Raw genomic sequence first — 45311 nt, forward strand, 5'->3', positions numbered from 1 at the left:
CCAAAGCCAAAGCCAAAGCCAAAGCCAAAGCCAAAGCCAAAGCCAAAGCCAAAGCTTTCCCTCGTCCGCCCCCCCCGCCTTCGCGGGGGAAGGCTCTTCGAGCACCTCGCCCGCGCCCCTGCCCCGCGTAGCGCGCGAGGCGTACGAACAGTCACGAGCCATTGGCTCGTAAACGCCTGTTCTTAGCGCAAGCGAAGAAGGGAGGGCAAACAGCAGCTGCCAAAGCCACCAAACCGTAGCCCGGGTAAGCGCAGCGCACCCGGGGCTCCTCACACGGAACCCCGGGGTACACCGGATCCACACCTGCCCGAACTACCCCACTCAGTTCTTTATCTGCACGTCATCGATATACACATTGACGTCATACGCGGTGTTGGCGTGGTACAGCCATATCGCATCCAGCTTCACGGTGCTGGCGGTGATCGCACCATTGCCATCCACCCAGGCATTCCACTGCGCTGCATCGCTCAACGACCACGACACATAGGTCCAGGTATTGGCCGCTATCGCCTTGCTGGTCGAACGCTCGGTGCCATCACTGTCGTCGATGCCCAAGCCGACCGACGTACCGCTGCCGCCACTCCACACCCAGAAGCCCACCACGCCATTGCTGCGCGTCAACGCGGTATTGCTGGCCGGCGTGCCGCTGCCGGACAACAGCCGCACCGCCCATGCCGCGCTGCTGGCGGTGTTGTCCTTCAACAACACCCGCAATGAACAGCTGCCGTTCTTCTGCGTGGTGCAATCGCGCGTTGCAGTGGACGCGGTGCTGATGCCGGTGGTGCTGCCCGAGTAGCTGGGACTGGTATTGAAATGGCCCACGCTGCTTTCAAAACGATCCAGATAGGTCACCGTACCGGTGCCGCCGCCACTGCCCGGGTTCAACAGCGCGTAGTACTTGGACCAGTTCCAGTTGATGCCCGGGTCGGTATGGGTTTGGCCGCTGTAGTGCTGGTGGCCCTTGATCTTGACGCTGGTGGCCAGCACGTTGATGCCGCTGCTGGACGCGCCGCTGTAGGCGCTGGCGCAGCTGATCGCGCTGTAGGTGCTGCAGAAGCTGCGGACCAGCGCCGCCGATGACTCGTACATGGCATTGGTGTACCACGAGCTGTTGTCGATGTAGCCCTCGTGCTCGATGCCCAGCGTATAGCTGTTCTGGTTGCGCACATGCCAGGCGGTATCTGCATTGCGCACCATCTGCGTCACCTGGCCATCGGAGGAACGGATCACGTAGTGCGCGCTGACCTGCGCGGAAGCATTCTTGAACCAGGAAATGGTGCCGGCATAGCTGCCCTGGGCGGTGTGTATCGTCACCGCGCTTACCGCCGCCGAGCGTGAGGCAGTGTAGTTGGACGCCGAGGCTGCACTCCAGATTGCCGGACCATAGTCGGTGCTCTGGATGCCCGCATCCAGTGCGGGTGCCGCCAACGTCTTCGACGCACTGGTACTGCGTGCCTGCAAGGTCTCGCTGATCGGATCCACTTGGTAGGCATCGGTTTCCACGCGGTCCTTGCTGACATCCAGCCGCACCATCGGTGCGCGCAGCGTGACCAGTTGCGGTGCGTCGAAGGCCTGCTCCCACGCGATTGCGCGCTCCGGCACCACGATGCCACGGTCGTTGACACCGCGGTCCTGGGCCAGCAACACGTCATAGGCAAAGCTGGTGCGCGCATAGTCATCGATCGCGCTGCGCGCAGTTACGGCCGCATCGCGCGGCGTATAGCCGGCATAGCGCATCAGGGCCGCGCGGATGGCCTCCGGCGTCGGCGCACCGGCGGTGGCGGCAGCGGGATGGTCCTGGCGGATCTGCGCATCCAGCAAGGCCGCTGCCGCCAGGATGTTGGTGGCAGCGTCGGTGCGCACCGCGGCGCTGGAAACGCCCAGCAGTTTGGCGGCTTCGCCCACCTGGTCTTCAAAGCCACCGCCGGCATACAGGCCCATCACCCCCCACGACGGTGGCATGCGCAGGTGGGCGTGGTCCTGGTCACTGGTATCGGGTTGCAAGGGCGACCAGCGGCTTTGCACATAGGCCAGCGATTCCAGCGTGCCACGCGGGATGCTGGGGTAGCGGCGGTAAGCCTGCTGGAAATAGCGCACATACATCGCCCGCAAGGGCAGCAGGCGCGCTTCCTCCATCTTCAACTGCATCTCCAACACCTGTTCAGTGTCGGCGATAGGTGCCTTGATGGCGGTTTGGGCAAGTGCGGGAACAACTACGGCACTGGTGATGACGGCAGACAGCAGCACGGCGGTATGACGGTGCATCATCGGTAGGACCCCTAGCTTGGAACCCCCTGCACCCGTGTTTCTACCGCAGCGACGTTGCCGACGGGTGAAGAGCGGCATCAATCAGTGATCGCTGTCATGCCCTTGGTGGACGTGCGTCGCAACCGCGCAGCACGTTATGCGCGTGCAGTGCAGGTAGAAATCAAGCGGACGCAGATTGAACCGTGCGTCGGCGCTCGAACCACCACAACGCGGCGGCGACGATCACGAAACCCAACAACCACGGCCAGCGTGGGCCGGGGATGGGCAGCGGCGCGGTACGCGTAACACCACCGCTCAACGCCAGGGTGGCTTCGCGCATCTGCTGTGCGTGCATGGCCGCAGCCTTGGCCGAGTCCAACAGCAGCAGGCTTTCCTGTTGCCCGGCCGCGTCGATGCGGTGCCAACCGGCATGCTGTGGCCAGGCGGCAACACAGCCACCGGCTGCGGGATCGGGCAGCAGCGCAGTGCGGCTTTCATCTTCGGCAATCAAGCTTACCGGGGCCTTCAATCCACACAGGCTGATGCGCTCGCCACTCCATGCCCAGGCCGGCAGCGCCGGTGGGGCTGCGTTGGTGCTTGGCCTTGCCACGGCTGACAACACTGCATTCCACAGCTCGGCATGCGCGCCTGCATGCCCGGCCAGTACCAAGGCATAGCTGTCGGTGATCGGCAGCAGACCTACGCGGCCCAGGCCGAGGGCACGCCAGCCACCGATCGCGCTGCCATCTGCCGCGACCAGCAAGGGCACGACGTCGGGGCTGCTGATGTCGATGTTGAAGCGCTCGACGCTGAGCGTGGCGGCGTCCTGTCCTTCATTGGTGGTGCCTTGCAGGGCTACCGGTCTGGTCTGATCGCCACCGCGTGCCTGCAGGCCCCACTCGCGCAGGGCGCGGCGTGCATTGCCATCCAGCGCGCCGCTGGTGCGCACCAGCAAGCCCAGGCCTGCACGGACTGCTGCGCTGATTGCGTTGCGCTGCGTGGTAGACAGCGCCGCAAGCCGACGCTCGTCGAGCACCAGCAGATCAAGGCGTGCCAGCGTGGCTGCATCCAGCGCCGCCGGTGCATCGCCCAGTTGAAGACCACCACCTACCAGCATGCTGGTTTGTACGTTGGCGCCAATATCGGTGGCCCAGCGCTGCAGGTACTTCAGCTCCGGCCCGGGCGCGCCGGCCAGCAGGCGCAGGGTCGGCGCGGTGATGGCGCGCACACGCACCGGCACCGGCAGTTGGTCCAGCACCTGGCCGCGCTCATCGAGCACACGCAGGGCAAACAGCACGTCGCCCGCATCGCGCGCACTGGCGCCGAGCATGACGCGGCCAGCCTTGTCCGGCGCGGCGATGGCGACGCGATGGCCAGCCGGATCCAGCAGTTCCACGCGTGCGCTGGGCAGGCCTTGCACACGGGCATGCACGTTGAAGCTGGCGCCCGGTGCGAGCAAGGGTGGCGCCTGCAATTCCACCAGGCCACGCGGCGCGGCGTTCGGCAGGAAACGCACCGCCGGCAAGGCCGCATCGCGATCGCGTGCGGGCAAGCCCTGGCCGACGATCACCACGTCGCGTGTGCCCGGGTGCTGGCGCAACGCGGTTGCCAGGTCCGGCACCGGCGTTGCGCCGCGCAGTGCCGGTGCTTCTGGCAGGCGTACAACGGCCTCGGCAGGCACGGACGCCAGCGCTGCGGCATCCGCGCCGGCGCTGGCCACCAGCAAGGTGCCGGCATGGCCGGGGCGCGCGGGTGGCTGCAGGGTGAAATACAGCAGCACGGCGGCAAGCAGCTGCAGCACCAGCAGGCCGGCCAATCGGGGCGCGGACGGGCGTGGTGCCAGCGCAAAGCGCAGGCTGCCAAGCAGCACAGCAAGCACGATCACCAGCAAGGGCAGCCAGGACATCATCGGGCGGGCTCCGTTGGCGTGCCGAGTGCTTCAAGGTAGCGGCGTCCGCCCGCATCGGCGGCGTTGCGGCGTGCTGGCGGGCCTTCGGCACGCCGCAATGCCGGCCACAGCTGGTCGCGCAGCTGCTGCCGGCAACGCTGGCAATCGGGCTGCTGGCGCAATGCGTCGATGGCGGCTACGACATCCAGCGGAGCGGGCACGGCATCGGGATGGGCGTCCAGCCAACGCGTGAGTGCATCCAGATCGACGGCCTGGGTGGGCGCGGCCAGTGCCTGCCAGGCGCTGGCAACCACGCCGTCGGCGGCAGGCCGTGCCGGCAGCTGTACACCACGATTGCCCAGGCCATCGCGTTTGCCGGTCATGCGTCGGGCCATGTCGATGGGCGGCAGTTCGCTGCCCACGCGCGCCAGATAGATGCGTTCGGCCTGCTGCACCTGTTTGATGAAACCCAGCGCCTTGTAGGCGTAGGGCAGCGCCTGATCCGGATGGCCCTGGCGCAGATGGCCCTCGGACTGCCACATCTGGTCGAGCGCGGACTTCAGGATGGCGCGGGTCTGCGGGTCGAGCAGGGTGGCGGCTTCGGCGTGGTCGTGGGTGTGGCCGTACTCGGACAGCACGTCGGTGGCGCTGCCGAATACCGGCGCGCTGCCGTTGCTGCCGCCATGGTCGTGGCCGTCATCGTCGGCGTGATCGGCATGGCTGTCGGCGGTGGGCGCATCACCGGTCGGCAGGTCGCCGGTCGGCGGTGGCTTGGCACCGCCTTCGGCTTCCTCGCCGAGGAACTGGCCGTAGCGCAGGCGCAGGATGCGCTGGTCCACGCCGATTGCATCGGCGCGCTTGGTGTAGGTGTCGGCGTCCAGGCTGCCGCGTTGTTTCAGCAGCGCTTCGGCGTCGATGATGATCTGCCGCTGGCTGCGGAAGTAGGCCGGCATCACCTTCTTGATTGCGCCTTCCAGATCGCTGGCCTGCACCTGCTGCTCGCTGGGCAGGCGTAGGATCAGGCTGGCGCTGCGCGCCTCCTGTGGCTGCGGGCTGCGGTTGTCACGCACGGTGAGGCGTGCGACGACTTCGTCGCCCGGCTCCAGCCCAAGCGCGGCCAGATCGGCGCTGTAGGCGAAGCGTCGCGCCGTGGCCGGGCCACTGCCGCTCAGGCTGAGCTGGCGTTGCTGGAAGCTGATGTTCTCGCCCGTGCCTTTGGCGGTTGTGACATCCAGCGTTGCGGTGTTGTTGACGCCAAAGTCGTCGCTGGCCTCGAAGCGCAGCTGCCAGCTGCGTTGCCGCGGTGCGGCCTGGTTGAGTGTCTGCGCGGGCTCGATCACCTTCACCTGCGGTGGGCGGTCCACCACCACCTCCAGCCGATAGGCGCGGCCGGCCTCGGCCATGGTCGGGCTGGTATGGATGCGGTACAGGCCTGCGCGCTGCACTACGTCGCTGCCGCGCCAATCGTCGCCATCGCGTTGCAGGGCCACGCGGCGGCCATCGTGGAACTGCAGCCATGCCTGCTGTGGCTGTGGCGAAAACTGCAGGCGCCATTGCAGCTGGCTACCTTGCAGGGCACGCGCATCGAGTTTTTCGCCCGCGCTTGCGGCCTGGCCGCTATAGGCCGGCGGTGTGACCAGCAGCCAGCTGCCCCGCAGTACCGGTGCGGTGCCGCGTGCCGCGCGCTCGGTCGTTGCGGGGCCGGCATCGGTGCCGGTCATGCCCGCTGCGCGTGGCCATAGCAGGGCGGCGCTGACCAGCAGCATGGCAAGCAACCAGCACAGCACCACCGCGCGCCACGGCCAGCGTGGGCGCAGGTCCGGTGGATCGCGCTGCAGTTGTTGCTCGACATGGCGGCGCTGGCGTTGTTGCAGCGGATTGAGCTTGTCGCTGGCTGCAAACAGCAGGTCGGCGCTGTCCTGCAGGCGCGGATGCTCGTTCAGGCGTTTGATCAGCCAGCGTGTATCCAGGCGTCGGGCGCGCCACATCGCAACTGCGGCTACCAGCAACGCGGCGATGGTGCCAACGATAGAGGCCGCGTCCAGCCCAAGCATGCGCGCCACCAGCGCAGCCACCGCAAGCGCCACCGGCAGGCCGGCTACCAGGGTGATCAGCAGGCGGCGGCGTCGTGCTGCCTGCTGCAGCTCGCGCGCCTTCATGGCGGACCTCGACGGCGCGGTGCGCTGGCGAGCCAACGCTCAAGCAGGAACAGCAGGGCGATGGCCAGCAGCAGCCAGTGGCTCAGTTCGGTTGCCGCCTGCGGGTAGGCGGCAGCGCCGGCCTGCGGCTGCATGCCCGCCGCCAGCGCACGTCGCGGCATGCTTGGCGGCTGCACGATGGCGCGCAGCTGCGCGGGGAAGTCGGCCTCCAGCAGCACCGGCAGGGTGGAGGCCTGCAGCGGTGCGGCCCAGCGCAGCCACTGTCCCTGCGCGCTGCTGATCTGTTCCAGCACCAGCGTGCCTGCGGCATCGCGCCACAATGGCGTGCGTTGTGCATCTGCAGGCACCGGCGTTCGAACGTCTACCAGCAGTGGGCTGCCGGTCTGCAGCTCGGCGAGCACGCTGGCCGGCAATGGCTTGGCTGATAGCCAGAGGTGCAGTGCCTGTGTGTCGGTGAACGCGGTATCGTCGCCTGCGATGTCGGGCTTGGCGGTGTTCCAGGCGCTGGCCAGCGCGTTGAGGTAACGCAGCCCTTGCGTGCCGCCTGCGTCATGGCGGATCTGCAAGCGCGGTGCTGGCGGTACGGTCGCCGCGTTCGTTGCCGGGGCCTGTTCGATTACCTGCCAGTGCACCGCACGTGAGAGCTGCACGCGTTGTGCATCCAGCCCATCCAGCACCGTCGGCACCACCACGGTAAGCGTGGCGTCGGCTGGCAGGCTGGCATCCAGCTCACGCAACAGGCTGGCGATAGGCTGCTTCGGCGTTGGTGCGTTGTTCTGATCGATGCGTGGGAAGCCCGGCGCCAACCACAGCCACTGCGCATCGGTTGCAGCCACGGCCGCTTGCGCGGTGGCGACGTCCAGGCCGGGCAGCACCGCGACGCGGGCCTGCGTGTCGGCCACGCCGGTCAGTGCCGGCCGTGCCAGCAGCACGGCGAGCAGGGCCAGCAACAGCAGGCGCAGGAGCAGCAGCGGCCATTCGTCAAAGCGGATGCGGCGGCGCGGCCGTGGTTTGGCCGACAACCAGCGCAGTGCAGCGAAATCGATGATGCGCTGTTCGCTGCGCCGGGCAAGATGGATCAGCAATGGCAGCAGCAAGGCGGCCAAGGCGATGAAGCCTGCCGGGAACAGCCACAGCAGGCTCATGCGCCGTTCCCTGCGCGGCGGCCAAACAGGCGCTGCAGGGGCGCGTCGATGGCCTCATCCAGATAGCCGGTGTCATGGCGGATACCGGCCGCCTGCAGGCGCGCATCCAGTACGCGCTGTGCTTCCTTGAAGCGGGCAAGGTAGTCGGTGCGCACAGCGGCGCCATCGCTGAGCAGCTCATCGCCGGTTTCCGGATCGCGGAAACGGTGACCATCGCGGAACGGGAAATCCCGTTCCTCCACGGTCAGCAACTGCAGGTGCACCACATCGCGACCGGCCTTGGCCAGGCGCTCGGCCAGTTCGACCTCCGCCGCATCGAAGCCATCGCCGATCATCACCACCAGATCATTGCTGGCGATGCGTTCCCACAAGGGCGACAGCTTCTGCTGTGGCGGCCATTGCCCTGCAGCACGCAGTGCATGCAACTGCAGATGCAGGCGGTCGCGCTGGCGCAGGCCGTTGCCGGCCGGCAGCAACTGCACGCTGTCACCGCCCAGGGCGATCAGGCCGAAGGCATCGCCTTGCTGCAGGGCCAGCTCGGCCACGCAGGCCAGCACTGCCTTGGCCGCATCCAGCCGCTGCCAATCCGGTCGTGCGCGGTCGGCCTGGCCCATCGAGGCGCTGCAGTCGAGCAGCAGCCAGACGGTGACCGGGCTTTCGCGCTCGGATTCGCGCACGAAGAAACGGTCCGAGCGCGCATAGAGTTTCCAGTCGATCTGGCGCAGTTCGTCGCCGGGCTCGTAGGCGCGGTACTGCGCGAACTCCAGCCCGGCGCCACGGCTGCGGCTGGCATGCGCACCGATGCCGCGGCTGCCACTGGCCCGCTGCGGCCACAGCCGCAGGCTGCGCAGGCGACTGCGCACATCGGCGGGGATCAGCGGTGGCGTGGCGGCAGCCATGCGTCAGCGTTCGTATCAGGCGGGGATTGGCACCGTGCGCAGCAGCGCGGCAATCACGTCATCGGCGCTCTTGTGCTCGGCCTCGGCGGCGAAGGACAGCAGCAGGCGATGGCGCATCACCGGTGCAGCCAAGGCCTGCACATCTTCGCGGGTGGCGGCAAAGCGGCCCTGCAGCAGGGCGCGCGCCTTGGCGGCCAGCACCAGCGATTGGCCGGCGCGCGGGCCAGCGCCCCATTTGATCCAGTTGTTCACTTCGGCCGGTGCGCCATCGCCGGGGCGGCTGGCGCGCACCAGACGGGTGATCCAGCTGAGCAGGTCGGGGCTGATGTGCACATCGCGCACGGCGGTCTGCAAGGCCTTCACCGCCTCGGCGTCCATCACCTTGGGTACGGCGCCGCTGTGGCTGCCGGTGGTCTGGGCGAGGATGTCGCGTTCTTCTGCTTCCGTCGGGTAGTCGACGCGGACGTGCAGCAGGAAGCGATCGAGCTGGGCTTCGGGCAGCGGATAGGTGCCGGCCTGTTCGATCGGGTTCTGCGTGGCCAGCACGAAGAACGGCGAGGGCAGGGCGTAGGTGGTGCCGGCGTAGCTGACGGTGCGTTCCTGCATCGCCTCCAGCAGCGCGGCCTGGGTCTTGGGCGGGGTGCGGTTGAGTTCGTCGGCCAGCAGCAGGTTGGTGAAGATCGGGCCCTGCTGGAAGCGGAACGCGCGCTTGCCGGTGCCATGGTCTTCTTCCAGCAGCTCGGTGCCGAGGATGTCGCTGGGCATCAAGTCGGGGGTGAACTGCACGCGTCGAAACTGCAATTCCAAGGCTTGGCCGAGTGAGCGTACCAGCAGCGTCTTGCCGAGGCCGGGCGCGCCTTCGAGCAGGCAGTGGCCGCCGGCCAGCAGGCCGATCAGCAGCTGTTCGACAACCTCATGCTGGCCAACCACGGCCTGTGCGAGCGCGCTGCGCAGCTCTTTCAGGCGCGGCAGCAGTGAATCGAGATCGTGGCTGGGATCGGGGGCAGTCATGCGGTCACCTGTGGGGTCAGTGCGTCAGTGCGTACATCACGATGTTCACGCCGAATTTGGTGTTGTCTTCGGCCAGGAAGCGTTTGTTGCGCCAGTCGTAATCCCATTCGCAACCGTAGTCCTTGTTGCTGTAGAGCACGCCCAGCCGGCCATCGATCTCGATGCCCTTGAGGTAGTCGTGGACCAGGTCATCCCCCCAGCCATTGAGTTCGAAACCGGTGGCCGGTGGGCCCTCGGGGAACTTGAAGAAGCTGTTGTAGATGGCGTGGGTGTTGGGCAGCTTCTTCATTGCGTTGGCGCCGAAGATACTGCGCATCTGTGCTTCGAAGGAGGTGGCGAACAGGCCGTCGATGTCGTGGTTGCAGTCATCGACGAAGACGAAGCCGCCGTTGCGCACATAGCGCTCGAAGTTGCGCCGTTCTTCCGGGTTGAACTCGACCAGCTTGTGCCCGGCCAGGTAGCAGAACGGCGCGGCCAGCATCTTCGGGTCGGACAAGGCGACGACGTGTTCCTTGGGGTCCACGCGCAGCGTTGTGTAATCGACCAGCGAGGTGATCAGGTTGGACGGCATGCGCGCGTCCACATCCCAGTCACCGGAGTCGTAGCGCAGGCGGGTGAACCAGAAGTCGTAGCGGCTGGCCTGTGCCCGCGCGATGCCCGGCAACGCAGCGCTCACCGCGCCGCCCAGCAGCAGGTGAAGGAATTGCGCTCGCGTCAGACGGGGTGGGGACAAGGGCCACAATCTCAAAGTGCTGAAAGCCCCTCTCCCGCTTGCGGGAGAGGGATTGGGGTGAGGGCGCTTTTGAAGCCCTTGAAGCAAGAGCTTTAAAAGCTTCCCCTCATCCGCCCCTTCGGGGCACCTTCTCCCGCAGGCGGGAGAAGGGATGAAGCAACTGCAACTGCAACTTCAAATGCAAAAGGCAAAAGCCGAAGCTAGAAGCCAAAGCTAAAAGCCAAAGCTAAAAGCCGAAGTTAAAAGCCGAAGTTAAAAGCCGAAGTTAAAAGCCAAGGCCAAAGCGAAAACCAAAGCGAAAACAAAAGCGAAAACCAAAGCCAAGAGCAGAGCCCTTACACCGCATCCGACAACGACGTGAAGGTAAAGTCACGCAGCTTCATCGGCGGGATCATCATCACGAAGCTGGACTCATCACCGGCCACACGCACCGGCTTGCCCAGTTCATCGATGTTGTTGAGCATGATCACCGGCGATTCGTTGAAGCGGAAATTCTTCACCGGGTGCTTGATCTGGCCGTTCTCGATGTAGAACGTGCCGTCGCGGGTCAGGCCGGTCAGCAGCACGGTCTGCGGGTCGACCATGCGGATGTACCAGGTGCGGGTGACCAGGATGCCCTTCTCGGTGCCACGCACCAGCTCGGCAATCGACTTGGTGCCGCCGCTCATCAGCAGGTTGCCGGCATTGGCGCTGGCGGTCTTGCCCTGCTTCTGCGCCCAGTAGCGGGAGTAGTCCAGGTTGGCGACCTTGCCGTTCTCGATGATGGCCATGCGCTCGCGTGCCATGCCCTCGCCATCCCACGGCAGTACCGGGGCTTCCGGGTGCCACGGGTCGGCGTACAGGTTCACCTTGGGGTCGTAGACCTGTTCGCCCAGCTTGTTGCCACCGCCCTTCTTGGACAGGAAGCTGCGGCCTTCATCGGCCGAGCGGGCGTCGAAGAAATTCATCATGAAGCTGATCAGGCCTGCAGCAGCAGCCGGCTCCAGGATGACCGTGTACTTGCCCGGCTCCAGGGCCTTGGCTTCGGCCGATTCGGTGGCCTTGCGCTTGGCGATCTCGATGTCCTGGTCGGCCTTGAAGTCGGACGCGTCCTTCAGGTTGCGACCCACCCAGCCCGAACCACGGCCGTCTTCGGTGCGCACCGTGCAGGTGTAATCGAAGCTGGTCGACTTCTGGTAGCCGAAGTTGCCGTTGCTGTTGGCGATGGCGACAAAGCCATTGCCGTCTTCCAGGAAGCCGGCGGCGATCAGGCCGTGTCCGCGGCAGGGAGCGATCGAATCGGCCGCCACCTTGGCACGGAAATCCGGGTCGATCGCAGCGGTGGAGGCGCTGAAGGTGGGGCTGGGCTTATAGTCCTGCTTGCCGATGGCCGGCATGAACTCCGGGTTCTCCGGTGCCAGCTTGGCCAGGTCCTCGGCGCGGCGGACCACGCGCTCCAGTGAGGCGTCGTCGAACTCGTTGATCGAGGCCGTGCCCACGCGCTTGCCAAAGGCCACCTGCACGGCCAGTTCGGCGTTGCTGACGATGCCGCTGGTGGAGACGTTGTTCAGCGCGAAACGGATGTTGCCGCTGACCGAGCCGGCCAGCGTGGCGGTGCATTCATCGGCCTTGGACAGCGCGATGACCTTGTCCAGGATGGCCTTGGCTTCCTGTTCGGTGAAGATGCTCATGGTTCAGAAGCTCCTTGACGATCAGCCGAGGCTGCGCGCGGTATTGATGACGTTGATGCCGTCGAAACGGGCGGTGGACGAGCCGTGCGACACGGCCGAGACCTGGCCCGGCTGGCCCTTGCCGTCGAAGAACGAGCCGCCCAGGCGGTAGTCGCGTTCGTCGGCCACGGCGCTGCAGGCGTTCCAGAACTCCGGGGTGCGGATCTGGTAGGCCACGTCTTCCAGCATGCGGGTGATCTGGCCGTTCTTGATCTCGTAGAACAGCTGGCCACCGAACTGCGCGTTGTAGCGCTGCTGGTCGATGGAGAACGAACCGTCACCGATGATGTAGATGCCGTTCTCGACGTTCTTGATCATGTCGGCCACCGACAACGGGGTCTTGCCCGGCGCCAGCGACACATTGGCCATGCGCTGGAACTGCACGCTGGACCAGGAGTCGGCATAGCAGCAGCCGTCCGACTCGGTCTTGCCCAGGATATGTGCCTGGTCACGGATGGTCTGGTAGTCGACCAGCTTGCCGTCGGTGATCAGCGGCCAGCGCTTGGTCTTGACGCCTTCGTCGTCGTAGGCCACCGCGCCCAGCGAGCCGGGCTGGGTCTTGTCGGCGAAGATGTTGACCTTGTCGCTGCCGTACTGGAAGTGCTGCTCGCGCTTGTCCAGGGTGGCGAAACTGGTACCGGCGTAGTTGGCTTCGTAGCCGAGCACGCGGTCCAGTTCCAGCGGATGGCCAACAGCCTCGTGGATGGTCAGCCAGGTGTGCGAGGGGTCCAGCACCAGGTCGTACTTGCCCGGCTTGACCGACGGCGCCTTGAGCTTTTCCTGCGCCTGCTTGGCGGCGGCAATGGCGTCTTCGCGCATGTCGTAGGACTGGCCGTAGACGATGACGCCGTTCGGCAGCACGGTCTTGCCCGAGGCCTCGCCATCCAGGTATTCGAAGCCCAGGCCCATCGGCGAGGACAGGCCGTCGCGGGTGCGGAACTTGCCGCTGGCCTTGTCGATGGCGGTGACCGTCATCGGCGCCCAGATGCGGTGCACGTCCTGGTCGATGTAGGAACCATCGGTGGAGGCGAAGTACTTCTGCTCGTTGACCAGGAACAGCATGGAGTTGACGAAGCTGGCGCCGGCGCCGATGGCTGCGGCGTTCACGCCCAGCAGCAGGTCGGCCTTGTCCTTGATCGGCACTTCCATCGCGTTCTTCCGGATCGGCGTGCGCCAGCTGACCTCACCGTAGCCGGGCGCCTTGGCGAACTGCACCGGCGCGGTCTGCACCTTGGCATTGGCCTTGGCGATGGCAGCGGCCTGCTGCGCGGCCTTGACCACGCCGGCTGGGCTCAGGTCGTTGGTGGCGGCAAAGCCCCAGGCGCCATTGACGATGACGCGGATGCCGGTGCCGGTGGACTCGGTGTTCACCACGTTCTGGACCTTGTCCTCGCGGGTGATCACGAACTGACGCAGGTAGCGGCCGATGCGCACGTCGCAGTAAGTAGCGCCGGCAGCACGCGCGGCATTGAGCGCGTCATCGGCCAGGCGCTTCTTCAAGGCCGGGTCGAGGGCGGTCAGCAGTTGTTCGGCGGCGATGGCCTTGCCGAAGAAGGACGGCACCATCAGGCCGCCAGCGGTAAGCCCGGTCAGGGCAAGGAAGTCACGTCTCTGCAAGGCTGCTCTCCACGGGGCAAGGCCCGCAAGGCGGGCGCTACGGCAACAAACGACGATGGCTTCGCGGTGGTCTGCGAACCATTCGATTCTTGCGGGCCGGTGTTTGCAGCGGTAGTGACTTTAGGCATGGAAGCGCAGGGTTATTTGTACTTCTGCGAACGCCTCATCCCTCCCCAAGCTCCCCTTTCACCTGTTGCCAGAAGGACGCGGGCTTACTCCCTCCCTTTCGCATAGCGAAGGGGAGGGTGGGGGAGGGGTAGGCTTCTGCTCTGCTTGCTGGCAGGCAAGCAGGCAAAGCATCCAGTCACCCAACCACCTGCCCCAACACCTGCTGCAGCCACTCCACGAACACCCGCAACCGCTGCGACGGATGGCGGCGATGCGGGAACAGCAGATGCATCGGCATGGGGTCGGCGCGGTAGCCGGGCAGCACCTCCAGCAGCTTGCCGGCCGCCAATTCGGTGCCCACGTCGTAGGCGGGGATCTGGATCAGGCCCAGGCCGGCAAGGCAGCAGGCGATATAGGCCTCGGCACTGTTGACGGTGACCCGCCCCGCCAAGGGCTGGCTGCGAAGAATGCCATTCTCGCGCCATTCCCAGGCCTCGACCCGGCCATTGCCGGGCGATGCGTAAAGCACACCCCAATGCATGCCGAGCTGCGAGGGATGCATGGGCATGCCGTGCCGCTCCACATAGGCGGGGCTGGCTACATTGATCAGCGGCAATTGGCCAATGCCGCGTGCGACCAGGCGCGAGTCCTGCAGCGGCCCAACCCGCAGCGCGCAATCCACGCCGTCTTCGACCAGATCGATGCTGCGGTCGGTCATGCCCAGCTCGACATCGATCTGCGGGTGCGCCTGCAGGAAGCCGGGCAAAGCAGGGGCGATGATCAGGCGGCCGATGCGGCCGGGCACATCCACCTTGAGCCGCCCGCTCAAACGCTGTGGCGATTGCCGGAACAACTGCTCGGCCTCGTCCGCATCGGCGATCAGCTGCTGGCAGCGCGCATGGAACAGCAGCCCATCCTGGGTTGGCGTGACCTGGCGGGTGGTGCGATGGAGCAGGCGCGTCCCCAGGCGTTGTTCCAGCGTGCGCACCGCCTCGGACACCGTGGAGCGTGGCAGCTTGAGCTGATCGGCTGCGCGGGTGAAGCCAGCGCAGTCCACTACCCGCACAAAAACGCGGTACAGCTCGATACGATCCATGGCGATTGTCCGGATAGGCCGACAAGTGAAGTCAGAATGACCGGCTTTATCCGCAAATCCAAGTCGATAGGCTCTGTTGGCATTCCCCAAGCCACAGGAGTTCGCAATGACCGACCATCGCATCCACGGCAAGACCGTCCTCATCGCCGGCGGCGGCAAGAACCTGGGCGGCTTGTTGGCCCGCGACTTCGCCAAGCAAGGGGCCAGCAGCGTGGCCATCCACTACAACAGCGAGGCTGCGCGCGCCGAAGCCGAGGCCACGGCCGAGGCGGTGCGTGCGGCCGGCGCCAATGCGCACCTGTTCCAGGCCGACCTGACCTCGGCTGCGGCGATGGAGCAGTTGTTCGATGACGCGAAGCAGGCCATGGGCCGCATCGATATCGCCATCAACACGGTCGGCAAGGTGCTGAAGAAGCAGATGACACAGATCAGCGAGGCCGAGTTCGACGCCATGGATGCGGTGAACAACAAGACCGCGTTCTTCTTCCTCAAGGAAGCCGGCCGCAACCTCGCCGACAACGGAAAGGCATGCACGCTGGTGACGTCCTTGCTGGGTGCATTCACCCCGTTCTATTCCAGCTATGCCGGCACCAAGGCGCCGGTGGAGCATTACACCCGTGCGGCGGCGAAGGAATTTGGCGAACGCGGGATATCGGTGACGGCGATTGGCCCGGGGCCGATGGATACCCCGTTCTTCTATCCTGCCGAAGGTGCCGATGCGGTCGCGTACCACAAGACTGCAGCGGCGCTGTCGCCGTTCTCCAGGACCGGGCTGACCGACATCGAAGACATCGTGCCGTGGGTGCGCTTCCTGGTATCCGAGGGCTGGTGGATGACCGGGCAGACGATTCTGGTCAATGGTGGGTATACGACGCGCTGAAGCTGCTGATCTTCTCCCTTCGGGAGAAGAGCTTGTCCCCGCGAAGGCGGGGATGCCCCGAAGGGGCGGATGAGGGTAGGGACGAAGTCCGGTGGTGGGGATCAAAGACGACAACCGGGTCAAGTCGTGCTTGAGCATTCGCCGGTGCCCCCATCGCTATTGCTAGCAACCCCCTGCAGCGCGGCTTCGCCCGTACCCTCACCCCAACCCCTCTCCCGATGGGAGAGGGGCTTTGTATGCCACCCAAGTTTGCGATCTGATGGCCCCTCTCCCGCCTGCGGGAGAGGGGTTGGGGTGAGGGCAGCTTTACGCCTTACCCCAACGACCGCGCCGTATTGATGATGTTCACCCCATCAAAGCGCGTCGTCGCCGAACCATGCGACACCGCCGACACCTGCCCAGGCTGGCCCTTGCCGTCAAAGAACGAGCCGCCCATGCGGAAGTCACGCTCATCGCAGATCGCGCTGCAGGCATTCCAGAACTCCGGCGTGCGGATCTGGTAGGCCGCATCCTCGACCATGCCGGCAATCTCGCCATTCTTGATCTGGTAGCAGAGCTGACCACCAAACTGCGCGTTGTAGCGCTGCTGGTCGATGGAGTACGAACCACGGCCGTGGATATAGATGCCGTTCTCCACGTCCTTGACCATCTGCGCCGGGGTCAGCGACGTCTTGCCCGGCGCCAGTGACACGTTGGCCATGCGCTGGAACTGCACGCTCTTCCACGAATCGGCATAGCTGCAGCCGTGCGAGGCGTTCTCGCCGAGGATATGCACCTCGTCGCGGGTGGCCTGGTAATTGACCAGGATGCCGTCCTTGACCAGGTCCCACTTGCGCGTCTTCACGCCTTCATCGTCGTAGCCCACCGCACCCAGGCTATAGGGCGCGGTCTTGTCGGCGGTGAAGTTGACGATGTCGCTGCCCCAGCGGAAACCGGCATCGCGCTTGTCCAGCGTGGCGAAGCTGGTGCCGGCGTAGTTGGCTTCGTAGCCAAGCACGCGGTCCAGCTCCAGCGGGTGGCCGACGTTTTCGTGGATGGTCAGGAACAGGTTGGACGGGTCCAGCACCAGGTCGTATTTGCCCGGCTTCACCGACGGGGCGGTGAGCTTGGCGCGTGCCTGCCTGGCCGCGGCGATGGCGTCTTCAACCGGGTCGTAGGTATGGCCGTAGCCGATCACGCCACCAGGCAGCTGATGCTTGTCGGCGGCGTTGCCGTCCAGGAATTCCCAACCCATGCCGGCAGGCGCCGACAGTCCGGCGCGGGTGCGGAACTTGCCGCTGGCCTTGTCGACGGCGGTGGCGGTGAACGGCAGCCAGATGCGGTGCACGTCCTGGTCGATCCAGGAGCCGTCGCTGGAGGCGAAGTACTTCTGCTCGTTGACCAGGAACAGCTGCGAATTGATGAAGTTGGCACCGGCATTGATCGCCGCCGCATTGATCGACAGCAGCAGCTCGACCTTGTCCTTGACCGGTACCGCCATCGCGTTCTGGCGGATCGGCGTCTTCCATTGCACCTCGCCCACGCCCGGCGTGGGTGCCAGCTGCACCGGCTTGGTCTGGATCTTCGCGTTGGCCCTGGCAATGGCAATCGCCTGCGCCACGGCGGCGGCCACGCCCTGCGGGGTGGACTGGTTGCTGGCGGCAAAGCCCCAGGCGCCGTTGACGATCACGCGGATGCCGACCCCGGCCGACTCGCTGTTGGTGACGTTCTGCACCTTGTCTTCGCGGGTGACGATGGCCTGGTTGAGGTAGCGGCCGATGCGCACGTCGCAGTAACTGGCACCGCCCTGCTTGGCCAGCGCCAGCACGGTGTCGGCCAGCAGTTTCTTCTTGGCCACATCGGCCGGTGCCAGCAACTCCTCGGCCGCGATCAGCTGGGCATTGGGCAGCATGAACCCGGCGAGGCCGAGGCCGGAAAGCGAAAGAAACTGACGGCGTTGCATGAGCGGTAGAACTCCAGGGCCAGCGATGCCTTGCACCGCACAGGACCTTGGAATCTCGGCGCGGCAGGGGTTCACACACAAGTGACCATGGTCATGCATGGCGGTAAACAGCCACTGCGGCACAATCTGCCACGCATCCCCAAGGCCCCAAAACGATGACCAGCAAGCCCTACTCCGAATCCTGCGAGCGCAACAGCGCGCCCATCCTGCAGGTGCTGCAACAGCACCTGGGCCAGGCCCGCGCTGTGCTGGAGATCGGCAGCGGCACCGGCCAGCATGCCGTGCACTTCGCCGGCGCGATGCCGTGGCTGCGCTGGCAGGCCAGCGATCACCGTGACCACCTGCCCGGGATACACCAGTGGCTGGACGAGGCGGTGCTGCCGAACACGCCCGCGCCGCTGGAACTTCAGGCCGTGATTGGCGAAGGCCTGCAGCCCTTGCCGCCGCTGCCGGTGCATGACGGCGTTGCCGGCTTCGATGCGGTGTTCAGTGCCAACACCCTGCACATCATGGGCTGGGAAGAAGTACAGGCGCTGTTCGCCGGGCTGCCGTCGCTGATGGCGCCAGATGGGTTGTTCATCGCCTACGGGCCGTTCAATTACAACGGTGCCTTCACCAGCGACAGCAACCGCAACTTCGATGGCTGGCTGAAGGCGCGTGATCCGCGCTCGGGCATCCGCGACTTCGAGTCGGTTGATGCCTTGGCTCGCGCGCAACAGCTGGAGCTGCGCGACGACGTGGCGATGCCGGCCAACAACCGCTGCCTGGTATGGCGACGGGTGCGTGTTTGAAGCCGGGCGGGCTAGGATGCAGTGACTTCAGGCAAGGGGCGGGGCGTGATGCAGGGACGTAAGTGGTTGGTGGCGATGGTGCTGGGCCTTGCCCCGCTGGCATGTGCGCAGGCGCAGCCGCTGGATGCACGGGCGGCGGCGATGCAGGTACAGGCAAGCTATCCGGGCGTCATCGAGCTGGAGGTGGATGCCAGCGATATCCAGCGCCGCATCCAGCGGGTGCATCAACGCATCCCGGTATCGGCCGGCGCGCTGACCCTGTGGTACCCGCAGTGGATCCCCGGTAATCACGCGCCAACCGGTCCGATCAACCAGATGGCCGGGCTGGTCATCCGTGGCAACGGCCAGCCACTGCAATGGACACGCGACTCCGGCGACATGTATGCCTTCAAACTGCAGGTGCCCGAAGGTGTCAGCGTGCTGGATATCGAGTTCCAGTACCTCTCGCCCACCGCCAGCGACCAGGGCCGGGTGGCGATGACCCCCAATATGCTCGACCTGCAATGGCACCGCGTGCTGTTGTACCCGGCCGGCTATGACGCGCGCGGCATCCAGGTAAAGCCCAGCCTGCACCTGCCCGAAGGCTGGCAGAGCGGCACGGCCCTGGACGTGGCCCAGCGCAGCGGTGGCACCGAGCACTACACGCCGGTCTCGCTGATGACCCTGATTGATTCACCGGTATTCGCCGGCCAGTACTTCAAGCGCTTCGCGCTGGACGAGGCCTCCAGGCAACCGGTGTGGCTGGACGTGGTGGGCGAGAACCCGCAAGGCCTGCAGGCTGACGCCAAGGTGCTGGACGCTCACCGCGCCCTGGTGCGCGAGGCCGATGCGGTGTTCGGCTCGCGCCCCTACACGCGCTACAACTTCCTGCTGGCGGTGTCGGACGTGTTCAGTGGTATCGGCCTAGAGCATGCGCAGAGCAGCGAGAACGGCATGCACGACGGCTACCTGCGCGGCGAGCGGCCCTTCCTCGACAACGACCTGCTGCCGCACGAGTATGCACACGCCTGGGTAGGCAAGGCCTGGCGCCCGCGCCCAACCTGGGTGCCGCATTACAACGCGCCCATGCACAACGACGAGTTGTGGATGTACGAAGGCCAGACCCAGTATTGGGCGGTGGTACTGGCGGCCCGCTCCGGGCTGTGGAAGCCGGACTACGCGATGGCGATGCTGGCCCAGCTGCAGGCCAACTACGCCACCCAGCCGGGCCGGCAGTGGCGCGACCTGCACGACACCGTGCATCAGGGCATCCTCGACTTCAATTCCAAGCCGCAGGCCTGGGCCGACTGGCAGCGTGCGTTCGAGTTCTACAACGAGAGCACGCTGCTGTGGCTGGGCGTGGACGCGCGCCTGCGCAGCCTGTCGAAGGGCAAGGTGACGCTGGACGATTTCGCCAAGCGTTTCCACCAGGGCGGCAAGCAGGGCGAGATCCGCCTCTACGACCGCGCCGACGTGATGCAGGGGCTGGAGGCGGTGCAACCCGGCAACTGGGACGCCTTCATCGGCAGCCGCCTGGACGCACATGATGGCAAGGCGCCGGATGGCTTGGCAGCTGCGGGTTGGGAGCTGTACTACGACGATCAGCCGAACCTGGTGATTGCCGACGGCGAGGCCGATGGCGTGACCGACCTGCAGTACTCGCTGGGCCTGAAGATTGGCAGTGACGGCGTGCTGCAGGCGGTTGGCTGGGACAGCCCGGCCTTCAAGGCAGGCTTGGCCAAGGACGTGACGATTGTTGCGGTGAATGGTTTGGCCTATAGCGGTGGCCGCATCAAGCAGGCGCTGGCCGATGGCAAGCAAAGCGGCACACCGATCGAGTTGATAGTGCGGCAGGCGGACAGTTTCCGCACCGTGCGTATCGACTACCGCGAGGGCCTGCGCTATCCGCATCTGCGGCGGATTGCGGGGACGGCGGATCTGTTGACGCGGATTTTGGCGGCGCGGAGGCAAGGAGCGACCGGCGCCGCTAGCTATCCCTTCTCCCGCTTGCGGGAGAAGGTGCCCCGAAGGGGCGGATGAGGGGAAGCTTTTAAAGCGTTGGGTCTGCTCGCTAGAAGCTTCCCCTCACCCCAACCCCTCTCCCGTAAACGGGAGAGGGGCTTCTTGCGCCTCTGGCGTTCCGAGTACTTCGAGCGCCTCAATACTCCACCCGATACCCAACCCCAAACGTCCTTCCCTGTGCCGGCACGCTCGACAACTTGCCGTAGGTCGCTTCCGCCTGCTGCCCATACACCGTCTTGTAGTCACGATCAGCCAGGTTGTAGACACCCACGCTGAAACGCCCACCCGCCAGCGGCAGCTCGCCAATCAGATCAAACACCGCATAGCCACGGATCTTCGCCGCCGGCGTCGCGCGGATCGTCGGGCTGACTGCCGCTACCTGCGCATCACGCCACGCATCATCCGTGCCACCCACGGCCTGCCCCTGCACACGCAGCAGGCTGTCATTGGCAAAGCGCCACTGCCCATGCACACCGGCCTTCAAAGGCGAGACGCGGAAGGCATTGAGCTCGCGCCACTGGCCAGCGGCATCACGGTACTGGCCCCGCGTGCTGGCGATGCTCGCGCCCAGTTCCAGCTGCGCGGTAGGCGTATAGCGCAGGTTGGCTTCCACGCCATACACGCGCTCATCGGTATCGGCCACCGACACGCTGTAGTCACGGTTGAACTGCACGGTCTTGTCCGAGCGGTTGTAGAACGCCGTTACCGCGCTCTGCAGCTGCGTGTTGTTCAAACGCCAGCCCAGCTCATAGTTGTCCACCTTGATCGGCCCGATGTTACGGCTGTCGATGACGAAGTTGGCTGGCACGTCGCGCAGCATGCGCTGCGTATCGGGCAGGCTGAAACCCTGCGAGAAGTTGGCGAACAACTGCTGCGCGTCGCTGAACTTGTAGACCACGCCAGCATTGAACAGCGTCTGCGAATGGCGCACGCGGCCGCCGGCCAGCAGCTGCGGCTGATAGCCGGCCACCGCGTCGGCAGTGATCGCCTCGGTATACGGCAGCGAATCCTCCACCTTGTTGCGCAGGATCTGATGACGCACGCCGGCCTGCACACTGAAGCGCTCGCTCAGCGCATGGTCGGCCTGCAGGAACAGGCCGGTGGTGTCCACGCGCACATCGGGGCCCATTGCGTATTGTGCGGTCGCCACATAGTTCAGGCCATTGCTGGCGATGAAGCGGTTGATGTCGTACATCTGCCCGTGCTGGCTGTCCTCTTCGCGCTCATGGTCCACGCCATAGGACAGCTGCAGGCTGCGCCCGCTGATATCGAAGCCCTTGTGCAGGGCGCTGCGCAGGCCCCAGACGTCTATGTCGGTATTGGACTGCATGGCCACATAGGCATAGCCACCCGGCAGCGCCGGATGCACCAGCGTCGATACCGACGGGAACCAGCGGCCCTGCTCATTGCGGTAATAGGCTTCCACGCTCAGTTCCTGGCCGCCGAACACATCGCGGTTGCGGTATTGCGCATTGACGCCCTGGTGGCGGGTGCGCGGCTGTGCGTTCAACTGCAGGCCACCGACGGCATTGTGGCTGGGCTGGAAAGCGGGGTTGAACAGCACTGCCAGGCGCGGGCCGTAGTCAGGGCCGTAATCGCTGTCCTGTTGGTCGTCATACCAACGCACACCCACGCTGAGCTGCTGGGCGGAGGTAAGCGCCCATTCAAGGCGCGCGTTGAGTTCCTTGGTCTCGGTGTCCTGGCGGTCGGTCTGGGCGATCTCCGGGCCGATGCGGCGGCCATGCGCATCCAGCGATGCGCCCTGGCGGCCATAGGCGATACCGAAGGCACCGCTGAAGCTGTCACCGCGCACGGTCATGGTCTGCGCGGCGTTCCAGGCCAGGTTGTCGCTGGATACATCCGAAGGCGTGCGCAGGCCAAGCTGGCTGGCCAGCTGCACCGGCGCGTCGCCCGGCTGCAGGGTGATGATGTTGATGATGCCGCCGCTGGCACCGGCGCCGTACAGCGCGGTGGCACCGGAGATCACCTCGATGCGCTCGATCATCGTCGGCGAGATGCTGTTGAGCTGACGCGAGCCATCGCGTGCACCGGTCAGCGGCACGCCATCGATCATCACCTGCACGCTGCGGCCACGCATGGTCATGCCGTAGTTGCTGGTGGTGCCACTGGCTGGCGCCAGCGACGGCACCAGCTGGCTGAGGATGTCGGCGGTGCTGCGGCCGGCGGCGGTCTGTTGGGCGATCTGCTCGCGCTCAATGGCGTACACGGTGCCGGCGATCTCGGCCACGCTGCGCGCGCCGCGCACGGCGGTGACGCTGACTGCATCCAGCTGGCGGGTGCCGCTGGTGGTGTTGGCCTGTGCTGCCAGCTGGCCACTGATGGTCAGGCTCAGCAGGGCGAGCGGAAGCGTTGCTGCGGTATGCCGCATGGTGTCCTCGGAACGTATCAGGGAGAAGAAGGGGAGGGCGCGAAGCGGCGCAGCAGCGGCCGGCACAACAGCAGCCCAAGCGCGGAGACGATCGCCAGCGCCACGTAATAAGCGGGGTAACCCAGGCCCTTGGCGAGGAAGCCGGACAAGGCACCACCGATGAAGAAGATCAGCAGTTCGAAGCACACCAGCAAGGTGAAGTCGGTGCCGGCCTGCTCGCGCGAGCTGATCTGCATGAACAGGGCATACAGGCTGGTCATGGCGACATAGCGCAGGGCGAGCAGGGCGATCACCAGCGCGCCCAGCCCAAACTGCGAGGAGGCAAGCACACCGCTGTACAGCAGGGCGGCCAGCAGCACATACAGCAGCGTGCGCCACCAACCGGCGTGCATCAGCAGCTGTTCGGCGCTGCGCTGCTTGAGCAGCCAGGCCGCACCCACTGCAGCCAACATGCCAACACCGGCCCCGCCTACCGAGATCAGCAGGCCGATCTCGGTCAGGCTCCACTCTTGGTCGACCAGCAGCGGGTTGACCATCGCCATCGCCGGTGCTTCCACCATGCGATACAGGACGATCAGCAGCAGCGCCCAGCGCAGCTCAGGCCGGCGCAGCGCACGCAGAACGCTCGGCTGCTGGCTGGCCGCCGGGCGCGACACCTCGTTGATCTGCTGTACGGCGAGCAGGGTGAGCGCACTCATCGCCGCCAGGCTGAGCAGCGCGACGGTCCAACCGCGGGTTTCGTACAGCCACAGCACGCCTGCGCCGCCGACCATGCTGCCCAGCGCCACGCCCACGCTCTGCGCCATGCTGCCGAGGCGGTGCTCGGCCGGTGCCAATGCTTCCACCGTATAGCCATCGATGGCGATGTCCTGGGTGGCGGCGACGGTGGAGATCCACATGCCGACCAGCACGAACACGGTCAGGCCGTGGTCCAGGCCGGTGAAGGCCAACACCAGGATGCCGACCAGCAACAACAACTGGGTAAGCCACAACCAACTGCGGCGGCGACCCAGGGCCGGCAGGTGCCAGCGGTCCACCAGCGGCGCCCACAGGAACTTGAACGCCCACGGCAGGTACAGCAGCGACAACATGCCGATCCAGCGCAGGTCCACGCCCTGGCTGCGCAGGATGGCCGGCACCGCCACGTTGTAGAAATACAGCGGCAGCGCGTGGGCCATGTACAGCACCACGATCACGCCCAGACCGAAACCGGAGGCGGCAGCGCGCTCAGTGCGCATCGGCCTGCTCCAGCTGCTGGCCGACCCAGCGCATGCCGTCGGCAGCATCGGTGGTGACGTAATAGGGCACGCCCCAGGCCGCATGCAGGGCCGGCGTATCCAGCCGCTGCTGCTCGGCAGCGCTGCTGGCAATGCGCACCAGCCCCTTGCAGTAAACGCGGAAGGCGGGTTTGTGCTGCTTGTACCAGAGCGCCTGGATGGCGCGGTAATCGTCACTGAAGCTGGCACCGGGCACGGTGCTGGCGATGAAGTAGAACGGCGTGGCCGCCACGATCAACGCTTCCACGCGCTGCAGCCAGTGGCGGATCTCGTCCGCGCTGACCGCATCGTGGAAGACGGCGCGGACCACGGCCGCCTGCTTGATCGTCAAACCCATTGCCACTTGCCTTCACTGAATACGGGGAAGGGCCGCCCATACGCGACTCCTCAAATAAGAATAGTTATCAATACCATTGAAAGTTTAGGCGCAGCGAAGGAAAATCTAGGCAGGACCACATTCCGGGATGCCCTGCATGCAGGTTTTCACCTGCGCCGAACTAATGACCGCAGCCCACGCGCTGGGCGGGCAGGTTGATTTCAATGCCGGCATGGCCGACGCCACGCCGGTGCTGGCCGGCTGGCAGCAGGTACACGCGCTGGACGATGGCGTGTCGCTCTACCTGAGCCGCAGCCGCGACATGGTGGGCGGCTGCAGCCACAACCGTCTGGCACCGGGCATCACTGCCGGTTTTCTGGTGGATGGCGAGGCCGACGTTGCCATCGGCAGGCACCGCTTGCGGCTGGAGGGCAACCATCGACGCATGCCGACCATGCTGGTCTACCTGCGTGAGGAAGACAGCTTCCAACGCCATTGGCAGGCCGGGCGACAGGAAGGCAAGGTCAGCCTGCACCTCAGCGATGACTGGTTGCAGCGGCAGTTGCAGGCCGATTCCCGTGGCAGCGCCCGACTGGCCCGCGTTTGCCATGGTCACGCCGATAACCATGCATGGCGACCACCGGCGCCGTTGCTGCAGCGTGCAGCGCAACTGCTGGAGAACAAGGCCGGTTCGTTGCCATTGCTGCGCCGCCTGCAGCAGGAAAGCTTTGCCCTGGAACTGGCGGCGGACGTGCTGCAGACACTGGCCAGCGAGGGCAGCGAGAAACCTTTGAGCTCACACCTGCAGCGCTGTGTCACCCGCCTGCAGCAGTGGTTGCAAAGTGGAGAGGCTGACACACTGAGCATCGCGCAGATGGCGCGCCAGCTCGGCACCAATGCAGTTGACCTGCAACGTGGCTTCCAGCATTGCCATGGCCAAAGCATCGCCAACTACCAGCGCGAGCTACGGCTGGAACGCGCCCGCCAGGCACTGCTGCGGCAGCGCGTTCCCGTGGATGTGGCCGCCACCATCGCCGGCTACGCGCACACCAGCAGCTTCAGCGCCGCGTTCAAGCGCCACTACGGCACTTCACCCTCGCAGCTGAAGTAGCCAACACAGTGCTGTAGACGCTGCAGCGGTCGCGTTGATTGTGGAAGTTGTGGGAGCGGCGTAAGCCGCGAAGCCACCAAACACAAACGCCTGCACGGTGCATGCATCCAACGATGCCAGCTGGCAGCGAACGAACTGATCAACAAACGCGCAGAACGTGATCATCGCGCCGAACGTTCCGATAGACAGCTCGTGGCATAAAGCCACCACACCGCGCGACGCAGCAGCTGCATGTTGCATGCAGCTCACACCGACTTCGTGCACTTCTTGTAGCCGACCACGAGGCCAATTCATACCGATGAATTGGCAAGTCGAAGACCCCATTGCATGACCATCACCGTGGAAGCGAACGCCTGTTCACCCGCATATTTTCACCTCGCATCTGCATAGATGACTGCGCACGCCACGCGTTGGTCCATCAAATTCAACGGTGTTCATTGAGCTTGCTGAATTCAAGTCACAGCGGTGCTCATTCAAACACCTTCACAGTTCATTTATCTGTGCAAACCTCAGCTGAAAGCGCATCACGCTGCTCTGCAGAAACGTAGCTATATTCGAGATCCCCCAAGCGAAGGAGGAAGTGGAATGTTCATGACCAAACAAAAAATGGTGATGGCGCGTACGCTCGGCGTGGCAGTCGTCGTCATGAGCCTGGCATCCTGTGCAACCTATAAAGAAGAGTTTGCAGGGATCAACTCACGCCTCGACCAACTCGACACGAGGGTACAGGGCGCGGCACAGAGCGCCGAGTCCGCCAATCAGTCCGCACAGCAGGCCAACCAACGACTGGATCAAATTGAAGGTCGCGTCCAGCAACTCGAAAGGGCGCCACGCCGCACACCGCGCGGCTGATCGCTCCGTTCAATTCACGATGAATACCTGAATTCAGGATCCGGTGGCCTTTACCGGCCACTGGTTTCCTCCCCTCGATCAGTCTTCATTGCAAGGAACCGTCCCATCCGTACGTACACATACCCTGCAATCCTCGTCGCCCTTGGCGTGCTGGCGTTCGCGAGCATCGACGCGGCCAGCGCCAAGGATGCGACTGTGCAGCAAACGGCAACCGCCGTCGATCAGCTTCCGCCGGACCAGAAGGTGTCCGACACGGTGATTGAACTCGCCGGCTGGGTTGTCGCAAGCAAGGACAACCAGGGCTATCCCTTCGCGATCATGGACAAGGCCGCTGCACAGATCCTGGTGTTCAGTGGCGACGGCCGACTGCGTGGCGCCACGCCCGGACTGTTTGGCTCGGCAACTGGCGATCACGTAGCCCCAGGCGTTGCCGGCCTCGCGCTGCGCGAGATTCCGGGGCGCGACCGCACCACACCTGCGGGTCGTTTCATCGGCGGCTTCGGCCCCTCGCTCGATGCGGGCCGCGTGCTGTGGGTGGACTACGATTCCGCAGTCTCCATCCATCCCACCGCTACCGGCGTGCCCGCCGAGCGACGCGCAGAGCGCCTCGCATCGCCAACGCCGGACGACAATCGCGTCACCCACGGCTGCATCAACATCGCGCCGGACTTCTACGAGCAGATCGTCAGCCCGACATTCGAGCGCGGCGGCCTGTTCTACATCCTGCCGGACAAGGACAGCCTGGAAGCGACCTTCCCGGAATTCGCAAAGAGTCGCGCAGCCGGGAAAGACAGCGAAGGCAAACACGCAGGGCGCTGAAGAAGGTGCCCTGCCTGCGCATCCGCATCAACGCGCGCCGACCAACATCGCCAGCTACCCGCATCAACAGACGTAGCCACAGGCTCCTTCTGTTGTGGGAGCGGCGTAAGCCGCGAAGCAAGCACCACCTACCGAACTACCAATGCGACCGAATCAATCCACAGTCCTATCAACGAAACCGCGCGTATAAGGCAACACCTCCAAACTACGCCGATCCACCTGCGCCAAAACCTCGTTGAAACCAAACGCAGGCTCCCAAGCCAAGGCCCGCCGAATAGCGGCATTGTCGTAAACCCGATCAATGACCGAAGGCAGTGGCCAACCACGCCGCGCATGCTCGGCAACCAGCTCCGGGCAGCGCAGGCGCAGCACTTCAACGGCATTACGCCCCAACTGTTCAAGGTCTTCGCGCTGAAACGGCGTTGAGCCACTGACAACAAATCTGCTGAACGAACCAGCCGGCAACGCCAACGCCGCCACATGCGCATCAGCAACATCGCGGACATCAATGCCGCGATGCAGGCGCAGCACCGACATCTGATCCGCAGGCTGCGGGAAGCAGCGCGACATGCGGATGACGCTACGTGTCAGCCCCGCACCGGACCACTCGGCCAGGACCTGCTCGGCCGCCAACTTGGTGCGGTGATACACAGTCTTGGGCTGCGGCGTCACGGATTCATCGATCCAGGTGCAACCCTGCTCGGCGACAGCATCGCCATATAGCGCGGTGGTACTGGTGTAGACCACCTGCTTCACCCCAGCCTGCTGCGCAGCTTCCAGCAACTGCTGCACACCCGCCACATTGACCCGCTCGAACTCGCGATCAGATACTAGGCCAACATGCGGCGCGTGGTACGAAGCGGTGTGGAAGACCACATCGACGCCCTGCAATGCCGAGTGCAGCAATCGGCTATCGGTGAAGTCACCCATAAGCGACGAGCAGGAGAAAGGGGAACGGTCGAGGCCAACGGCCTCATGGTCTGCGGCAATCGCGTTGTAGATTGCGCGGCCAATCCGGCCTGAACTACCGGTGATAAGAGCTTTCACGGAAAAGTGCGTCTGGCGCCCGGGATCTGCCGGGATGGAGGCATGGTAAATATATTGCTACATCCAAGGCTACGCGAGGGACGCTCACGCCGTTGTTGACCGAAGGTCGCCATCGACCCGGAGCGGACATCGGAGTTCGATTGAAGCTAGGTCCTTATCAGAAGCTCTAGGATCAGCTTATCGAGCGTGATGAGGCGTGCTCGGTGCAGCCGCCGAGTCGGCCTCATAAACTACCCGCCCATCCCGCACGGTCATTCGCACGTCGGCGTAGGCATCCGGTTGTTCCTGCGGATCGGAGCCAAGGATTACCAAGTCACCTATATATCCCTTTCCTAAGCGTCCGCGTGTTGCTGCTTGATCGAAGTGATGAGCCGGGGTGGTGGTGAGGCTCGCGAGAATCTGGCGCCAATCCAGTCCGGCGGCGGCCATTAGTCGGAACTCAAGGTGAGTGTCGTATACGTCGATGTAACCTGCATCTGTACCGAACAATACCTGTCCGCCACCGATTGCCATCGCACCCAACTGTTGCTGCGCTGTACCGACGAACTTCGCCAGCACGGACTCAGGCACACCTTCGCGACGTAGTTCTGAATCAAACAGTGTCAGGGTGGGCGCGAGGGCCACATTGCCCGCTTTGAGGCGTGCGACGAATTCAGGGGGCCACGCGCCCGCGTCCGGTGCTGCATGCGCCAGCACATCCACGCCGCTGTCGACCGCTACATCTAGTCCAGCTTGATCAGTGGGATGGGCGAATACGGGTTTTCCACGTGCATGCGCCTCTGCAACGACCGCACGGGCGATATCCGTCGACATTGGCAATACGCCTCGCGGCCCCCCAATGATGGACCCAGTAAACAGCTTCGCGCCATCCGCCCCCGCCTCGATCTGGGCAGCCGCGCGTGAGCGTGCGTGTTCAGCCGTGGCTACTTCCGCGCTCGGCGCGTTTGACTGCTGCCAGAGTTCCCGGACATAGATGGGCGTCCCATGCTCGGGAAAGAAAGGCATATCGACCGTCAGCAGTCGAGGCCCGACGACTTCGCCGCGATCAATACGTGTGCGCAGTGCACGGACATCGCCGGGCAGGGAGGCGATGTCAAACAGTGTGGTGAAGCCCCAGCGAGTGAACCTCTCGCGGAGCGCTTCGTCCAGCACTTCGGCCGGTTGCTCGTCGGGAACAAGGAAGGGAGGCTTTATCAGGTGGATGTGGCTGTTCCAGAAGCCTGCCATCACAAATTTTCCACGGCCGTCGACGATGCGTATGCCAGGTGGTATCTCCACATTGCCGCGATCGCCAACCACAGCGATTTTTCCCGCCCGGATTAGCACCGTGGCATCTTCCATGGGACTCGCGTCGGGTCCGGAATACACGCGAGCGCCTACCACCGCGAGATCCTGTGCTTTTGCAGGCATCGATGAGACAAGGGCGGAGAGAATGCCGGCTGCCACGCAAGCTCTTGAAAACATGTTCCGCATGATTTCACTCCTAACTGAAGGTCTTTCGTTGGGGAGGGCACCATGACTTCCCTAACGCAACAGCCGATAGGTAGCGGCAGCGGAGAATCGAGAAGGTCCTCTTTCCAATCCTGGCGTGACACCACAGTGATCGATGCTAGCCCGCGCGAGTCAGGAGCGCCGGTTCAAGATCGAAGAGCAATGCGACGCCAGTCGTTCAATACGACCTTCACATTCTCGTGAAGCGTGCCCTGTCGCGTGAAGCCCCACCAGATAATGGCTCCCTGCCAAATGCTAATCAGCTGCCGGCCCAACACGGCGGCAAGAGTCGGATCCTGAGAAAGTCGTTGTCCCAAAGCTGCGGTCAACTGCTTTTCCCACGCTGCTCCTCGAGCGCGAAGCACAGGGTTACGAAAGTCCTCTCGAAGCAGCAGTAGTCCTTCCGAGAAGTCCACTTCTCCGCTTCCACTGTTTGTCAGACGCAGAAGAAGATCCACCGCGCCCGCTGGGTCGGTCGTCGCTTCGGTATGGGCGGCATGGGTGGCTTCCTCCAATCGCGCCCACGCATGTAATAGGGTCGACTCGACCATTCCCTCACGTGTTCCAAAGCGCTGCACAAGCGTTGCAGGCGCTAGATCAGCATATTTCGCTGCCTGAGCGAACGACAGATCTGGACCGTCCCTGCCGATGACGACCAAAAGCCGATCCATCAATTCTGCGTCTGAGACTTTCTTTGATCTGCCCATCGTCTTAATATAACCGAACATTCGTTCATAAAAAAGGGCGACTCCATGGCCCGCATTCTTGGATACATAGCCTCCAGCCTTGACGGCTTCATCGCTTCACCGGGAAACGGGCTCGATTGGCTGCAGCGCTATGAAGGTATGGACCTTGGGGAGCACGACTACAACCGCTTCCTCAAGGGTATTAGGACGGTTGTCATGGGGCGCGGAACGTACGACTTTCTCGCTCGGGACCCTGGGCCTTGGCCGTATCAACACCAGCGGGTCATTGTCGTCACCTCTCGCGCCATTAGCGAGCCCAAAGGAACGCTTGAAGTACGTCATGACGTTGACGCCCTGATCGCCGAACTCAGAGAGCTCGATGATGGAAACATTTGGATGTTGGGCGGTGGGCAGCTGCAGATGGCTTTCATGGAGCGTGGTGGGCTTGATGAGATCGAGATCTATGTCATGCCGGAGCTCCTGGGAGGCGGCAGCCCTTTGTTTCCCGCAACGGGCATCCGGCTTAGTCCGACGCTCATCAATGCGAAGACGCTGGACCGGGGCTGCGTTCGCCTGCACTACTCACTTCGTAGCGAGTGAAGCGTGGAGAATGAGGCTGTAGAACCGTGCTAGGTCAAAGATGATAGAAAGCCGAATTGCAATCAATGCAAGTCGTCAGCTTAAGACTTACCCGCGATGTCCGCTTCTGGCCGATAGCCGACGCTCACCTTGTGCATATCTTTCTTGTGCAATTACTACGTGAAATTGCTTTGGTTCAGCCTGAGCGTGACGTTCATCAGGGTGATCAGAACGGGTACTTCGATCAGAGGGCCAATGACGGTGGCGAATGCGACAGGCGAGCGAATGCTGAACGCACTTGCCGTCACAGGAATCACAAGCCCGAAGTTGTCACCAGTATCCTCTCAGGCGCCAGCGACAGCTTCAGCTTTGCGCACCGGAATCCACCCCGGCGCCGCCTCTACGGCTCGCCACAGGCCATCGGGAATGGACAACGCCGCGCGCTTGTCCAGAACCAGTTCCTGGCTGATCTGCTCACTACAGCCCGCCTGAGCTAACCCTACCCAATCCGGGTTAATAACCAGCGCTTTGCCCACGACCGCCAGCGAGAGCCCCAGATCCAGCGCAGTCTGGGCCTGTGCCGGGGTGCGCAACATGCCCGCCGCCAGCACTGGTACGCGCTTGCCGACATGCGCAATGACCTGCTCCACGGTGAGACGGGTATCGGTTCCCAGCGGGCGCGCGCCCAGAACATCGTTCAGGGAGATGTGCAGGTAGTCGATGCCCTCGGCAATCAGCCCATCCACCAGCGGGCAGATGTCCGGTACCCGATAGCCACCTTCCTCGCGTTCCTCGGGCGAGATGCGGTAGCCCAGCAGGAACGGGCGCGTGGCATATTTGGCGATCACCCGCTTGGCTTTCTTCACCACTGCCAGCGCGAAGCGCATGCGTTTTTGCTGCGAGCCGCCCCACTCGTCACCGCGCTGGTTGTAGCGTGGCGAGAAGAAGTTCTGCAGTAGGAAGCCGTGCGCGCCATGCAACTCTACGCCATCGAATCCTGCCTCGACGGCACGGCGTGTGGCCTCGCCGAAAGCGTGCACCATCTTCAGGATCTCACTCTGCGATAAGGCACGCGGCGTCACGTCGTCCCGATTGAAAGGCCCGCCCAGCGCATTGACGGCACTGGCACTCACCAGTTCGCCTCGCGGCACTGCGTCCACTACCGCTTTGTTGCCTGCATGGAAGATTTGCAGCACTGCCGAAGCACCGCCGCTCTTGGCAGCCTCGGCCAGCCGGAGCAAGCTGGGAATGAAGCGATCGTCATAGGCGGCGAACTCATCGGTGAAGCCAATGCCGTCCTCCGCCACATGGGTACAGCCGGTGATGACCATGCCCACGCTTTGGGCGCGGCGGCGGTAGTAGTCCAGTTCCGCATCCGAGATAGCTCCATCGGGATTGGCGGACCAAGTGGTCATGGGCGCGATCACCACACGGTTACGCAGTGTCAGGCCGTTGTTGAAGGCAAAGGTTTGGAACAGAGTGGCGGGTTCGGACGTCATGGAGAAGCCTTGGCACAGCGGAGGTGCGCATAAAGAAGTCAGGAGGCTCCCAATCTGAGGCCAACGCGCGTAAGTGCCAAGAATTGCAAACCGCACAAGAGTATTCAGTCCAAATTGACAATCAAGCGTGAGAGCACCGCTCAACGTATCTGCTTCTTCGTTGAAGGTGGTTGGCGCATGCCCGTCATGCCCTCGCGCTTCTCGACCAGAAAATCAATCAAGGCCCGCACCTTGGCCGGCATCTGTGCGCGGGTGGGTGCATAAATGTAGAAGCCAGCGAAGGGCTTGCACCAAGGTTGCAGTACCCGTACCAGTTCGCCGGAATCCAGGCGCTGCTGCACGGCGATGTCGATGTGCTGGATGAGGCCTACATTCTGCAAAGCGGCGCGGATCATGCTGTCATCGTCGTTGGTGATGAGGCTGCCCTGCGGCTCTACTGTGAAGGCATGCCCGCCGTCATCCGTTGCAGTGAACTCCCATGGCAGGATCGCACCGCCGGGGGCCCGGAATCGCAGACAGTTGTGTTGCGCTAGATCGGCGGGCGTGGCCGGTTGTGGGTGGCGCTCGAAGTAAGCGGGCGTGCCCACCACCGCCATTTCCAATGGCGGCGTAATCGGCACGGCCACCATGTGCTCGGCCAGGCTTTCGCCGACCCGGATGCCAGCATCGCACCCGTCGGCCACGATATTGGCCAGCGCATCGTCGGTGACCAATTCCAGTTGGAGTTTGGGATAGCGGGTGCAGAACTCTTCCAGGTGCGGCTCCAGCAAGGTCTTGGCGGCCACACGAGATGTATTCACCCGCACTAGGCCCGAAGGCTCATCACGTGCGTCATGCATGGAGCGCACTGTGCGCTCTACGGCGACCAGCGCCGGATACCACACGTCATAGAGCCGCTGGCCTTCTTCAGTGAGCGACATGTCACGCGTGGTTCGGTACAGCAGCTTGACATTCAGCCGACGCTCCAGCGCCTTTACGTTCTGCGACAGATTGGCCCGAGAGACTCCCATCTCCGCTGCCGCCTTGGTAAAGCTGCGGTGGTGGGCGACGTGAGCAAACCAAGCCAGGGAGGGGAGCAGTGACGGATCCATGTGGCGATCATTGTAAATTTGAGAATACAACTGTAATTCAGATTGATGGCTATAAGGGGCCAAATATTGGGTCTACAGTGCTTGCATCGGTGGTTGGCCGCACTTCCCTCGAGGGGCGGTGACCAAGCAAATCACTCAGCGCCCCAAGGAGCACGCCATGCAAAGCGTCAAGATCAGGACCACCTACTGGGACATCGCAGCGGACCTGCAATTTCCACCCAACTTCGACGAGAACAAGAAGTACCCGGCGATCATCAGCGCTCACCCCATCGGCAGCTGCAAGGAGCAGACTGCCGGCAACGTCTACGGGAAGGCCCTAGCGGAAGCCGGGTTTGTAGTCATCGCCTTCGACCGCAGCACGCAAGGTCAGAGCGGTGGCGAGCCCCGCTACATTGAAGACCCGGCCATGGCCGTTGAAGACTTCAGCCGCGTCTCCGACTATTTGGTCACATTGCCGTACGTGGATGCCGACCGCATCGGGGTATTAGGCATCTGCGGCGGTGGCGGTTATGCCATCAATGCGACGATGATCGAGCGTCGCATCAAGGCCCTGGTCAGTATCACGGGTGTCAACTACGGCCGTTTGTGCCGCGAAGGCTTCAGCGGCTTCAACCCGATTGGCCAGATGGAAGCCGTGGCCCAGCAACGCACCACCGAGGCCCGGGGCGAGGCACTCAAGGTTGACCTGTTCGTTCCGCCGTCCATGGATGCGGTCGCCCAAGCGGGCATCACGGACGTTGATGTCCTCGGCGCCACTGATTACTACCGCAACCGCTGCATCAACGACAACGCCGGTACGCGTGCGCTGTTCTCGCGCCGGGCTGCCTCCGCCGCTTGGGATGCCTTCCATCTGGCCGAGACGCTGCTGACGACGCCGATGATGGTGGTGGTCGGCGACAAGCCGGGCGGCTTTGGCGCCTATCGCGATGGACTGGAAATTTATGCGCGCGCCGCGTCGAAGGTCAAGGAACTGGTGGTTGTGGAAGGCAGTTCGCACTACGAGTTGTACGATCAACCGGCCCCTGTCGGGCAAGCGCTGGCTAAGCTGATTCCGTTCTTTCAGAAGAACTTGTAAGCCCTGAGTACCGAGCATCTTTTGGACAAGCCCGAAAGGTGCTCAGCCGGGAGCAAGGGGAATGGCGCGACTGCGTCGGCGTGAGGAAGTAGGTGGACAGCTATCCGAAGCTCGACCGCATAGATGTCGCGCTGCTCAGCCACTGTCTGGGCGGCATCTCGCAGTACGTGGCCATGGCATGCGACTTTGATTTTTCGAGAACGTGCGTGCCATGTGCAGTCCGATGGTGCCGATGCCTGAAGGGCTGATCGAGTGAGCGCTACAACGCATGGGCATGCCGCAGTATCAGGAGCTTGTGGATCTGGAACCGCTCAAACTCGGAGCTTTCACCGCGTACTAGAGCAGCCTGTGCTGATGTGGCAGTTGCACGACGATGCCGCCGCCTCAACCCCACGATGTGCGGGCAACCTTCGATCTGCTTGGCAGGCAGAAGAAGGAACTGATCTGGATCGGAGGCACCATGCAACGCTCCAAGGATGGGTACAACTGGCTTGGTCGCCATCCACAGCAAACGCTGGATTTTTTAACAAGCATATGAACACAGGAAACTAAGATGACCAAGGTGTTGATCCTGGGCGCCAGCGGGCAGATTGCCCGCCATGTCGTGCAGATGCTGGGCGAGCGCCGAGATGTCGAGCAGACCCTGCTCGTGCGCGATCCCACGAAGCTCACCAGCACTGAGCCAGTTAACGCAAAAATTGCGGTGGGCGACGTTATGGACAAGAAGCTTCTGCCCCAGCTCATTGAGGGGAAGGAAGTGGTCTATGCCAATCTGGCAGGTGATGTGGACAAGCAGACTGTGCATATTCTTGCGGTGATGAAGTCTAAGGGCGTCAAGCGGCTGATCTTCGTCAACTCACTGGGCATCTACGACGAAGTGCCGGGCCAGTTCGGCGAGTGGAACCGCAAGGAGATAGGGCAGTACCTGCCGCCGTACCGCAAGTCTGCGGATCTAATTGAGGCTTCCGATACCGACTACACGATCCTGCGCGCCGCTTGGTTGCAGGACGAGGATGAGGTCGACTATGAAATAACTGGCCGTGATGAGCCCTTCAAGGGCACCGAGGTATCGCGCAAGAGCGTGGCTGCTCTGGTGGCCGAGTTGGTCGAGAACCCCGAGCGTTTGGTGCGAGCCAACGTGGGCGTGAACAAGCCAAATACCGACGGCGACAAGCCCGCGTTTGTTTGAGGAATAGTACCCAAAATGCGCGAAACGAAGCGCCTCTTCAGGAAATGCTACGGCCGGATCAGCAACCATCCTGACCCAAAATCTACTGCTTTTGCTAAATGATTTTACAGAGACCTGTTGGCACCAAGCTACGTTCGATTTGCTACCAGGCGAGCGGATTTCCCCTAGTACTTTCCAACGATAGGCCTGCAGTTTGGGGAGAGTCGTTTCTCTTCCGCGCTGCGTCCGTTTTGGGCCGTTGGCGGACATCGAACGGAATACGCACGTTTTCAAACTCAGCGCCTAACGAATTCAGCGGATCCCGAACCATCGGAAGGTTGGAACATATGCTCAAAATCATGGGCTTCGCAGCTACGCTGATATTTGCAAGCAGCGCTCAAGCCCGCGACCACCCGAACCGCTCATGCGAAAAAGCACCGCCTCTGGCAGAAATCCAGAAGCTGCTTCCCGATCACGTGATTGGTGAAACCGCGGATGTAGACCGCAGCCGGTAGAGAAACTGCCCCAATTCCCGCGCGGCATCTGGATGCGCTCCGGCAGCAGCCTGACCTGCATCGTGGTTGTTCTGGGCGAGACGGGCAAGCTGCAGGACGCCATCGTTTCCTATCCCCCCCGATTGGGGCTGACCGATCAGGAGAAGCAGGTGATTCTTGCCGTTCAATGGACGCCGGCACAGGCAGGCGGGCAAGCGCGGCCTTCCCTGATGTCCATGGATTTCGAGATCCACTGACGCCGCTTCAGTCGGTAATGGGCTGAGCTTCAACGTTGGCGCTGAAGCTCAGCCCGCGCAATGCAACCCACAGGTTGCATTGCGCATAGGCAACCTATCGGTTGCCTGCTCAGGCCGCCTGCACGATATGCAGCGCCTTCGGATTACGCCACGTCGCCAGCAAGCTCGCTTCGCGCGCCTTGGCTTCGTGCAGGTGCGCTTCCTTGACGTGGCCGTAGCCGCGGATGTGCTCGGGGATGCTGGCGATATCCACCGCCAGCGCCAGACGACGCGCATCCAGGCCGCTGATCAGTTCCTGCAGGGTCTTCTCGTAGTCAGCAATCAACTGACGCTCGCCACGGCGTTCCTCGGTGTAACCGAATACGTCGAAGCGGCCGCCGCGCAGGCCCTTGAGCTTGGCCAGCAGGCCGAAGGCCTTGAACATCCACGGGCCGTATTCCTTCTTCTGCAGCTGGCCCTGCTCGTCGCGCTTGGCGAACAGCGGCGGGGCCAGGTGGAAACGTACCTGGTAGTCGCCCTCGAACTGCTCGCTCACGCGCTTGATGAAGTCGCCGCTGGTGTACAGGCGGGCCACTTCGTATTCGTCCTTGTAGGCCATCAGCTTGAAGAAGTAGCGCGCGGTGGCTTCGCTCAGCGCGGTGCTGCCCGGGATGGCCTGCTGCTCGGCGCTGCGCACTGCATCCACCAGGGCGCGGTAGCGCTTGGCGTAGGCAGCGTCCTGGTAGTCGGTGAGGAAGCTGCTGCGGCGGGCGATCAACTCGTCCAGCGAACGGGACAGGTGCGCATCGTCCAGCGATGCGAACGCGGCTTCGCCACTGGTCCGGCTCGCGGCGGGCAGGCCACGCACGTCCGGCTCGTTGTCCGGGTTGCGCGGTGCCGACGGTGCACCGGCTTCGCTGCCTTCCCAGTCACCCGGCGGCAGTTCGCGCAGCGCGGCCGGCTTGCGCTCGGCATCAGTCGGCGCGTTGTGGATGAGGCCGGCGGCCTGCTGCACGGCCTGCGGATCGATGGCGGCCAGGCGGCCCCAGGCGAACGCGGTCTGGTTCATGGCCACGGCGGCGCCGTTGAGCTCCACCGCGCGCATCAGCGATTCCAGCGACAGCGGCACCAGGCCCTGCTGCCAGGCGAAGCCGAGGATGAACAGGTTGGAGGCAATCGCGTCGCCAAGCAGGGCGGTGGCCAGCTGGGTGGCGTCGAGCAGGATCGGGTCGCGCCCGCCCAGTGCCAGCTTCACTCCGGCAATGATGTCGGCGGCCGGGAACTGCATGTCCGGGTGGGTGGTGAAGGTACCGGGCATGGCTTCGTAGGTGTTCAACACCACCTGCGAGCGCTCGCCGCGCACCTTGGACAACGCCCAGTAGTCGTTGACCACCACCATGTCGCAGCCCAGCACCAGGTCGGCTTCACCGGCGGCGATGCGCACCGCGTGGATGTCGGCCGGCGTATTGGCGATGCGGATATGGGTGGTGACTGCGCCGCCCTTCTGCGCGAGACCGGTCTGGTCGAGCACGCTCGCGCCCTTGCCTTCGAGGTGGCCGGCCATGCCGAGCAGCGCGCCGATGGTGACCACGCCGGTGCCGCCGACGCCGGTGATCAGGATGTTCCAGGGTTGCGAGAAGTCAGTGCGGAAGGTGGGCGCCGGCAGGTTGTCGAGCAGGCTGGCGGCCTTGCTCTTGCTGCCCTTGCGCAGCTGGCCGCCGTGCACGGTGACAAAGCTGGGGCAGAAGCCGGTGGTGCAGGAGAAATCCTTGTTGCAGTTGGACTGGTCGATGTCGCGCTTGCGCCCGAACTCGGTTTCCTTCGGCAGCACGGAGACGCAGAAGCTCTTCTCGCCGCAGTCACCGCAGCCTTCGCAGACCAGCGAGTTGATCATGGTGCGCTTGGCCGGGTCGACGATCTTGCCGCGCTTGCGGCGGCGGCGCTTCTCGGTGGCGCAGGTCTGTTCGTAGATCAGGATGCTGGTGCCCTTCACCGTGCGCAGCTGCTGCTGCACGGCGTCGAGCTCGGCGCGGTCGTGGAACTCCACGTCGGACGGGAACTCGTGGCGGCGCGACTTCCACTTCTGGATGTCGTCGGACAGCAGCACGATGGTGTGCACGCCTTCCGAGCGCATCTGGTGAGCGATCTGCGGCACGGTCAGGGTGCCGTCCACCGGCTGGCCGCCGGTCATCGCCACCGCATCGTTGTAGAGGATCTTGTAGGTGATGTTGACGCCAGCGGCGATGGCCTGGCGGATCGCCAGCGAGCCGCTGTGGAAGTAGGTGCCGTCGCCGAGGTTCTGGAACACGTGCTCGGTGTCGGTGAACGCGGCTTGCCCAGCCCAGGTGACGCCTTCGCCGCCCATGTGGGTGAAGGTGTCGGTGGCGCGGTCCATCCACGTCACCATGTAGTGGCAGCCAATACCGGCCAGCGCACGCGAGCCTTCCGGCACCTTGGTGGAGGTGTTGTGCGGGCAGCCGGAGCAGTAATGCGGCACGCGCGGGAACTGCGCGCGCGGCAGGGCCATCTCGGCTTCCTTGACGTCCATCCAGCGCAGGCGTTCTTCAATCGATTCGGTGTTGAAGAACCGCTGGATGCGGCGGCCGATCACGCCGGCAATGGTGGCCGGGGTCAGCTCGCCGGTGGACGGCAGGATCCACTCGCCCTGCTCGTCGTACTTGCCGACGATGGACGGGCGCGCGCCCCAGCTGGCCGGCCAGTTGTAGAAGTATTCCTTCATCTGACGCTCGATGAAGGCCTTCTTTTCCTCCACCACCACGATGTCTTCCAGGCCGCGGGCGAAGGCACCGATGCCCTGCGGCTCCAGCGGCCAGGTCATGCCCACCTTGTAGACGCGGATGCCGATGTCGGCGCAGGCCTTTTCGTCCAGGCCCAGGTATTCCAGCGCCTGCTGTACGTCCAGGTAGCTCTTGCCGGTGGTGACGATGCCCAGCCGCGCCTGCGGCGAATCCATCACCACCTTGTCGATGCCGTTGGCACGGGCAAAGGCCTGCGCGGCCTTTACCGCATAGCGGTGCAGGCGCATTTCCTGCTCCAGCGGCGGGTCCGGCCAGCGGATGTTGAGGCCGGCGGCCGGCATGTCGAAATCTTCCGGCAGGATGATCTGGCGGGCAAACGGGTTGACGTCCACCGAGGCCGAGGATTCCACCGTCTCGGCAATGGTCTTGAAGCCGATCCAGCGGCCGGTATAGCGGCTCATCGCCCAGCCGACCAGGCCCATGTCGAGGATGTCCTGCACGCCGGCCGGGTTCAGCACCGGCATCATCGCGCTGACGAACTCCTCCTCACTGCCGTGCGGCAGGGTGGAGCTGCGGCAGGCATGGTCGTCGGCGGCCAGCGCCAGCACGCCGCCATGCTTCGAGGCACCGGCGGCGTTGGCGTGCTTGAACACGTCACCGCAGCGGTCCACGCCCGGGCCCTTGCCGTACCACATGCCGAACACGCCATCGACCTTGGCACCGGGGAACAGGTTGGTCTGCTGCGTGCCCCAGACCATGGTCGCGCCCAGGTCTTCGTTGAGGCCGGGCACGAACTTCACCTTGGCTGCTTCCAGGTGCTTGCGCGCGCGCCACAGCTCCAGGTCGAAGCCGCCCAGTGGCGAGCCGCGGTAGCCGCTGACGAAGCCGCCGGTATTCAGCCCGGCCGCGGCGTCGCGCTGCTGCTGCATCAAGGGCAGGCGTACCAAGGCCTGCACGCCGCTCAGGTAGATGCGGCCATCGGTGCGCGTGTATTTGTGTTCCAGGGTGTAATCGGAATCACGCACGCCGATCAGCGGATCGTTGGCGGAAGCAGGCGAGGTAAGTTCGGCGGTACTGGTCATGGCTGGCCCATTGCGGAAACGGCTGGCAGGTGCCAGCCGGCGGGGCCGGTGGCAGCCGCGGATTGTAGCAGTGGGGCTTTCATCACCCTGTAACCCTGTCGCGCGTAGCGCCCGGAGCGGTTAGGATCGGGGCCGGGTGGGGGATAACTGTTCGATGGGGATTGCAGTCATGGGGGTTACAAGGCGCGTGGTCGCTGGCGTAGTGGTGCTGGCGGCGTTGCTGTTTTCAAATGTGCAGGCGCAGAGCCTGCCGAAGATCAACGAGTTCTATTTCGACGATGACGTGGCCGCCAAGCCGATTCAGGTCGTGCCACCTGAACAGGCAGATGCGGTGGATCAGCTGATGAAGCTGCGTGAGCGTGGCCGCAAGGGCGTGGAAGCCACCGCCCAGCTGGCCAGCATCGCCTACCGTGATGGTCGCGAGGAACTGGGTGCCAAGCTGTACCAGGAGGCCTTGGCCGCCGTCGCCGACAACTCCGTGCAGGCGCGCAGTCTGCGCTGGAACCAAGGCTGGGATCTGTACCGCAAAGGCAACCCCGAGGAAGCGCTGGCTCACTGGACCAAGGTCGCCGAGGGCACGCGCGGCAATCCGTCATGGCTGCCGCCGACGCTGGCGTTGGCATTGTGGAGCTTGAACCGCAAGGACGAGGCCGTGGCCTGGTATGCGGCTGCCGTGCGCACGGAACCGGGACAATGGAGTGAAGCGGCGGCTTACCCGCAGCTGCTGCCTTCCTGGAGTGACGCCGAGCGTACACAGCTGGCCCAGGTACAGCAGGCGTGGGCGGCCAATCCGCCGGCCTGGCCGTAAGGAAGCAGCTGCGATGCAGTGCCCGTACCGTGTGCCGGCACTGCAGCAGGAGGTTTTGAGCCAGCGCTGATTCCCGTCGGGGACGGCGCGGGGCATGCTCGCATCATGGCAATCGACGCTTTCGCACTGATCCTGGCCATGCTCGCACTGGGCATGTCGTTCGCCCGCCTGCGGGTGTTTCCGGACAACGCCGCCGACGTGCTCAACAAGGTGGTGCTGTACATCTGCCTACCGGCCGCGGTGCTGACCTATGTGCCGCGCCTGCAGCTGGATGCCTCGTTGATCGGCATCATGCTGACGCCCTGGTTGCTGATGCTGCTGACGTTGGCGCTGGTAAGCCTGGCTACGCGCCTGCTCGGCTTCGACCGGCAGGTGCATGCGGTGCTGTTGCTGTGCGTGGCACTGTGCAATTCCAGCTTCATCGGCTACCCGATGGTGCGCGCGCTGTTGGGTGACCATGCTTTGCCGTATGCGGTGGTCTACGACCAGTTCGGCACCTTCGTGATGCTGTCCACCTTTGGCCTGTATGTGCTGGCCCGCTACAGCGGCGATACCCCGCCCAGCACCCGCCAGATCCTGCTGCGCATCGTGCGCTTCCCACCGCTGTGGGCGCTGATCTTTGCCCTGCTGGTGATGCCGGCGTCTCCGCCGACGTGGATTGCCGGTGCGTTGAAGAATGTTTCCGATGCGATGTTGCCGCTGGTGATGCTGGCCGTGGGCCTGACCATCCAGCTACGACTGTCGCGCGCTGAACTGGCACCGCTGGGCATAGGCCTGCTGCTGAAATTGATCGTGCTGCCGGCGGCGGCGCTGCCCTTGTCATGGGCGTTCGGTCTGCAGGGTGAGATGCTGCGGGTCAATGTGCTGGAAACGGCGATGCCGACCATGATCACCGCCGCCGCCTTGGCCATTTCGCATCGATTGGCGCCGCGATTGGCCGCAGCGATGGTGGGCTATGGCATTGTGTTGTCGCTGGTCACGCTACCGGCATGGGTCTGGGTATTGGATCGGGTGGGTTGAGCCGGTATGTGAGCAGGAATGCTCAAAAACGAGGAGAGCAGGATGCGTAAGCCTTGGCTGGCGATGGCGGGATTGGCGGTGCTGGTAGTCAGTGCAGGTGCAGTTGCACAAACCGCTGATGCTGAAATGACGCCCGAGCAGCAACACGAACAGCGGGAGGCTTGGGGGAAACTGAAGTTGGAGTTGGTGAGCGGAGTTCTCGCCAGAAGTGATCAGCCCCGGAAGCTCTACGCGGCGTGGTTGTTGGAGCCAATAACCCAGGCATATTTGCGAGGAAGCATTACCAATGCGCCTGAGGTGGACGAAAGGTTGCTGCGGGCATATCGGATAGGCTCGAATGAGCCGTTGATAGCCGCTGCAATGGTGGAACGATGCATTCGAACGGGAAAATGTGAGGTCGATGAGGCGGTAGCTGCGTTGCAAAACGGGGATGCCGACAATGCGGGGAGCCAGCTGTTGTTGATGCGCTTGGCCGAATATCGCAAGGATCCCGTCGAAACCCAGAAAGCATGGGAGCGTGCGGTTCAGGCGAAGAGCTACCGTGACCCAGTGACGGCGACGACGGGTTTGCTGGCTGAGGCGACGGAAGATGTCGCATGGCCTCCGTCTGACCCGGCTAAGCTTGAAGCTTGGGTGCGGGACCCGAAAAGTCAGGATACCGAACACGAACGCCTGGTTACCGTGCATTGGACTGCGTTGAATTTATTGCCGAATGACGCGCGCCAGGTTTCGGAAGCATGCATGCCTCCGGAGCTGGGCGCGGAGAAAAACCAGCAGTGCCGGCATTTGTTGACTGTCTTGGCCGATAGTAATTCGTTGACAATGGCGCGGTTGGGCGCTGCACGAATGGCTGCGCTTGAATTGGATGAAGTGGCCAAGGCGGAATGGTCAGCGCGCTATCGTGAATTGGAGTGGCTTCACTCAGTCAGTAACCATTTGTTGGGAAAATCGGGCGAGAAGCCCAATGCGAAAGTCAGCGAAGTTGAACTGGTGCGATTGTGGATAGAGCGCGGCGAGCTGTTGATGGCGCAACATGTCTTGACATCCTGCGGGGTTGCGTTGCGTCCGCCCGCTGACTGGAAAGTTCCGCCACCGACGCAGCCGGATACCTATCGCCTACCGTCATGTCGCTGATTTGGTTGTAGTGCGGTGGCTTTGGCTTCCGTGGTCCAGGTAGCCCGGGTGAGCTCAACGCAACCGGAAAACGGGAGCAGCGCTGTGCACACCTGCGTATCAATCGCTGCATTCGTGGTGTCTGCCATCCGTCAGGTGATGAGGGTATGGGGGCTGCACTTGTTCGGGCTACGGCGCGGATCACCATGTTGTCGCTGGTGATCTTGTCGGTTCCGCTTGGGTGTTGGTACGGCTGGGTTGATCCGGTACGTTTCAACACGTGATGGTTGAAAGGGAAGGGCTATGCGTAAACAAGGAATTTTGTTGATGCTGTTGTTGGCGATGACCACTACGGCGAACGCACAATCGCCTGCAGAATATCAGGGCGGCATGGCTCCTGAAGAGCTGCTGGTCCAGGTGCAGGCACAGAATCAGGCGCGGATGGAACAGGCACGCAAGCTGGCAGCCACAGGCGAAGCGCTGAATCTGTATGCCGCTGCTGGATTGGCTCCGCTTTCGCTCGATCTGCAGGCCGGCCAGCTGAAGCCCGCGCCGGAAGCGGAGCGCTGGTTGCTGGAGGCCATCGCCAACGGCAGTGATGAATCCCTGATAGCGGCCACCGCAGTGCGTCGCTGCCTTGACGGTGGCGATTGTGCGGTGGAGAGGGCGGTAGCGACGCTGCAGACCGAAGAGGGTGCTGACGCGCAGTTGTTGTTGATGCGTTGGGCGCAGACGCGTGGAGATCAGGATCGCGCCAACAAGGCCAAGCAACGTGCCTTGGATGCGCCACGTTATGGTGATCAGCTTCCCTCGATAATCCGGCTGCTGGATGCGGCCACCAGCGGGATGGCCTGGCCTGTGGTCCAGCCACAGCGGGCGCTGCAATGGGAACGGGCCAACAATGGCTTGTATGCAGAACATGAGCGGGTGGTGACGATTTTCAGCATCGCGCTGGGCATGTGGCAGCCGGAGTTGAAAGCGGCATTGGCGCTCTGTCCAGCGGATGAATCCGACATCCATCAGCGTGAGCAATGCCGCAACCTGCTACAGCGAATGGCCGACAGCGACACGATGATCATCGCCAAGGCCGGTGCGCAACGGCTGGCACGTATCGAGGCGCAATCTGAAAGCGCCCGTAGTTCAGCTGAGTATCTTCGGCAGTTGGATTGGTTGTTCTTTCGTAGCGCCGAGTTCTTGAACAACAATGACCCCGCACGGAAAGCTTCGACCGTCGAGCCGCAGGTCTATATGCGCTGGTTTGGCGAAGAAGGCGAGATCCCGGCAATGCGCAGATTTCTACAGCATCAGGGGGAGCCCTTGCTGCCGCCAGCCGGATGGGTAGCACCGCCGGTGCCGCCAACCAGCTGATATCAAGCGCAAGCCGCGTGACTTCATGGTTGATGGCTAGGATTCCATTTGTGGGAGCGGCGTAAGCCGCGAAGCTGACATTGCTGAGAGTCCTCGCAGCTGTGCTATCTGATTCAGCACATGCTTCGCGGCTTACGCCGCTCCCACAAATAGCGCATCCGTGCTCCGTTGATGTAGCCCGGGCAGGCGCAGCGCACCCCGGAAGTCAGGTGTACGCGCAGATAGATATTGCGCCCGTGATGTACGCTGAGGCATGGATCCGCTTTTCATCGTGGATTGGTTCAGATATCAAGGTCCCCATGAAATTCTATGCACTGGTCGTATTGCCCATGGGTACGGATGTCAGCGATGGACATGCCATTGAAGCCGCCGTTGCCAGGCAAATGAAGCCATTCCAGATGTGGCAGGACGATCTCTCACCGGGTGCGTGGGATTATTACTGGTGCTGCACACGGGAGTGGCTTGAGGAAAACGCTGTCGACTTGCGGGATTGGCCGGGCGCTTTGCGAGATTCCGAGTACCTGGTTTTTCCGGCTGATACGCTCACCGAGAGTGGCGTCACCCCTGCAATCGTTACTCCCGCGCCTGGGTGGTTTGAGAACAGGGATCACCACGAGCCCGCAGCTGGCGCGTGGAATGACCGCGCGATTGCTATATGCAGGCAGTTTCGCGGGCACCACATAGTTGTTGTTTATTGCCATGGATAGTGGGCATCACGCGCGGCGGTTTCGGCCCATCGGATGATGGGCGTGCGCCCTCCCTTTCGCATGGCGAAGGGGAGGGTTGGGAGGGGTGCTTTTTGCTT

Annotated in this window: 35 protein-coding genes; 15 read left to right on the forward strand and 20 right to left on the reverse strand. The window is 63.7% G+C overall.

Going from position 1 to position 45311, the window contains the following annotated elements:
- Positions 1 to 321: 321 nt before the first annotated feature.
- The 10 genes from RT131_RS16570 to RT131_RS16615 form a co-directional block, all read right to left on the reverse strand.
- Entirely contained in the window at positions 322 to 2268 is a 1947-nt protein-coding gene (locus tag RT131_RS16570; protein ID WP_313173873.1) for a peptidoglycan recognition family protein, read from the reverse strand.
- 160 nt (positions 2269 to 2428) lie between these two features.
- On the reverse strand, positions 2429 to 4156 hold the full coding sequence (locus tag RT131_RS16575) for a carboxypeptidase regulatory-like domain-containing protein (protein ID WP_313173874.1): 1728 nt from the start codon (positions 4154 to 4156) through the stop codon (positions 2429 to 2431).
- Positions 4153 to 6294, reverse strand: coding sequence for a hypothetical protein (locus RT131_RS16580; protein WP_313173875.1), 2142 nt, complete (start codon positions 6292 to 6294; stop codon positions 4153 to 4155). Before RT131_RS16580 ends, RT131_RS16575 begins: the two co-directional genes overlap by 4 nt.
- Positions 6291 to 7439 carry a BatA domain-containing protein gene (locus tag RT131_RS16585; protein WP_313173876.1) on the reverse strand — a complete coding sequence of 383 codons (1149 nt, stop codon included), beginning with the start codon at positions 7437 to 7439 and terminating at the stop codon, positions 6291 to 6293. Before RT131_RS16585 ends, RT131_RS16580 begins: the two co-directional genes overlap by 4 nt.
- A complete protein-coding gene (locus tag RT131_RS16590) occupies positions 7436 to 8338 on the reverse strand; it encodes a DUF58 domain-containing protein (protein WP_313173877.1) in 903 nt (300 codons plus the stop codon). The genes RT131_RS16585 and RT131_RS16590 overlap by 4 nt, the downstream gene beginning before the upstream one ends.
- Before the next feature lie 15 nt (positions 8339 to 8353).
- Positions 8354 to 9349, reverse strand: coding sequence for a MoxR family ATPase (locus tag RT131_RS16595; RefSeq protein ID WP_313173878.1), 996 nt, complete (start codon positions 9347 to 9349; stop codon positions 8354 to 8356).
- A 16-nt stretch (positions 9350 to 9365) separates the two neighbouring features.
- On the reverse strand, positions 9366 to 10067 hold the full coding sequence (locus RT131_RS16600) for a DUF4159 domain-containing protein (protein WP_313173925.1): 702 nt from the start codon (positions 10065 to 10067) through the stop codon (positions 9366 to 9368).
- Between the two features lie 350 nt (positions 10068 to 10417).
- Complete coding sequence (locus RT131_RS16605) at positions 10418 to 11752, reverse strand: TldD/PmbA family protein (protein WP_313173879.1); 1335 nt, start codon at positions 11750 to 11752, stop codon at positions 10418 to 10420.
- A gap of 21 nt (positions 11753 to 11773) precedes the next feature.
- Positions 11774 to 13408 (reverse strand): TldD/PmbA family protein, encoded by a 1635-nt coding sequence (locus RT131_RS16610; protein ID WP_313173880.1) that lies wholly within the window; start codon positions 13406 to 13408, stop codon positions 11774 to 11776.
- A gap of 304 nt (positions 13409 to 13712) precedes the next feature.
- The gene (locus RT131_RS16615; protein WP_313173881.1) at positions 13713 to 14612 is read right to left on the reverse strand and encodes a LysR family transcriptional regulator; all 900 of its coding nucleotides are present in this window, start codon (positions 14610 to 14612) and stop codon (positions 13713 to 13715) included.
- 106 nt (positions 14613 to 14718) lie between these two features.
- On the opposite strand from RT131_RS16615, the gene RT131_RS16620 reads away from it, so the two are divergent.
- Positions 14719 to 15492, forward strand: a complete 774-nt coding sequence (locus tag RT131_RS16620) for an SDR family oxidoreductase (RefSeq protein ID WP_312917860.1) — start codon at positions 14719 to 14721, stop codon at positions 15490 to 15492.
- Between the two features lie 313 nt (positions 15493 to 15805).
- On the opposite strand, the gene RT131_RS16625 is transcribed toward RT131_RS16620, so the two are convergent.
- Positions 15806 to 17434 carry a TldD/PmbA family protein gene (locus RT131_RS16625; RefSeq protein ID WP_313173882.1) on the reverse strand — a complete coding sequence of 543 codons (1629 nt, stop codon included), beginning with the start codon at positions 17432 to 17434 and terminating at the stop codon, positions 15806 to 15808.
- Positions 17435 to 17589: 155 nt separating this feature from the next.
- Here RT131_RS16625 and RT131_RS16630 point away from each other — a divergent pair, with 155 nt between their 5' ends.
- Together RT131_RS16630 and RT131_RS16635 are read left to right on the forward strand one after the other, a co-directional pair.
- Complete coding sequence (locus RT131_RS16630; protein ID WP_313173883.1) at positions 17590 to 18225, forward strand: DUF938 domain-containing protein; 636 nt, start codon at positions 17590 to 17592, stop codon at positions 18223 to 18225.
- Between the two features lie 48 nt (positions 18226 to 18273).
- Complete coding sequence (locus RT131_RS16635) at positions 18274 to 20244, forward strand: peptidase M61 (protein WP_313173884.1); 1971 nt, start codon at positions 18274 to 18276, stop codon at positions 20242 to 20244.
- A gap of 118 nt (positions 20245 to 20362) precedes the next feature.
- Here RT131_RS16635 and RT131_RS16640 read toward each other — a convergent pair whose 3' ends face one another.
- The 3 genes from RT131_RS16640 to RT131_RS16650 are packed head-to-tail and all read right to left on the reverse strand — an operon-like array spanning position 20363 to position 24229.
- The gene (locus tag RT131_RS16640; protein WP_313173885.1) at positions 20363 to 22615 is read right to left on the reverse strand and encodes a TonB-dependent receptor; all 2253 of its coding nucleotides are present in this window, start codon (positions 22613 to 22615) and stop codon (positions 20363 to 20365) included.
- 17 nt (positions 22616 to 22632) lie between these two features.
- Positions 22633 to 23853, reverse strand: coding sequence for an MFS transporter (locus RT131_RS16645; protein WP_313173886.1), 1221 nt, complete (start codon positions 23851 to 23853; stop codon positions 22633 to 22635).
- A complete protein-coding gene (locus RT131_RS16650) occupies positions 23843 to 24229 on the reverse strand; it encodes a hypothetical protein (RefSeq protein ID WP_313173887.1) in 387 nt (128 codons plus the stop codon). Before RT131_RS16650 ends, RT131_RS16645 begins: the two co-directional genes overlap by 11 nt.
- Positions 24230 to 24392: 163 nt before the next feature.
- On the opposite strand from RT131_RS16650, the gene RT131_RS16655 reads away from it, so the two are divergent.
- The 3 genes from RT131_RS16655 to RT131_RS16665 all read left to right on the forward strand — a co-directional run bounded on the left by RT131_RS16655 (position 24393) and on the right by RT131_RS16665 (position 26990).
- The gene (locus RT131_RS16655; RefSeq protein ID WP_313173888.1) at positions 24393 to 25319 is read left to right on the forward strand and encodes an AraC family transcriptional regulator; all 927 of its coding nucleotides are present in this window, start codon (positions 24393 to 24395) and stop codon (positions 25317 to 25319) included.
- A gap of 585 nt (positions 25320 to 25904) precedes the next feature.
- Positions 25905 to 26171 (forward strand): hypothetical protein, encoded by a 267-nt coding sequence (locus RT131_RS16660; protein WP_296249044.1) that lies wholly within the window; start codon positions 25905 to 25907, stop codon positions 26169 to 26171.
- A gap of 147 nt (positions 26172 to 26318) precedes the next feature.
- On the forward strand, positions 26319 to 26990 hold the full coding sequence (locus RT131_RS16665; RefSeq protein ID WP_343239660.1) for a hypothetical protein: 672 nt from the start codon (positions 26319 to 26321) through the stop codon (positions 26988 to 26990).
- A 153-nt stretch (positions 26991 to 27143) separates the two neighbouring features.
- On the opposite strand, the gene RT131_RS16670 is transcribed toward RT131_RS16665, so the two are convergent.
- From RT131_RS16670 to RT131_RS16680, 3 genes are all read right to left on the reverse strand, one after another.
- The gene (locus RT131_RS16670) at positions 27144 to 28037 is read right to left on the reverse strand and encodes an NAD(P)-dependent oxidoreductase (RefSeq protein ID WP_313173889.1); all 894 of its coding nucleotides are present in this window, start codon (positions 28035 to 28037) and stop codon (positions 27144 to 27146) included.
- Between the two features lie 177 nt (positions 28038 to 28214).
- The gene (locus RT131_RS16675) at positions 28215 to 29510 is read right to left on the reverse strand and encodes an amidohydrolase family protein (RefSeq protein ID WP_313173890.1); all 1296 of its coding nucleotides are present in this window, start codon (positions 29508 to 29510) and stop codon (positions 28215 to 28217) included.
- A gap of 164 nt (positions 29511 to 29674) precedes the next feature.
- Positions 29675 to 30256, reverse strand: coding sequence for a hypothetical protein (locus RT131_RS16680; RefSeq protein WP_313173891.1), 582 nt, complete (start codon positions 30254 to 30256; stop codon positions 29675 to 29677).
- Positions 30257 to 30280: 24 nt separating this feature from the next.
- Between RT131_RS16680 and RT131_RS16685 the strand changes: the two genes are divergently transcribed.
- Complete coding sequence (locus tag RT131_RS16685) at positions 30281 to 30814, forward strand: dihydrofolate reductase family protein (RefSeq protein ID WP_313173892.1); 534 nt, start codon at positions 30281 to 30283, stop codon at positions 30812 to 30814.
- Between the two features lie 323 nt (positions 30815 to 31137).
- Here RT131_RS16685 and RT131_RS16690 read toward each other — a convergent pair whose 3' ends face one another.
- Together RT131_RS16690 and RT131_RS16695 are read right to left on the reverse strand one after the other, a co-directional pair.
- A complete protein-coding gene (locus RT131_RS16690) occupies positions 31138 to 32292 on the reverse strand; it encodes an NADH-dependent flavin oxidoreductase (RefSeq protein WP_313173893.1) in 1155 nt (384 codons plus the stop codon).
- A gap of 140 nt (positions 32293 to 32432) precedes the next feature.
- Positions 32433 to 33383, reverse strand: a complete 951-nt coding sequence (locus RT131_RS16695) for a LysR family transcriptional regulator (RefSeq protein WP_313173894.1) — start codon at positions 33381 to 33383, stop codon at positions 32433 to 32435.
- Between the two features lie 157 nt (positions 33384 to 33540).
- Between RT131_RS16695 and RT131_RS16700 the strand changes: the two genes are divergently transcribed.
- The 3 genes from RT131_RS16700 (at position 33541) to RT131_RS16710 (ending at position 36377) form a co-directional block, all read left to right on the forward strand.
- Positions 33541 to 34458 (forward strand): alpha/beta hydrolase, encoded by a 918-nt coding sequence (locus RT131_RS16700; RefSeq protein WP_313173895.1) that lies wholly within the window; start codon positions 33541 to 33543, stop codon positions 34456 to 34458.
- A 553-nt stretch (positions 34459 to 35011) separates the two neighbouring features.
- Positions 35012 to 35647 carry an SDR family oxidoreductase gene (locus RT131_RS16705; protein WP_313173896.1) on the forward strand — a complete coding sequence of 212 codons (636 nt, stop codon included), beginning with the start codon at positions 35012 to 35014 and terminating at the stop codon, positions 35645 to 35647.
- Positions 35648 to 36173: 526 nt separating this feature from the next.
- Positions 36174 to 36377 carry a hypothetical protein gene (locus RT131_RS16710; RefSeq protein ID WP_313173897.1) on the forward strand — a complete coding sequence of 68 codons (204 nt, stop codon included), beginning with the start codon at positions 36174 to 36176 and terminating at the stop codon, positions 36375 to 36377.
- A gap of 109 nt (positions 36378 to 36486) precedes the next feature.
- Here RT131_RS16710 and RT131_RS16715 read toward each other — a convergent pair whose 3' ends face one another.
- Positions 36487 to 40197 (reverse strand): indolepyruvate ferredoxin oxidoreductase family protein, encoded by a 3711-nt coding sequence (locus RT131_RS16715; protein WP_313173898.1) that lies wholly within the window; start codon positions 40195 to 40197, stop codon positions 36487 to 36489.
- A 169-nt stretch (positions 40198 to 40366) separates the two neighbouring features.
- Here RT131_RS16715 and RT131_RS16720 point away from each other — a divergent pair, with 169 nt between their 5' ends.
- The 5 genes from RT131_RS16720 to RT131_RS16740 all read left to right on the forward strand — a co-directional run bounded on the left by RT131_RS16720 (position 40367) and on the right by RT131_RS16740 (position 45213).
- Positions 40367 to 41005: a tetratricopeptide repeat protein gene (locus tag RT131_RS16720; protein ID WP_313173899.1), complete on the forward strand. Its 639-nt coding sequence runs from the start codon at positions 40367 to 40369 to the stop codon at positions 41003 to 41005.
- 105 nt (positions 41006 to 41110) lie between these two features.
- A complete protein-coding gene (locus RT131_RS16725; RefSeq protein ID WP_313173900.1) occupies positions 41111 to 42025 on the forward strand; it encodes an AEC family transporter in 915 nt (304 codons plus the stop codon).
- 42 nt (positions 42026 to 42067) lie between these two features.
- Positions 42068 to 43159 (forward strand): hypothetical protein, encoded by a 1092-nt coding sequence (locus RT131_RS16730; protein WP_313173901.1) that lies wholly within the window; start codon positions 42068 to 42070, stop codon positions 43157 to 43159.
- A gap of 369 nt (positions 43160 to 43528) precedes the next feature.
- Positions 43529 to 44506, forward strand: a complete 978-nt coding sequence (locus RT131_RS16735) for a hypothetical protein (RefSeq protein WP_313173902.1) — start codon at positions 43529 to 43531, stop codon at positions 44504 to 44506.
- 209 nt (positions 44507 to 44715) lie between these two features.
- The gene (locus RT131_RS16740; protein ID WP_313173903.1) at positions 44716 to 45213 is read left to right on the forward strand and encodes a hypothetical protein; all 498 of its coding nucleotides are present in this window, start codon (positions 44716 to 44718) and stop codon (positions 45211 to 45213) included.
- Positions 45214 to 45311: the final 98 nt, after the last annotated feature.

The sequence above is a fragment of the Stenotrophomonas sp. genome (genome assembly GCF_032066555.1).
Taxonomy (GTDB): Bacteria; Pseudomonadota; Gammaproteobacteria; order Xanthomonadales; family Xanthomonadaceae; genus Stenotrophomonas.

What these genes read in the sequence shown, in the direction of transcription:
- RT131_RS16650 (WP_313173887.1), bottom strand. Translation starts at nt 24,229, where the DNA reads ATGGGTTTGACGATCAAGCAGGCGGCCGTGGTCCGCGCCGTCTTCCAC.
- RT131_RS16590 (WP_313173877.1), bottom strand. Translation starts at nt 8,338, where the DNA reads ATGGCTGCCGCCACGCCACCGCTGATCCCCGCCGATGTGCGCAGTCGC.
- RT131_RS16725 (WP_313173900.1), top strand. Translation starts at nt 41,111, where the DNA reads ATGGCAATCGACGCTTTCGCACTGATCCTGGCCATGCTCGCACTGGGC.
- RT131_RS16605 (WP_313173879.1), bottom strand. Translation starts at nt 11,752, where the DNA reads ATGAGCATCTTCACCGAACAGGAAGCCAAGGCCATCCTGGACAAGGTC.
- RT131_RS16615 (WP_313173881.1), bottom strand. Translation starts at nt 14,612, where the DNA reads ATGGATCGTATCGAGCTGTACCGCGTTTTTGTGCGGGTAGTGGACTGC.
- RT131_RS16710 (WP_313173897.1), top strand. Translation starts at nt 36,174, where the DNA reads ATGCGCTCCGGCAGCAGCCTGACCTGCATCGTGGTTGTTCTGGGCGAG.
- RT131_RS16580 (WP_313173875.1), bottom strand. Translation starts at nt 6,294, where the DNA reads ATGAAGGCGCGCGAGCTGCAGCAGGCAGCACGACGCCGCCGCCTGCTG.
- RT131_RS16735 (WP_313173902.1), top strand. Translation starts at nt 43,529, where the DNA reads ATGGCTCCTGAAGAGCTGCTGGTCCAGGTGCAGGCACAGAATCAGGCG.
- RT131_RS16730 (WP_313173901.1), top strand. Translation starts at nt 42,068, where the DNA reads ATGCGTAAGCCTTGGCTGGCGATGGCGGGATTGGCGGTGCTGGTAGTC.
- RT131_RS16695 (WP_313173894.1), bottom strand. Translation starts at nt 33,383, where the DNA reads ATGGATCCGTCACTGCTCCCCTCCCTGGCTTGGTTTGCTCACGTCGCC.
- RT131_RS16620 (WP_312917860.1), top strand. Translation starts at nt 14,719, where the DNA reads ATGACCGACCATCGCATCCACGGCAAGACCGTCCTCATCGCCGGCGGC.
- RT131_RS16625 (WP_313173882.1), bottom strand. Translation starts at nt 17,434, where the DNA reads ATGCAACGCCGTCAGTTTCTTTCGCTTTCCGGCCTCGGCCTCGCCGGG.
- RT131_RS16630 (WP_313173883.1), top strand. Translation starts at nt 17,590, where the DNA reads ATGACCAGCAAGCCCTACTCCGAATCCTGCGAGCGCAACAGCGCGCCC.
- RT131_RS16685 (WP_313173892.1), top strand. Translation starts at nt 30,281, where the DNA reads ATGGCCCGCATTCTTGGATACATAGCCTCCAGCCTTGACGGCTTCATC.
- RT131_RS16675 (WP_313173890.1), bottom strand. Translation starts at nt 29,510, where the DNA reads ATGCGGAACATGTTTTCAAGAGCTTGCGTGGCAGCCGGCATTCTCTCC.
- RT131_RS16585 (WP_313173876.1), bottom strand. Translation starts at nt 7,439, where the DNA reads ATGAGCCTGCTGTGGCTGTTCCCGGCAGGCTTCATCGCCTTGGCCGCC.
- RT131_RS16680 (WP_313173891.1), bottom strand. Translation starts at nt 30,256, where the DNA reads ATGTTCGGTTATATTAAGACGATGGGCAGATCAAAGAAAGTCTCAGAC.
- RT131_RS16705 (WP_313173896.1), top strand. Translation starts at nt 35,012, where the DNA reads ATGACCAAGGTGTTGATCCTGGGCGCCAGCGGGCAGATTGCCCGCCAT.
- RT131_RS16700 (WP_313173895.1), top strand. Translation starts at nt 33,541, where the DNA reads ATGCAAAGCGTCAAGATCAGGACCACCTACTGGGACATCGCAGCGGAC.
- RT131_RS16715 (WP_313173898.1), bottom strand. Translation starts at nt 40,197, where the DNA reads ATGACCAGTACCGCCGAACTTACCTCGCCTGCTTCCGCCAACGATCCG.
- RT131_RS16690 (WP_313173893.1), bottom strand. Translation starts at nt 32,292, where the DNA reads ATGACGTCCGAACCCGCCACTCTGTTCCAAACCTTTGCCTTCAACAAC.
- RT131_RS16570 (WP_313173873.1), bottom strand. Translation starts at nt 2,268, where the DNA reads ATGATGCACCGTCATACCGCCGTGCTGCTGTCTGCCGTCATCACCAGT.
- RT131_RS16645 (WP_313173886.1), bottom strand. Translation starts at nt 23,853, where the DNA reads ATGCGCACTGAGCGCGCTGCCGCCTCCGGTTTCGGTCTGGGCGTGATC.
- RT131_RS16595 (WP_313173878.1), bottom strand. Translation starts at nt 9,349, where the DNA reads ATGACTGCCCCCGATCCCAGCCACGATCTCGATTCACTGCTGCCGCGC.
- RT131_RS16575 (WP_313173874.1), bottom strand. Translation starts at nt 4,156, where the DNA reads ATGATGTCCTGGCTGCCCTTGCTGGTGATCGTGCTTGCTGTGCTGCTT.
- RT131_RS16640 (WP_313173885.1), bottom strand. Translation starts at nt 22,615, where the DNA reads ATGCGGCATACCGCAGCAACGCTTCCGCTCGCCCTGCTGAGCCTGACC.
- RT131_RS16660 (WP_296249044.1), top strand. Translation starts at nt 25,905, where the DNA reads ATGTTCATGACCAAACAAAAAATGGTGATGGCGCGTACGCTCGGCGTG.
- RT131_RS16635 (WP_313173884.1), top strand. Translation starts at nt 18,274, where the DNA reads ATGCAGGGACGTAAGTGGTTGGTGGCGATGGTGCTGGGCCTTGCCCCG.
- RT131_RS16655 (WP_313173888.1), top strand. Translation starts at nt 24,393, where the DNA reads ATGACCGCAGCCCACGCGCTGGGCGGGCAGGTTGATTTCAATGCCGGC.
- RT131_RS16720 (WP_313173899.1), top strand. Translation starts at nt 40,367, where the DNA reads ATGGGGGTTACAAGGCGCGTGGTCGCTGGCGTAGTGGTGCTGGCGGCG.